Below are 57,259 nucleotides of genomic sequence, written 5' to 3' on the forward strand. Positions count from 1 at the left end.
CGGCCGGAGGCCACCATCGCCGAGATCATCGCCGCGACGCCGACGACGACCTGCGCCGTGAACGTCTTCGTGGCGGCGACCCCGATCTCCGGGCCGGCGTGGCAGTCGAGCACCGCGTCGGCCCGTCGGGCGAGCGAGGAGTGCATGTTGTTCGTCAGCGCGAGCACCGGGTGGCGGTCCTCGAACCGGTCCAGGGCGCGGAGCACGTCAGCCGTCTCACCGGACTGGCTGATCGCGACGACCAGGGTGCCCGGACCGAGCACTGCCTGGTCGGCCTCGCTCGCGACGACGATGTCGGTCGGCACACCACCGATCCCGCGCAGTGCGGTCGCGATCACCTGGCCGGCGTTCAGCGACGTGCCGCAGGCGACGACCGCCAGCCGGTGGAAGCCGGCCAGGCCGAGGCCCACCCACATGCTGCCGTCGGCGGTGCGGCGGGTCACCCGGTCCAGGATCGTCGCGACGACGTCGGCCTGCTCGTCGATCTCCTTCGCCATGTGGTCGGTGTGGTCGCCGAGGTCGAGCGCGGCGGCGGCGAACGGGGACGGCGTGGGGAACGGCACGGGCACCGTGATGCCGTCGGACGACCAGGTCCAGGCCTCGCCGAGCTCGACGACGTCGCCGTCGCGCAGCGCCACGAACGTCTCGCACCACTCGGCGATCGCACCGATGTCGCTCGCCACGAAGTCACCGCGGCTGGAGCGGGCGACGACGAGCGGCGAACGGTCCGCCGCCACGACCATGCGGCCGTCCCGGGCGTCCAGGACCACAACCGCCCACGAGCCCTCGAGCTGCGCCGTCGCGATCTGCACCGCGAGCATCAGGTCCGGGTCGACCGCCAGCGCCCGCTCGACCAGGTGCGCGATGACCTCGGAGTCGACGTCGGACCGGAAGCGGTGGCCCTGTGCCTCGAGCGTCTGCCGCAGCCGGTCCGCGTTCTCGATGATGCCGTTGTGCACGATCGAGATCCGGCCGGTGCAGTCGGCGTGCGGGTGTGCGTTCGCCTCGCGCACGGCACCGTGCGTGGCCCAGCGGGTGTGACCGATGCCGACGCCGGTGAGCGCGTCACCGGAGCGTGCCGCGACGAGCGTGCGCAGGTCGCCGATGCGGGAGACCGAGCGGATAGTCTCGGTGCGGCCGACGGCCGTCCGGACGGCGATGCCGGCGGAGTCGTACCCGCGGTACTCGAGTCGTTCGAGTCCGTCGAGCAGGTAGGGGGTCGCGTCGTCAGACACGCGGGCCGCGATGATGCCGCACATCGGCTGTCCCTTCGGGGGAACGAGGGTGGGTGGAACGGGGCGGTGGAACTGGTGCGGCACCGACCGCCGTCGGGTCTGCCGCGCGTCCAGGGCCTCCCGGCCCGGGAACCGACGCCCGTCCTCGGATCAGGCGAGGACGGACGTCGGTGTCGTTGGGCCGAGGGGTTCGGGTACCGGACGGGGTACCGCGGGCTGGCCCCCGGGGGAGGGGCACGGCGGTCGGTGCAGGAGAAGCCTCACCCGCCGCGGACCACACGGCAACACCCGTCGGACGCTCTTGCGGTTCCCCGCGTGCGGGGGCACACCGCGCTGCGGTCGCGTGCGGACTCCCGCAACCGCGCGCAGACAGGAGGCCCGGTACCAGCTGGTACCGGGCCTCCCCTCCGTCCTGTGGTGCGTCTCCTACGTGAGGAGCGCGACCAGGTGCGATCGCGACCGCGCGCCGACCTTGCGGTAGATCTGCGTGAGCCGCAGCTCCACCGTGCGCTGCGACATGAACAGCGACGAGGCGATCTCGCGGTTGCGGTAGCCCTCGGTGACCTTCTGCACCACCGCACGCTCCTCGGCGGTCAGCGACGTGAGCACCGCTGACGCGTCGGGAGCGCTGCGCGGCGTCCCGGGGAACGCCGGCGAGAGCACCGGTGCGGACCGGATCGACGACGAGCCCGTGCCGAACTGCGGCATCGCCGCAGCCGGCGCCGGCGTCACCAGCGGTCGACGCAGGCCGGCCGCCTCGTACGCCGCCGCGGCCGCCGCGCCGAGACGCGGCCGTTCCGCCGGGTTGCCGACCGCGGCCAGCGCCGCGAACGTGCGAGCTCGCTCGTACTGCGAGTCGTGCGGCTGGAACAGCTCCAGCGCACGGCGACGGGCCGGCTCGCGGGTGGTGTCGTCGGCGACGAGCGCGAGGCTCCGCGCCAGGACCAGGGCACCCCAGCGCCCGGGCCGGGCGTGGTGGTCCGCCGCCAGGCGGGCCGTGATCGTCCGGGCGTCGTCGATCCGTCCGAGTCGCACGTACGCCTCGACCAGGTCGCCGAGGTGCCGGAGCACCGCGGGGTTCCGGAGCGACCGACCGATGGCGTCGGCTGCCTCGAGCGCGGTGGCTGCCTCGTCGAGGCGGCCGTCGAGCAGCAGGACCTTGCCGCGGAGTGCGTGCAGCTTCGCCGTCGCACCCCAGAGCCGACTCGTCGAACGGTGCGCGAGGCACCGGTCCACGACGTCGAGCGCCTCGGCGGAACGGCCCTCGGCGAAGTGCCGCCACGCGACGGCGATCGCCCGGGAGGGCTCACGCAACCGCTCGGCGACGGACGAACCGGACTCCCACACGTCGATCGCGCGGAGCGCCTGCCGGAAGTTGCCGGAGCGCACCTCGTTCTCGGACGTCAGGTAGCGGGCCGCCTCGGTCCACACCGCCGCGGTCTCCTGCCCCCGGGCGAGCACGAGTGCGAACACGCGTCGCGCGCTCCGGTAGCGCTCGCTGATGCTGAGCGCGTGGGCGAGGAGCAGCAGGGCCGGGTCCGACATCGCCACGAGCTCCGACGTCGCGAGCCCGTCGTGCAGCTCGGTGTCCGGCGGCAGCATGCCGTCCACGGCGGCGATGAGCTCCCGCGCGGTCGTCGCGATCTCGAGGGTGTGCGCGGACGCCGACCCCTCGAGCGGTTCGATCCGGTGCAGCAGGTCCTTCGCCTGGTCGAGCTCCCACGCCTCGGCACGGAAGCACGCCACCATGGCCATCAGCCCGGCGACGGCGTCCACCTCGGCCGGGTCGGTCGCGTCGACGGGGACGAGCAGCTCGTCCGCGTGCACGGCGTCACCGCTGAGGTACTCGGCCGAGTACTGCAGGCGGAGCCGGCGGACCTCGTTCGGCGTCGTCCGGAACGGACGGAGCGCCGCGAGGTACCGCGCGGCGAAGCCGAGCAGGCGCTTGCCGAGCATGGCCTCCGCGACCCCGAGGAGCGCGACGTGCTCGTCCTCGGTCCCGCCACCGATGTGCAGGGCACGCTCGGTCAGCGCGATCGCGGCGTGCACGTTGCCGTCCACGACGTACGACCGTGCGGCCTGGAGCAGTGCGACCACGTCGGGGACGTCGTCGACGAAGCTCCGGTGCCACGCGGCCGACCGCGGGTCGGTCTCCGCGCTCGCCGTCGCCAGTTCGGCGTGTGCCGCACGACGGTCACGGGCGGGCATCCGCCAGTAGAGCGCGGAACGCACGAGCGGGTGCCGGACGGTGACGCTCTGCCCGCGGACGGTCGCGAGACCGGCCCCGACCAGGTCGTCCAGCTCGTCGCGGTCCCACGCCGTGGTCTTCGCGACGGGCACCAGGGCGAGCTTCGCGAGGACGTCCAGATCGCGTCCCGCGGCGGGCCCGAGTGCGAGTGCCGCGATGGCCTCGGTCGTCGGAGTGGGTCGGAGCGGGAGCACGATCGGCTCCGCGCCGGTGAGCTGCTCCCGGGTGAGCACCGCGAGCTGTTCGCGGAGCGCGCCGGGGTTGCCACCGGTCTCCTCGGCGAGGACGGCGAGGACGCCGTCGTTCGCCTCTGCCGGTGCCATGGCCCGGGCGAGGACCAGGGCCTCGTCCGACGGCAGCGGTTCGATGCGCAGGATCGGCAGGGCCGCGAGCGGACCGTCCGAGGGCACCGAGCGGACCGTCGCCACGACGCGCAGGGCGGTGCCCGCGAGTCGTCCGGCGAGGAACGCGATGAGTTCCTGGCTCTCCGCGTCCATCCGGTCGAGGTCGTCGATGAGGACGAGCGTCGGCGGGAGGGTGAGGGCGTGCACGGCGTCGAGGAAGTCGTGCGCCGCCGCCAGCCCGGCCGTCACGGCGGCCGCGGTCCCGCCGGCCTGCAGCAGGTGGGCGATGTGCGCGGTCGCTCGGGGGTCGTCGAGCGCGGTGAACAGGGAGGTCACCCCGGCCAGTGGCCAGCGGGATTCACTCCCGTTGACACCGACCCGGACGACGGGGAGGGAAACGCGGTTCGAGACCGCGTCGAGGACGCTGCTGCGTCCGGAACCAGGGTCGCCGACCACGACCATCGCGGACTCCCGTGGGAGCACTGCGAGGGTCGCGATCCGGTCGACCTCGAGACGTCGACCGGTGAGTGCCATGACTCACCGGCCTCCGGGTCCGGAGGCGGATGCTGCGAGGAGGGCGTCGGCGAACACGGGGGTCGCTGCGACGGGGCGCACTGAGGCGGACCGGACTGCCGCACGGCGGGTGACCGTGGCGGAGTGCGGACGAGCGGCGGCGACTGAGCGCGCGCCGGAACTGTCGTGGATTGGATGCGGTCGACGAGTGTGGGTGCACTCGGTTCCGCTCGGGAACGATGATGTCATCGTCTGTATCACCCCTCGGGTTAGGGTCTTCGGACGAACACGACCGGTCTGTTCCGCCGTCCGGATCTAGGGAATCCGAGAGCGTCACGTGACCTGCCGTCTGGAGCACGATAACTCAGGTACCGGCCCGCCGAGCGGACTCGCGTCGACGGATGTCCAGAACCGTGCCCCCAGTACGGGGGGCCACGAGGGGGGACCGCTCCCGCTCACCGCCGGGCTTCGACGCGTGCCGGTCGGGACCGTCGGAGTCGACCGGGGTACAGCTCTGTCCGGACCTCGTTCGTCGTCGCAGGTGTAGCCAGGACGGGATGTCCAACGCCGAACCGACCGATGCCCGCCTCGATGACCGCACCCGGTGGCGGGCCTTCGCCGTGTGCGTGGCGGTGGCGGCCCTGACGATCCTCGACCTGTCCAAGGTGAACGTCGGGCTGCCCTCGATCGAGCAGTCCCTCGGGGCCACCAGTTCGTCGCTCCAGCTCATCGTGGCGGGGTACGCGCTGGCGTTCGGTCTCGCCCTCGTGCCCGCTGGTCGGCTCGGGGACCTGAAGAGCCGGCGCGTCATGTTCATCGTGGGGCTCAGCGCGTTCACCGGATCGAGCCTGCTGTGCGCCGTCGCACCGAACATCGAGGTCCTGATCGTCACGCGGATCTTGCAGGGCTTCGCCGCCGGGATCCAGATGCCCCAGGTCATCGGACTCGTGCAGCAGCTGTTCCGCGGGCCGGAGCGGGGCCGCGCGTTCGGGCTCTTCGGGGCGATGATCGGCATCTCCACCGCCCTCGGGCCGACCATCGGCGGTGGCCTCATCGCGATCGGCGGCGAGGAGTCCGGCTGGCGGCTGCTGTTCTGGATGAACGTGCCCCTCGGGATCGCCGCACTGCTCTTCGCCGTCCGCCTGCTGCCGAAGGGCGCCCAGGGGAAGGCGCAGGACCGTGAACTGGACGTCGTCGGCATCCTGCTGCTCGGCGCCGCGATCATCACCCTGATGCTGCCGTTCGTCCTGACCAGCGGTGGTGGAGGTTCCGCGACCCGCTGGTTCTGGCTCGTCGGCTTCGCGGTGTTCCTCGTGCTGTTCGTGCTCTGGGAGCAGCGGTTCAAGCGGCAGGGCAAGTCGCCCGTGGTGCACTTCGAGCTGTTCCGGCTGTCGTCGTACCGCAACGGGCTGTCGATCGTCGCCGTCTACTTCGCGGCGCTGCCGGCGTCGTTCCTCATGGTGACGCTGTACCTGCAGGAGGGCCTCGGGCTCTCGCCGCTGTTCGCCGGCATGGTCAGCATCCCCTTCGCCGCGACGAGTGCTGTGGGCTCCTACATCGGCGGACGGATCGTCGACCGGGTCGGGCGGGCGCTGGTCGTCGCCGGGCTCGGGATGGTCGTCGTCGGTTTCCTGCTGCTCATGGTCGCCGCCGTCGCCACCCCGCCGGAGGTCACCCCGTGGGCGATGGCGGGCGCGTTCCTGGTCGGCGGACTCGGTGGCGGGTTCGTGGTGTCGCCGAACCAGACCCTGACCCTGGCCGAGATCCCCGTCGAGCAGTCCGGGGTGGCGGGGTCGATGCAACAGCTCGGGCAGCGTGTCGGCACCGCGATCGGCACCGCGGTCGCGACGAGCATCTTCTACGGGATCGTGCGGAGCGAGGCGGCGGGCTCGGGTTCCGGTGGGTCCGGCGCTCGTCTCGACGCGTACCACGACGCGTTCCGCAGCGGCACGACGTTCACGGTGTCGCTGATGGCGCTCGCACTGGTGCTGGCCGGTGCGGACCTGGTGGCGCGACGTCGGGCGGCGCGGCGGTCGGACGGGGACGCCGAGCACTCGGACGCGGCTGCGGGGTCCGCCGAGCGCACCGGGGCGTCCGGATCCGCCGAGCGGGGCTGACCGGCCCGCCGACCGTGCCTACGAGTCGCGGCGGATGACCTCGACGACGGCGTCGTGCACCAGGCCGTTCGAGGCGAGGGCGCTGCCGTGCCACGGCCCGGGATCGCCGTCGAGCGAGGTGAAGCGGCCACCGGCCTCTTCGACGATGGGGACGAGGGCTGCGATGTCCCAGGGCTTCAGGTCCGGTTCGCCGGCGACGTCGAGGACGCCCTCGGCCACCATCATGTACGACCACATGTCGCCGTAGGCCCGGGTCCGCCAGACCCGACGCGACAGGTCGACGAGCGGCTCGAGGCGGTCGTCGTCGTCCCACTGCTGGATGCTGTTGTAGCTCAGGCTCACGTCGGCGAGCTCGGACACCCCGGAGACCCGGAGCGGTCCGTCCAGCGAGAACGCGCCGGAGCCCTCGGCCGCCCACCAGCGCTTGCCGAGGGCGGGGGCGCTGACGACGCCGAGCACCGGGCGGCCGTCGACCGCGAGCGCGATGAGGGTCGCCCACACCGGCACGCCGCGCAGGTAGTTGGCGGTGCCGTCGATCGGGTCGACCACCCACTGGCGGTGTCCTTCGCTGACGGCCTCGGCCCCGGTGTCCGCCGTCGTCTCCTCGCCGAGGAACGCGTCGTCCGGTCGCTCGGCGGCGAGCCGCTCGCGCAGGGCTCGTTCGACGGCCTGGTCGGCGTCGGTGACGTGCGTGCTGTCGACCTTCTTCGTCACGTGCAGGTCGGCGGCACGGAAGCGCTCGAGGCTGATCGCGTCGGCGGTGTCGGCGAGGGAGCGGGCGAAGTCCAGGTCGGCGCTGAGGTCCACGTCGCCCAACCTACCGTCGCTACGCGGCGACGACCTCTTCTTCCTCGAGCCGGGTGACCTCGCGCTCGCGGGCGATGCGGGTGCGGCGGGCGACGAGCCCGTGCACGACGACGCAGAGCAGGAGCGCGGCGGCCAGCCAGAGGGCGAGCGCGAGCGACGACCGGCCGAGCGAGGCGTCCGGGAAGTACTGCAGGTCCTGCGCGGCCTGCAGCCACGCGGCACCGCTCCAGAAGGTGTGCAGGGCGGCGAAGAACCCGGGCTGGAACGCCGGCTGGAAGATCCCGCCGGACGACGTGAAGTTCAGCATCACGAACAGCATCGTGAGGATCGGGGTGGTCCACCGGCCGAGCACGGGGTGCAGCCCGACGCCGAGCGCGACGATGATCGCGTCGTAGAGCCAGGCGAACAGGAACACCTGCCAGTGGTGGGTGGTGATGACGCCGTAGATCGGTCCGGCGACGATCACACCGATGCCGGCGACGACCCCCGCGGTGGCGAGCCCGATGACCGCGGTCCACACGGCGCGGAGCTTCGTCGCGACCGAGGCCACGGCGATCGCGGACGCGTACCCGCCGACGCTCAGGGCCACGAGCAGGAAGAACAGCCCTTGGCCGGTGGTGTCCTGGTCGCCCGTGGGCACGACGTCGACGACCCGGAACGGCACGTGCTGGTCGTAGGCGATCGGCAGGAACACCTTCTGCGCGGCGCTCGCGGTGGTCTCCGACGCGGCGGTCGAGACGTAGAGCGTGGCACCCGTCGCCGTCGGCGCGTACACGGCGGCGAGGTCGCGGTCGCGCACCTGCTGCTCGGCCGCCTTGGTCGAGGCGACGACGTGGGCCACGAGGGCGCCGTCGGACTGGTCGGTCACGGTCTGGGCGAACACCTGGGTGGCCGCGCCCTGGCCGACGATGCCGACGGGCAGTTCCTGCGGGGCCGGGGCATGGAAGGCGCCGAGGTAGGCCAGGCCCATGCCGGCGGCCAGGAAGAGCGGCACGAGGATGTGCGAGGCGAACGTCAGCAGCACGCGACCGAGGCCGGCGGGGCGCAGGACACTGTCGGACCGCTGTGGCTTCGGGGCTCGAGGGGACTTGTGGGTGGGGGAGTGGTGCGCGTGCGACGTCGTCGTCGTGCTCGGGGACGGGGCGTCGACAGCGGGGGTCGGCGCAAAGTTGTACTTTGCAACTTCAGACACGACCGCAACTGTACAACCCCGATGCGTGCTTGTCGACGCCAGGCTGGTGCCGAGGCGCCGTCCGGTGCGAGCTTGCCCACTCCGTGCGAGGCCCGCGAACCCGCACGGAGTGCACAACCTCGCACCATTCGTGCGCCCCTCGCACGGTGCGAGGTCTGCACGGTGCGAGGTCTGCACGGTGCGAGGGGGCATGGTGCGAGCAGGCGCCGGAGTAGTCACGACCCACCGCGCGCCGGCGCTCGAGTGGTCACGAACTGTCGGTTGCCGCCTGGCCATTCGACAGTTCGTGACCCCTCGACGCACACACCGCGGGGTGTCGTGACCAGCCGCCGCCGCCGACCAGCCGCAGCCGCCGACAAGCCACCAGCCGCCGACCACCGGCCGCCACCCCGGCACCGCCCGCCGGGCTACTCGGAACCGGGGTCGGACGCGCCCATCCCGGTCAGCAGCGCCCGGAACGAGTCGAGCCGCTCGACGCCGGTCGGCCCGAGCTCCCCGTCCTGCACCCGGTCGACGATCTCCCAGTCGTGCGCCTGCGCCAGCGGGATGCCGTCCCGCGCGGGCCGCACCGGCACGGCGTGCGACGCGAACGCCCGGAAGACGTTCGCGGGGTCGACGTGCCCCAGGCCGAACGACCGCACACCCGGCGTGTCGATGATCCACCCGCCGTCGCGGACCTGCAGCGCGATCGACGACGACGACGTGTGCCGCCCGCGACCCGTCACGGAGTTCACGACGCCGATCGCGCGCGTCGACCCGGTCAGGGCGTTCACCAGGGTCGACTTGCCCACGCCGGAGTGCCCGACGGTCACGGTCACCTTTTCGTCCAGGAGCTCGTGCAGCGCCTCGAACGGGACGTCGTCCGATCGGCTCGTCACGATCCGCAGATCCAGGCACGCGAAGTGCGCCAGGAACGCAGCCGGGTCGGCGAGGTCGGTCTTCGTGATGCAGAGGATCGGGTCGAGGCCGGCGTCGAACGCGGCCACCAGGTACCGGTCGATCAAGCGGGTGCGCGGCTCGGGGTCGGCGGCGGCCACCACGATGAGCATCTGGTCGGCGTTCGCCACGATGACGCGCTCGACCTCGTCGGAGTCGTCGGCACTCCGTCGCAGCAGTGTGGTGCGCTCGGCGACCTTCACGATGCGTGCCAGCGAGCCCGGGTCGCCGGAGACGTCCCCGACGAGCGACACGTGGTCGCCCGTGACGACGGACTTCTTGCCGAGCTCGCGGGCCTTGGTCGCGGTGATGACGTGGTCGTCGATCAGCACGCCGAACCGCCCGCGGTCGACGTTCGTCACCCACCCGACGGGGGCGTCGTCGTACGTCGGCCGGGTCTTCGTGCGCGGTCGGTTGCCCTTCGGGTTCGGACGCACCCGGACGCTCGACTCGTCGTACTGCCCGTACGGCTCGTCCGCGTCGGAGTCGTCACCGTCGACGTCGTCCCACCAGCTCATGCGTCAGTCCCCACTCACCGGTGCAGCGGTCACCGAGGACGCCACGAGCGCGGCCCACAGCTCCGGGAACTGCGGCAGCGTCTTCGCGGTCGACCCGATGTCGTCGACGGCGACGCCGTCGACGACGAGGCCCACGATCGCCCCCGCGGTCGCCATCCGGTGGTCGTCGTACGCGCCCCAGGCGCTGCCGTGGAGCGGCGCCGGCTCGATCCGCAGGCCGTCGTCGAGTTCGTGCACCGCGCCTCCAGACCGGTTGAGGTCCGCCGCCAGCGCGGCCAGGCGGTCCGTCTCGTGCCCCCGCAGGTGACCGATCCCGGTGATCTCGCTCGGGCCGTCCGCCAGCGCGGCCAGCGCGACGAGCGCCGGGGCGAGTTCGCCGCCGCGGCTCAGGTCGAGTTCGAGACCCGGCAAGGAGGCCCCACCCCGGATCCCGACGCCGCCGTCGACGACCAGGTCGTCACCGTCACGGGCCACGCTCGCCCCCCACAGGGGCAGGAGCGTCTCGAGGTCGGCGCCGACCTGCGTCGTCTCGGTCGGCCAGGTGCGGATGCGGACCGTGCCGCCGGCGACGAGCGCGGCGACCGCGAACGGCGCGGCGTTCGACAGGTCGGGCTCGATCGTGACGTCACGCGCGCCGATCGGGCCGGGGTGCACGACCCACTCGCCGACCGACGGCTCGTCGACCCGGACGCCGCGGGCACGGAGCGCCGCGACGGTCATCTCGATGTGCGGCATGCTCGGCAGGCGTTCGCCGACGTGGGTGAGGTGCAGGCCCTCGTCGAAGCGGGGCGCCGACAGCAGCAGGCCGGAGACGAACTGCGAGGACGCCGAGGCGTCGATGGTCAGGGCGCCACCGCGGACCGAGCCGGTGCCGGTGAACGAGAACGGCATCGAACCGCCGCCGTCGTCCGTGACGTCGACACCGAGGTCCACGAGTCCCTGCACGATGGCGTGCATCGGTCGCTTGCGGGCGTAGGGGTCGCCGTCGACCGTGACGGGACCGACGGCCAGGGCGGCGAGCGGCGGCAGGAAGCGCATCACGGTGCCGGCCAGCCCGCAGTCCAGGCGGACGTCGCCGTGCATCGGGGCGGGCGTGATCCGGAGGTCCGGGCCGTAGGGGGTCGGGGCGGTGCCGGCCGCCGGCTCGAGCTCCTCGATGCCGACGCCGAGCGCACGGAGGCCCGCGATCATCAGCGCCGAGTCACGGGAGTGCAGCGGGAGCCGGATCGTCGAGGGGCCGTCCGCGAGGGCCGCGAGCACGAGCTCCCGGTTCGTCAGCGACTTCGACCCGGGCAGCGCGACGTCGCCGCGCAGCGGACCCCCTGCGACCGGGGCGATCCAGGGGTCGGCGGGCTGGGCCCCGCTGTGGGAATGCGTCGTGTCTGCCATCGGTTCACCAGGGTACTGAACGCACCGGGAGGATCAGTGGCGACAGCAACACTCGCACGAGAGCGGACCAGCACGGCGACCGTGCTGACCGCGGTGCCGACGACGCTCGGCACGCTCGGCCTAGACTTGGCGGCGATGACGACCGACGAACCGCAGGCAGCTCCGCACCACCTGGTCGACGAGACCGAGGTGCAGCTCGATGCCGTCGAAGAGGAGCACGAAGCCCTCGACGACGCCGCAGACGAGCCGGTGGACGCGAAGACCGTCTCCGAGGCGGAGCTGCGGTCCCTCTTCGAGGACCAGGCCCTGCCCTTCATGGACCAGCTCTACGGTGCGGCCATGCGGATGACCCGCAACCCGGCCGACGCGTCGGACCTGGTGCAGGAGACCTTCGTCAAGGCCTTCGCCGCGTTCCGCCAGTTCAAGCAGGGCACGAACCTGAAGGCCTGGCTGTACCGGATCCTGACGAACACGTTCATCAACACGTACCGCAAGAACCAGCGGAACCCGTACCAGGGCACCATCGACGAGCTCGAGGACTGGCAGCTCGGTGGCGCCGAGAGCGTCACCCAGTCGATCTCCGCCCGGTCCGCCGAGGCCGACGCGATCGACCACCTGCCGTCCTCCGCCGTGAAGGACGCGCTGCAGGCCATCCCGGAGGACTTCCGGATGGCCGTGTACTTCGCCGATGTCGAAGGCTTCTCGTACCAGGAGATCGCCGACATCATGAAGACCCCCGTGGGGACGGTCATGAGCCGCCTCCACCGTGGCCGCCGGCTCCTCCGTGGGCTCCTGGCGGACCACGCCCGTGAGACCGGCATCGTCCCGGACGCAGCGTCGACGGCGACGATGCGTGGACGGGGACGAGGCGCGGCACAGACGACGAAGGCAACCGCGGCCACGGGTCGCACCGGACGGAAGGACGCACGATGAGCGGCTGCGACTGCTCGAAGGCGAAGGCCGAGCTCGAGGAGTTCCTGCACGACGAGCTCCGCCACGAGGACGCCGCGGACATCCGCGAGCACATGGACGGCTGCGAGGACTGCCAGACCGAGCACCGCGTCGGCGTCGTGCTCATGGAGACCGTGCGCCGTGCCTGCAAGGAGACCGCTCCCGACCAGCTGCGCAGCGAGATCCTGGCGCGCATCCGGGTGGAGCAGGCGACGCACTGACGCCGCGCCCGTCCGGGGCGAGCGGGTCTGCGGGATCACCTCCCTCGGGCGTGGTGCTCGCGGACGGCTGCGGGTGTCAGCACGGTCGGGTGGACCCGTACGGTGTCGATCGACCCGACGAAGGTGTCGACGGTCGGTGTGTTCGGCCAGGTGGGGTCGATGAGCCCGTGGCCGGCTCGCCAGAACCCGTTGTACGACGCTGCGGATGCGACGTCCGTCCGTGCAGCGACCAGGGCACCGTCCAGCCACAGCTCGAGCTGACCCGTGCGGAACTGTCCGACGGCGTGGTGCCACGACGAGTCGTCGACCCTGGCGGTGCTCTGCACGACCTTCGCGACCGTGCCGTCCCAGACCCCGAACACCAGGCGTCCGTCCGGTCCGGTGTAGAAGTTCCGGTCGTAGGCGCTCGTGGCGCCCGTCGCCCGCTGGGCGAAGCCGATGATCCGGCCCTGTCGGTCGGTCCGGAACCACAGTTCGAGCGCGAAGACCTGCGGCCCCGCTCCCGCGGCCTTCGTGTGGACCACCCCGTCGGCACCGGAGCCCGACCCGAAGCTGATGAACGGGTTCTGGTCACACGAGCCGTCGACCCGGGTGACGCCGGCGCCGAGCGTCCCGTCCCGCCCGAGGCCCGACGTGTCCAGCACGGTGGGGCCGTTCTTCTCGGCGAAGTCCCACGCGAGTGACGTGCCGGGTGCGGGCTGGTGGAAGCACCCGAAGCGGCCGGTGCCGAGCGCCGAGGCGGTCCCGGTCGAGCCGCTGAACCCGGCGCCGGCGCCGGCGCCGGCACCGGCACCGGCGCCTGCTCCGGCGAGCAGAGTGAGGGTGATGGCCGCCGCCGTGAACACCGCGACCGGCGCCGTGGTCGCCGTCGGGGCGGCGACGGTCGCCGTCCGGGGCTCCGCGACGACGGGCGAGTGGAGGTCGCGGCGCGGCGTGCCGCAGGTGTGGCACGGGCGACCGGCGATGATGTCCCGATCGGCCCGCCCGGCGACGACGAGCACGGCGGCGACGACCCCGGCCAGCAGCAGGGACGTCCAGTCGCCCCCGCGGATCCAGACCCCCGGCAGTCCGATCCACGGGAACCGCAGCACCCCGACACCGAGGACCGCCGCGGGTTCGACGGCGGTGCGGTCGGCCGTCGGGTTCGCGTCCCCGCGCAGGCGCAGGCCCCCGTCCGGTTCGATGCGCTCGAGCCGGTGCAGACGGAGACGATCCCGGTGGTCGGGGTCCTCGACGAGCAGCACCCGTCCGGCCTCGAGGTCGTCCGTGTCGACGGGCATCGCGGCGACGACGTCCCCGGTCCGGATGCCGGGGGCCATCGAGTCGGAGACGACCGTCGTGACGTGCCACCCGAGCGCCGCGGGGAGCGACGCCCACAGTGCGAGCAGCAGCACCGACCAGAGGACCGTCCGCGCCGAGACCGTGAGGAGCAGCCGGGGCAGGTCGCCGACGCATCGGACGTGACGGCGGGTGGCGACGTTCGGCATCGGCTGCTCCTCGGATCGGGCGGGACGGGCGGGACGGATGGTTCGGGTGGGGCGGATCAGGGTGGGGACGGGGATCAGTCCGTCTGCGCTTCCCACACGAACGTGGTGCCGGCCTCGGACGACTGCACGGTGTTCGGGGCGCCCTCGCTCAGGTCGTAGCTGACTCGGTAGGTCGTGCTCGCCGTACCCGTCGCCGGCTTCCACGCGTCGACGCCGGTGCCGAAGGACTCGGACTCCATGAGGCCGGCGAGCGTCCCGTCGTGCACGGTCGTCGTCGTGGTGAACGTGCTGCAGTCGTCGGGGGTGCCGAGGCTGCCGCGCTCGACCGTCAGTCCGACGTGCTCGGCGAGTGCGTCGTCGTCGGCCGCGTCGGCGGTGAAGAGTTTCACGGTCGAGGCGTTGGTCGTGTTCGCCGTCACGGTGATGCAGTTCGAGCCGGCGGAGCCGGGTACCAGGTCGTCGACGTCGAACAGCGCGACGCCCTGGTCGTCGTCGGTGAGGGAGACGGCGCCGGTGCGCCAGCTGTTCGCGGCGTTGTCGGTGCTGCTCGAGAAGGCGGCGTACGAGGCGGTTGCGATGAGGGCACCGCTCGCGACGACGGCGAGCGGGAAGGCGATCCAGGCGGCGGTGCGGCCGTGGCGGGAGGTGATGTGCATGGCTGTCCTGTCGGTCGGTTCACCCGGCGGGTGATATGACAGCAGCGTATATGAATATCAGTTGTTATGGAACCCCGTCGCAACACGACCGACGGCCCGGGTAGGTTGGCCGACATGACCCTCTCCGTCGAGTCGACCACCACCTGGTCCGACACGGACGTCGCCGACGTCGCCGCCCTCGTCCGCCTGCTCGGTCACGACGTCGACGACGCGTCGATGCGCGCCCGCCTCGACCGGCTCACCCCCGAAGCCGGGCACCGCACGTGGGTGGTCCGCGGTGACGACGGCCGGGTCGTCGCGGTCGCCGGCGCCCAGGTCACGTGGGCGTACGCCAGCGACGAGCCGACGGCGCAGCTGCTGCTGCTGGTCGTCGACGACACGGCCAGGAGGCTCGGCACCGGTTCCGCGCTCATCGGCACGTTCGAAGCATGGGCGGTCGAGCAGGGCGCACGTCGCCTCAGCGCCGTCAGTGCGGCCGCGACGGACAGCGCGCACCGCTTCTACCAGAAGCGCGGGTACCACGACGCCGGGGTGCGGTACACGAAGATCGCGTAGCGCCGCCTTCCCCGCGAACGTCGAAGCGCCCCGTGCAGGAGTCCCTCGGACTCCCGCACGGGGCGCTTCCCCGTGACTAGGCCGACGCGCTCAGCGCCGTGTTGATGACGTCGGCGGCCTCGTGCGCGGAGCGCTTCGAGGAACCCGTGGCCGGTGCAGCACTCGCCGAGCGGGCCGCGACGGACAACGGCCGACCGCCCAGGTGCGGCGACAGGTTCATGCAGACGAACGGCCAGGCGCCCTGGTTCTCCGGCTCCTCCTGCGCCCACACGACGTCGGCGTCCGGGTAGCCCGCGAGGACCTCGAGGATGCGGTCGAGGGGGAGCGGGGCGAGCTGCTCGAGGCGGACGAGTGCGACGTCGGTGACGCCGCGCTTGTCGACCTCGGCACGCAGGTCGTGGTGCACCTTGCCGGAGTGCAGCACCACGCGACGCACGGCGCCCTTGTCGGTGATCCGTGCGTCGTCCAGCACGGGCTCGAACGTGCCCGTCGTGAAGTCCTCGACCGCGCTCGTCGCCTGGCGGAGCCGGAGCATCGCCTTCGGGGAGAACACGATGAGCGGCTTCTGCGGACGGGCCCAGGCCTGCCGGCGGAGCAGGTGGAAGTACGACGCCGGGGTCGACGGGCGCGCGACGATCATGTTGTCCTCGGCGCACAGCTGCAGGTAGCGCTCGATGCGTGCCGACGAGTGGTCCGGCCCCTGACCCTCGTACCCGTGCGGCAGCAGCAGGACGAGGCCGGAGCGCTGTCCCCACTTCTGCTCGGCGGAGGAGATGAACTCGTCGATGACGATCTGGGCACCGTTCGCGAAGTCGCCGAACTGCGCCTCCCAGAGCACGAGGGACTCGGGGCGCTCCACCGAGTAGCCGTACTCGAAGGCCATCGCCGCGTACTCGCTCAGCAGGGAGTCGTACACGTAGAACCGGGCCTGGTCCTCGGTGAGGTTCGACAGCGGCAGCCATTCCTGGCCGTTCACCCGGTCGTGGAACACCGACTGGCGCTGGACGAACGTGCCGCGGCGGGCGTCCTGTCCGGCGAGGCGGACGGGCTTGCCCTCGACCAGGATCGACCCGATCGCCATGAGCTCGGCCATCGCCCAGTCGATGCCGCCGTTGCGCGTCATCTCGGTGCGCTTGGTCAGCAGCTGCTGCAGCTTCGGGTGGATCGAGAACCCGGCGGGCGGGTTGCTGTGCGCGTCGCCGATCGCCCGGACGAGCTCCTCGGACACGGCGGTCTCGTGCACCTCGACCTCGGAGTCGTCGCGCTGTGCGGCCGGGCGTTCGAGCCCCTGCACCGCACCGTCGTCGTCGACCTCGATGACCGGGATGGTGCCGGTCTGTGCCTCGTGCGTCTCGGCGAAGGCGCGTTCCAGGCGGTCCTGGAAGTCGCGGTGCGCCTCGTCGTACTCCTCTTGCGTGATGTCACCACGGCCGACGAGGGCCTCGGTGTACAGCGTGCGGACGGAGCGCTTCGCCTCGATGAGGTTGTACATCAGCGGCTGCGTCATCGAGGGGTCGTCGCCCTCGTTGTGCCCACGACGGCGGTAGCAGATCAGGTCGATCACGACGTCGCGGTGGAACTCCTCGCGGTACGCGAAGGCGAGTTCGGCGACCCGGGCGACGGCCTCGGGGTCGTCACCGTTCACGTGGAAGATCGGTGCCTGGATCGTCTTCGCGACGTCGGTGGAGTACACCGAGCTGCGCGCCGACTCGGGCGGGGTGGTGAACCCGACCTGGTTGTTGATGACGAGGTGGACCGTGCCGCCGGTGCGGTAGCCGCGGAGCTGCGACATCTGCAGCGTCTCGACGACCACGCCCTGGCCGGCCATCGCCGCGTCGCCGTGCACGAGCACGGGGAGCACACCGAAGCTGCCGGGGGCCTCGCGGTCCTGCTTGGCGCGGACGATCCCCTCGAGCACGCCGTCGACGGCTTCGAGGTGGGACGGGTTCGCGGCGATCGTCACCGGGATGCTCGAGCCGTCGGACGTGCGGAACACGCCCTCGGTGCCGACGTGGTACTTCACGTCGCCGGAGCCCTGACCGGACACCGTGCCCGGCAGCGAGGACCCCTCGAACTCACGGAAGATCTGCCCGTAGGTCTTGCCGGCGATGTTCGTCAGCACGTTCAGGCGGCCGCGGTGGGCCATGCCGATCGCGACCTCGGCCAGCCCGGCTCCGGCGGAGTGCTGGATCAGGGTGTCGAGGAAGGCGATGGTGGACTCGCCGCCCTCGAGCGAGAAGCGCTTCTGGCCGACGTACTTGGTCTGCAGGAAGGTCTCGAACGCCTCGGCCTCGTTGAGCTTGCCGAGGACGCGGAGCTGCTCTTCCTTCGAGGGCTTCGAGTACGGCACCTCGATGCGCTCCTGCACCCAGCGACGCTGTTCCGGGTCCTGGATGTGCATGTACTCGATGCCGACCGTGCGGCAGTAGGCATCGCGCAGGATCCCCAGGACGTCGCGGAGCGGTGCCGAGGTGGTGCCGGCGAGGCCGCCGGTGACGAACTCGCGGTCGAGGTCCCAGAAGGTCAGCCCGTGGCTCTCGATCTCGAGGTCGGGGTGCGTGCGCTGGCGGTACTCGAGCGGGTCGATGTCGGCCATCAGGTGCCCACGGACGCGGTAGCTGTTGATGAGCTCCTGCACGCGCGCGGTCTTGTTCACCCGGTGCGCCAGGTCGACGTTGATGTCGTTCGCCCACTGGATCGGCTTGTAGGGGATCCGGAGCGCGGCGAAGATGCCGTCGTAGAAGCCGTGCTCGCCGATCAGGCGCTCGTGCACGTGCTTGAGGTACTCGCCCGAACCGGCGCCCTGGATGACACGGTGGTCGTAGGTGCTCGTCAGGGTGATGGTCTTGCCGATGCCGAGCTCGACCAGGGTCTTCGACGCCGAGCCCTGGAACTGCGCCGGGTACTCGAGGGCGCCGGCACCGATGATCGAACCCTGCCCCTTCGTCAGACGGGGGACCGAGTGCACGGTGCCGATGCCGCCCGGGTTGGTGAGCGAGATCGTCGTGCCCTGGAAGTCCGCCGGGGTGAGCTTGTTGTCGCGGGCACGCTTGACGAGATCCTCGTAGGCGGAGAGGAACTGGCCGAACGTCAGGGTCTCCGCGCGCTTGATGCTCGGCACCAGGAGCGAGCGGGTGCCGTCCTTCTTCGGGACGTCGATCGCGATGCCGAGGTTCACGTGCGCCGGGGCGACGACGAACGGCTTGCCGTCGCGCTCCTCGTAGAAGACGTTCTGGCTCGGGAAGTCCTTGAGCGCCTGCACCATCGCCCACCCGATCAGGTGCGTGAAGGAGATCTTGCCGCCGCGGGCGCGTCGCAGGTGGTTGTTGATGACGATCCGGTTGTCGATCATCAGCTTCGCCGGGATGGTCCGGACGCTCGTGGCGGTCGGGACCGTCAGCGAGGCGTCCATGTTCGACGCCAGCGTCTTCGCCATGCCCCGGAGCGGGGTCGCCACGTCCTCGTGGGTCTCCTCGTGGTCGTCGGCGGCGTCGTTCGCCTCGGCCGGGATCGGCTGCGGTGCCGGCTGGCGCGAGGTGGTCTTCGCCTGGATCGGGCCCGACTTCGCCTCGCCCGGGGTGTCCCCGGTGGCCGGCTGCTGCGTCGACGACTGCTGCTGGGCGGGTGCCTGCTGCGAAACCGGCGCCTGCTGCCCAGCCGGCACCTGCTGCGCGGGGGAGCCCGCCGGAGTCGGAGCGTCACCGACCTGCGTGCGGTGGTAGCTCTCGAGGACCGGCCACCAGGACTTGTCGACCGACTCCTTGTCCGCGACGAACTGCTCGTAGAGCTCGTCGACGAGCCACTCGTTCGCCCCGAATTCGCCCGCGGTCTCGTCCGTTCCGGTCAGATGGCTCGACACAGCCGATCGCCCACTCTCCGTCGATAGATGCTCGTGTGTGTCGTGCGGAGCAACCCTGCGCCGCACAGGTGCCAAGCCTAGCCGCTCCGACATGTCCGTTCCGTGTCAGCCGCGGCGCGAGTCGGCAGCCCCCGAGCACCCGGTCGGGGGCCTGACGGGAGCCGTACAGTGGAGCGCATGAGGTTCTACGAGACGCGGCCGACGCACGACCTGACCTACTCCGACGTCTTCCTCGTCCCGAGCCGTTCGGGCGTGACGAGCCGCTTCGACGTCGACCTGGCGGCGAACGACGGCAGCGGTGCCACGATCCCGATCGTCAGCGCCAACATGAACTCCGTCACCGGCCCCCGGCTCGCCGCCACCCTGGCCCGCCGCGGTGGTCTGGGCGTGCTGCCGCAGGACATGCACCTGCAGGACCTCGACGCCGCGATCCGCTGGGTGAAGGACCAGCCGGTCGACTTCGACACCGCCTACGACATGGGTGCGCAGACCACCGTCGCCGAGGCCCTCGAACAGCTCCTGCCGGTGGCCGGCCGTGGTGTGGTCGTCCGCGACGCCGACGGCGAGTACCTCGGCTGCGTGCCCGCGACCCGCCTCGGCACCGCCGGCCCCGACGCCGTCCTCGGTGACCTGCTGCACGGCGCCTCGACCGCGATCGACGCCGAGGACGCCGGCACACCCCGCCACGTGTACGACGTGCTCTCGGCCGCCGAGGTCGACTTCGCGCCGGTCATGCGGCACGGCCGGGTCGTCGGGACCACGAGCCAGACGAGCGCGATCCGCTCCGACATCTACACGCCCGCCGTCGACGCCTCCGGCCGGCTCCGGGTCGCCGCCGCGCTCGGCATCAACGGCGACGTCGCCGCCAAGGCCAAGGCGCTGGCCGCCGCGGGCGTGGACGTCCTGGTCCTCGACACCGCGCACGGTCACCAGGACGGCATGCTCCGCGCACTCCGCACGGTCGCGTCGCTGCAGCTCGGCATCCCGCTCGTCGCCGGCAACGTCGTCACCGCCGACGCCGTCGCGCACCTGGTCGGGGCCGGAGCGGACATCATCAAGGTCGGCGTCGGCCCTGGTGCCATGTGCACCACCCGCATGATGACGGCTGTCGGTCGTCCGCAGTTCTCCGCCGTGCTCGAGACCGCCGCGGCGGCCCGCTCGCTGGGCGCACACGTCTGGGCGGACGGCGGGGTGCGCTACCCGCGCGACGTCGCCCTCGCGCTGGCAGCCGGGGCGTCCGCCGTCATGATCGGCTCGTGGTTCGCCGGCACGCTCGAGGCCCCGGGCGTCCTGCGTCGCGACGCCGCCGGCAAGGCGTACAAGGAGAGCTGGGGCATGGCCTCGGCGAAGGCCGTCCGCGAGCGCTTCGAGCGGCTCGACCCGTACGAGCGGGCACGCAAGGCGCTCTTCGCCGAGGGGATCTCGTCGTCCACGATCTACCTCGACCCGGAGCGCCCGAGCGTCGAGGACCTGCTCGACATGATCACCACCGGCGTGCGCAGCTCCGCGACCTACGCGGGCGCATCGTCCCTCGCCGAGTTCTCCGAGCGAGCCCTGGTCGGCATCCAGTCCGCCGCCGGGTACGAGGAGGGCAAGCCCCTGCCCGTCAGCTGGTAGCGCGGACGGGGCGCGCGTCGCCCTGGTCGCGACCAAGGACGGACGGGAGGCGCGGTGCCAGCTGGCACCGCGCCTCCAGTCCGTCCTTCCGCTGCGTCTACCGGCGTCGGGTCGCGTCCTCGACCTCGCCCACCAGCTCCTCGAGGATGTCCTCGAGGAACAGCACGCCGATCGTGCGGCCGTCCGCGTCGAAGGCGCGGGCCACGTGGCGCCCGGCGGCCCGCATGGTCGCGAGCGCGTCCTCGAGGTCCATCTCGGTGTAGAGCGAGATGAGCTGACGGATGCGCTTCGGCGGCACCGGGTCGTCGAACTCGTCCGGACGCAGGTCGATGACGTCCTTCACGTGCACGTAGCCCGTGGGGGAGCCGTCCTCGCCGACGAGCACGTAGCGGGAGAACCCGCGCTGCGCCACGGCGTGCTCGACGTCGGCCGGGGTGGCGTCGTCGGGCAACGTGACGAGCTCGGCCATCGGCACGGCGACGTCACGGACCTTCTTCTCGGTGAACTCGAACGCCAGGGCGAGCTTGCCGTCGTCGGTCAGGGTGCCCTCGCGGCGGGACTGCTCCACGATGGTCTGCACCTCCTCCACCGTGAACGCGCTCACCGCTTCGTCCTTGGGCTCGACGCGGAACAGCCGCAGCACGGCGTTCGCGACCTCGTTCAGGCCGACGATGACCCAGTGCAGGCCGTGGCCGATGTACCAGAGCGTCGGCACGAGCAGCAGTGCGGCGCGGTCCGGCATCGAGAACGAGATGTTCTTCGGCACCATCTCGCCGAACACCACGTGCAGGAACGAGACGAGCAGCAGCGTGAACACGAAGGCCACGGTGCCGATCACCTCGGCACTCCAGCCGGTCAGGTGCAGCGGGACCTCGAGCAGGTGGTGGATCGCCGGCTCGGACACGTTCAGGATGAGCAGCGAGCAGACCGTGATGCCGAGCTGGGTCGTCGCCAGCATGCGGGTGGCGTGCTCCATCGCCCAGAGCGTCATCTGCGCGGCCTTCGAGCCCTCTTCCGCGCGGGGCTCGATCTGCGAGCGGCGTGCGGAGATGACGGCGAACTCGGCCGCGACGAAGTACGCGTTGCCCATCAAGAGGACGACGAGCCAGAAGATCCCCCACCAGTCAGAGCTCATCGGGTGCTGCCCTTCGTCGTGGTGGCCGAGGCCTTCGTGGTGGTCGGGGTGCTCTTGGTGGACGGGATGATGATCGCGGTCGCCGCCGTGTCGGTCGACGGGCGCGTCGGGGTCCAGCGGATGCGGTCGATCCGACGGCCGTCCAGCCGCTCGACGCGGAACACGCCGCCGTCCAGGGGCACCTCGTCGCCGACGACGGGCAGGCGGCCCAGCGTCGACATGACGAACCCGCCGACGGTCTCGTACGGGCCCTCCTCGGGCACCTTCACGCCGGCGCGGTCCTCGAGCTCGTCGGGACGCAGCAGACCGGGGAAGGTCAGCCAGTCGCGGGAGCGGACCACGTCGATGCGGGCACGGTCGTGCTCGTCGGAGACCTCGCCGACGATCTCCTCGATCAGGTCCTCGAGCGTGACGACCCCGGCGGTGCCGCCGTACTCGTCGACGACGATGACCATCTGGTAGCCGCGGCCGCGGACCTCGGCGAGCAGGGTGTCGCCGGGCATGGTCTCCGGCACGCGTTCGGCGTCGGTCATGAGGGCCCCGACGGGGACCTCCGGACGCTTCTCGCGTGGCACGGCGACGGCCTGCTTGACGTGCACGATGCCGACGACGTCGTCCGCGTCCTCCTCGATGACGGGGAAGCGGCTGAAGCCGGTCTTGCGGGCGAGGGCGATGACGTCCTCGGCGGACTCGGACACGCGGATGGTGGAGAGCCGCGGGCGCGGGGTCATCACGTCGCTGGCGCTCAGCTCGGAGAACGAGATGGTGCGCTCGAGGAGCGTCGCGGTGTCCTGTTCGAGCGAGCCCTCGGACGCCGAGCGGCGCAGCAGCGAGGTGAGTTCCTCGGCGCTGCGGGCACCGGAGAGTTCCTCCTGCGGCTCGATGCCCAGCGACCGGAGCACGGCGTTCGCGGTACCGTTCAGCAGCGCGACGGCGGGCTTGAAGACCGTCGTGAACGCGATCTGCAGCGGGACCACGAGCCTGGCGGTCTGCAGGGGCAGCGCCAGCGCGAAGTTCTTCGGCACGAGCTCGCCGAGGATCATCGACAGCAGGGTCGCGATGACGAGCGCCACGATCGAGCCGACGGTCTCGACGATGCCCTCCGGCAGGTTCATCGCCAGGAACGGTGCCTCCAGCAGCTTCGCGATCGAGGGTTCGAGCAGGTAGCCGGTCAGCAGTGTGGTCAGCGTGATGCCGAGCTGTGCGCTGGACAGGTGCGTCGAGGTGACCTTCAGCGCGCCGATGACCGGTGCGAGGCCGGCTTCACCGCGGTCGCGCCGCGCTTCGACGTCGGCGCGGTCGAGGTTGACCAGCGCGAACTCGGACGCGACGAAGACACCCGTGCCGAGGGTCAGCAGTATGCCGCCGATCAGCATGACGATGTCGATCGGACTCATGATTCACCCCCGTTCGCGCACAGGGATGACGTGCAGCTCACCGAGTGAGCGGCGGATGAGTGAGGCGAAGAACTATTCGGGGGATCGTCCACAGTGCTGCTAATCGTACTGCCTGCGCGGTCGCCGGACCGTGAATCCGTACAGAACCGGCCGCGCCTAGGCCGTGATCCGCGCGCGGTGGTACTGCTGCGGCTCGTAGTCGACGGGCACGCGGAGTTCCAGCGCGGCACGGAGCGCGAACGACGGGTCGCGGAGCATCTCGCGACCGATCATCACGACGTCGGCGAGGCCGGTCGCGACGATCTGCTCGGCCTGGAACGCCTCGGAGATCATGCCCACGGCGATCGTCGGGATGCCGGCGTCGCGCTTGATCGCCGCGGCGTGCGGCACCTGGTAGCCGGGGCCGACCGGGATCGGCGCGCTCGCGACGTTGCCGCCGGTCGACACGTCGGCCAGGTCGGCACCGTGCTCGGCGGCCCAGCGGGCGACGACGGTGGTCTCGTCGAGCGTGAGCCCGCCGTCGACCCAGTCGGTGGCCGAGAAGCGGACGACGATCGGGAAGCCCTCGCCGACTTCGGCGCGCACGGCGTCGACGACCTCGAGCAGCGCGCGGGCACGGTTCTCGAGCGAGCCGCCGTACTGGTCGGTGCGCTGGTTGCTCAGCGGCGAGAGGAACTGGTGCAGCAGGTAGCCGTGGGCCGCGTGGATCTCCACCAGGTCGAACCCGGCCTCCACCGCGCGGCGGGCGGACTGCGCGAAGGCGAGGGCGACGACGCGGATGTCCTCCACCGCGAGCTCGCGCGGGACGTCGTAGCCGTCGAAGGCCACGGCCGACGGCGCGACCGTGGTCCAGCCGCCCTGGTCGGCGGGGACGGTGCCGTGCGTGGTGTCCCAGGGGCGGTAGGTCGACGCCTTGCGCCCGGCGTGTGCGAGCTGGATGCCCGCCGCGGCACCCTGCTCGTGCAGGAAGTCGACGATCGGCTTGAACGCGTCGCGCTGCTGGTCGTTCCACAGCCCGAGGTCCTGCGGGGTGATCCGTCCCTCGGGCACGACGCCCGTCGCCTCGACGACGACCGCGCCGGCGCCGCCCTTGGCGAACCCGCCCAGGTGCACGAGGTGCCACGGCGTCGGGACGCCGTCCTGCTGGTCCACCGAGTACTGGCACATCGGGGAGACCCAGATGCGGTTGCGGACGGTCAGGTCACGGACGGTGATCGGGTCGAACAGGGCGTGCGTCACGCGGGCTCCTCAGAGGACGGGTGCCGGCGCCTCGGCCAGTTCCGTCAGGAACGACCGCAGCGACGCCGGCGACGTGTAGTGGTGGCCGACCGCCCCGATCGCTTCCGCACCGGTGGCGTTCTCGGCCCTGTTGTCCACGAACACCATCTGACCCGGGTCGATTCCCAAGCGCGCACAGGTGTCGCGGTAGATGGATGCCGCGGGCTTCAGGACGTGCTCCTCGGCGCTCACCACGACGGTCTCGAACAGCGAGCCCATCGGGGAGCGGCGGTACGGGTCACCGAAGTCGAAGCCCGCGTTCGAGAGCAGGGCCACACGGGTGCCCGCGTCGTGCAACTCCTCGACGATCTCGAGGGTCTCCGGCTCGACCTCGAACCACCCGGTGAAGTCGATCGCCCAGAACCGGTGGATCTCGGAGATGCTCCAGGTCCGTCCGGTCCGTTCCGCGATCGCACGCCAGTACGCCACGACGGACAGGTCGCCGCGGTCCAGGTCGTGGCGGAGCTCCTGGTACACCGGGAACAGCTCGTCGGCCGGGACCGCGGTGGCGGCCACGAGGGCGTCCCGCGAGGCGTGCGGCGTCCGGCTGATCACCTCGCCGTAGTCGAAGACCACCACGCGACCAGGCAGGAACAGGCTCATGTGCTCCACCGTAACGTGGGGCCGGTGAACGACTTCGTGCCCGTCCGACCGTCCGATGCCGCCGCGTGGGTCACCGCGCCGACGGGGGAGTCCACCAAGTACCGCCGCGGGGTGCTCGGCATCGCGACCGGGTCCGACCAGTACCCCGGCGCCGCGGTGCTCGGGGTCGACGCCGCCGTGCACACCGGCGTCGGCATGGTCCGGTACGTCGGACCCGCACGCGCCACCGACCACGTGCTCACCCGCCGCCCCGAGGTCGTGTCCGGCGTCGGACGCGTGCAGGCCTGGCTCGTCGGCTCCGGGATCTCGGCGCCGACGCTCGGTGACCTGGACGCGACGACGGCGTCGGGCTTCTCGCACGCCTCCGACGACGGCGTCCCGGTCGTCGTCGACGCCGGGGTGATCCCGCTCGTCGACCTCGGGCCGCTCGCCGTGCTCACCCCGCACGCCGGTGAACTCGCGTCGTTCCTCGGGGTCGATCGTGCCGAGATCGAGCAGGACCCGGCCGCCGCGGCGCTCCGTGCGGCCGAGCAGACCGGCAGCGTCGTGCTGCTCAAGGGGGAGCGGACCCACGTGGTCACCCCGGACGGGTCGGTGCGGCTCGTGGCGTCCTCGGCGACGCCGTGGCTCGCGGCGGCCGGTGCCGGGGACGTGCTGGGCGGGGTCCTCGGGGCGCTCGTCGCCGCGCGGCAGGGCTCCGTCGAGGCGGCCGGTTCGTCGCTCACGCCGTCGGACCTCGCGCACCTGGCCGCGTCGGCCGCGGTGGTGCACGGGCTCGCGGCGCGGCGGGCCTCCGGCGGCGGGCCGTTCCCGATGACGACGCTCATCGCCGAGCTGCCGGGGGTCGTGCGGGACCTGGTCGTGGACGGGGACGCGCGCGGCTAGCGGTCGGTGCGCGTGCACCTTCCGACGATCCACGAGGTGATCGACGCGTGTTCTGTCGAAGGATGCGCACGCAATGGGTTCGTGCGCATGTTCCGACGGGACACCACGGGTTCGACAGGTGCAGGTCGCAACATGCGCACGCATCAGCGAGCGGGTGCGGCACCAGGACGCGGCGACGGACGGACGGGAGGCCCGGTGCCAGCTGGCACCGCGCCTCCAGGCCGTCGGCGGGCACGTCACGGGCGTGACGCGCGTCGCGGACGTCAGCTCGCGGGGGTCGCGTGCACCAGGAACTCGACGGAACCGGCGTCGTCGACCTTGACGAACCCCAGGCCCGGGGCCTGCACGCCGTAGTCCGAGAAGGTGATCGGGACCGAGCCGGAGATGTCGACGCCGTCGCCGTTCAGGCCGACCTGCAGCTTCGCGGTGACGTCCTTCGTGACGCCGTGCAGGGTGAGCTTCCCCGGAGCCGTCACGGTCGTCGTGTCGGAGCCGCTCGGGACCGCGTCGGCGATCGGTCCGGTGAGTTCGAAGGTGGCCTCGGGGAAGGCCGCCGCGTCCATCGCGGAGTCGCGGAAGTAGGCGTCGCGCTGGTCGGAGTCGGTGGTGATGTCGGCGACCTGCACCGTGATCTTCGCGGCGGTGATGCTCGTTCCGTCGACGGTCGCGGTGCCGGAGACGCTGTCGGTGCGGCCGGTGACGGTGACGTCGGAGCCGTTCAGGACCTCGTGGACCCGGTACCCGGCCTCGGAGTCGCCGCCGACCGTCCACTCGCCGGACAGGTCCGTGGCGTCGAGGGTGGAGGCCTGGCGGGTAGCGGCGACGGACGGCGCGGCCGAGGCCTTCGCGTTCTCGGTGCTCGTGTAGACGTTCGTGAAGACCACCGCGCCCACGACGCCGAGGACGACGACGGCGGCGATGACGGAGATCCAGATGACGGCCTTGCGGCGCTTGCGCGGGGTGTCGGAGGTCACGAGCAGAACGGTGACACGTCATGCTCGGGAGACCCTGAGTCCGTGGCGGCGATCGCCCTCGGTCCGGCCGCTACGCTCGTCCGGTGCAGAGGACCTCGACCCGGTGGCTCGAACTCGCCGGCTTCGTCCTGGCGTTCGTCGCCGTGCACGGGTTCCTGTGGTGGCTGACCCTCTTGTCGGCGAACCTGCCGCTCGGTGACGTGACCATCACCTACAGTCGCTGGATCGAGACCGGGCGGACCGCGGACTTCTGGGTCGGCATCGACGGCGCCTGGGTGTACCCGATCCTGGCGATCGTGCCGATGGCGGCCGCGGCGCTCGGGGGCGTCGCGTCGATCGGCACCGGTTGGCTGCTGCTGATGGTGCTGCTCGACGCCGCGGCGTGCGCGTTCCTGTGGCGGTTCCGGGCGCGCGTGGGGTCGTCCGCCCGCTTCGGCGTGCACGGCGTGCGGGTCGTCTGGTGGTGGCTTCTTTTCCTGCTCGCGCTCGGCCCGATCGCGCTCGGTCGGATCGACACCGTCGCGACGGTGTTCGCGCTGGTGGGCGTGGCGTTCGTGGCCTCGAGGCCGGCCGTCGCGTCCGCGCTCTTCACCGCCGGCGCGTGGACGAAGGTGTGGCCCGCGGCGCTCGTCGCGGTGCTGCTGCTCCTGCGTCGCGGACACCGCCGGGGTGTGCTCGCCGGAGCCCTGGTGCTGAGCGCCCTGATCGTGCTCGTCGACGTGCTGTGGGGCGGTGCGCCGTACCTGCTGTCCTTCGTCGGTGAGCAGACCGGCCGTGGGCTGCAGATCGAGTCACCGCTCGCGACGCCCTTCATGTGGGCCGCAGCCTTCGGCGTCCCCGGAGCGGCGGTGTTCTACGACCAGGAGATCCTGACCTTCGAGGTGTCCGGTGCCGGCACGTCCGCCGCCGCCGCGGTGTCGACGCCGCTGATGGCCGTCGTCGTGGTGGCCGGGGTCGTGCTCGCGCTCTGGGCCGCGCGCCGAGGTGCCCGTCGGGCCGAGCTCGCGCCGGTCCTGGCGCTGTTGTTCGTGGCGGCGCTCATCGCGACGAACAAGGTGGGGTCGCCGCAGTACATCGGCTGGTTGGCGGTGCCGATCGTCTGGGGGCTCGCCGCGGGCGCCCCGAGTGCGCGTCGGTTCGTGCCGATCGCGGTGCTCGCGCTGCCGATGGCCCTGCTCACGCAGGTGATCTACCCGGGCTACTACGACCAGTTGCTCGGCGTGCAGCCGTGGATCCTCGTGGTGCTCACGGTGCGGAACGTGCTCGAGGTGGCGATCCTGGTGTGGAGCGTGGTCGTGCTGGTGCGGATGGGGCGGGCTGCGGGGTCCGGACGGGTGTCGGCGCGCTCGTCGCCGTCCGTGCGCGACCAGCCCGAGCCGGGCAGGATGGACGCATGATCGTCGCCTTCTCCGTCGCTCCGTCCGGTGGTCCCGCTGCAACGTCCGACGGGTCCGTGCACGACGCCGTCGCGGCCGCTGTGCGCGTGGTGCGCGAGAGCGGGTTGCCGAACCGCACCTCGTCGATGTTCACCGAGGTCGAGGGGGAGTGGGACGAGGTCATGGACGTCGTCAAGCGCGCCACCGAGGCCGTCGGTGCGTACGGCACGCGGGTGTCGCTCGTGCTCAAGGCCGACATCCGACCCGGGCACACCGGCGAGATCGACGGCAAGCTCGAACGGCTCGAGGCCGCGCTCGGCGAGTAGCCCGCGGCGGCGCCGACGACACGCCGTATCGGTCCCTCGGATGTCGGTGGTCGGGTGTCTCATGGTCTGCATCGAGCCACTTCCGGTGGCGGCCTGCGAGACGACGAGGAGCGCGTGATGATGCACGACGGCTGGTGCCCCGACTGCGACCTGCGAACGGTCGTCATCGACACGGACGAACAGGGCGAGAACGCCTGGGCGACCTGCGCGGAGTGCGGCACCGGATGGGTGCACCGCGACGAGCTGCCCGAGCAGGCCCCGGCACGGACCCGCACCCCGGAGCGCCAGGCGGCCTGAGCTCCCGCGGGCTTTCGCTGGTCCGTTGGAGCGGTCTACACTCGATGGACCAGGACATCACGGCCGCCCCGTCCGGTGGGGTGCTGCACCGTCGTCCCGCTCCGCCCGCACGAGAACAGGCCCCATGTCACAGCTCACGCCTGCGCGTCGCACCCTCGCGCTCATCTCGCTCGCCCTCGGCGGGTTCGCCATCGGCTCGACCGAGTTCGTCGCGATGGGGCTGCTGCCGAACATCGCGCAGGCCCTGCTCCCCGAGCAGTACGGCATCGACCCCGACGCCGGGATCGCCCATGCTGGCTGGCTCGTCAGCGCGTACGCCCTCGGGGTGGTGGTCGGCGCGCCGACCATCGCGGCGATGTCCGCCCGGTTCCCGCGCAAGGGCCTGATCCTCGTGCTGCTCGTCGGGTTCGTCGTCGCGACGATCGCGAGCGCGCTGCTGCCCTCGTTCGGCCTGGTGCTCGTGGCCCGCTTCGTCGCGGGGCTGCCGCACGGCGCCTACTTCGGCATCGCGTCGATCGTCGCGGGGGACATGATGGGCCCGGGCAAGCGCGGCAAGGGCATCGCGATGGTGCTGCTCGGCCTGTCGGTCGCCAACGTCGTCGGGGTCCCGGCGATCACGTGGGTCGGGCAGGTCGCCGGGTGGCGGGTCGCCTACGGTGTCGTCGCCGCGCTGTTCGCCCTGACGTTCCTGGCCGTCGCGGCCTTCGTGCCGAAGAGCGCCCGCGACGAGCACGCCACGATCGGCCGTGAGCTCCGGGCGTTCCGCGTGCCGCAGGTGTGGATCGTGATGGGCCTCGGCGCCGTCGGGTTCGGCGGCTTCTTCGCGGTGTACTCGTACATCTCGCCGCTCGTGCAGAACGTCACCGGCATGCCCGAGTCGTTCGTGCCGATCGTGCTCGTCGTCGTGGGCATCGGCATGGTCGTCGGCGGGGTGCTCGGCGGACACCTGGCCGACCACAGCGTGAAGCGCACGATCTACGTCGGCATGTTCTCGCTCATCGGAGCCCTGCTCATCACCGTCCTGACGGCGCAGTGGCTCTGGGGCATGTTGCTCGGCGCGTTCCTGCTCGGTGCGACCTCGTCGGCGATCCCGCCGGCGGTGCAGTCGCGCCTGATGGACGTCGCGGGGGATGCCCGCACGATCGCGGCGGCGCTGAACCACTCGGCGTTCAACATCGGCAACTCGATCGGTGCGGCCCTGGGCGGCGCGGTCATCGCCGCCGGCTTCGGGTTCCTCGCACCGGGCTGGCTCGGCATCGGCCTCGCGCTGCTCGGCGTCCTGGTGACGATGGTCAGCTACGCGGTCGAGCGGCGGAGCACCCGTCGTGCCGCGGTCCGCTCCTCGTCACCGTCCACCGGCCCGATCACCGCACCGGTCCCGACGGCCTGACACGCGGGGTGCGCGCATGCACCCACCGGACGGGAGGCCCGTGGCGACGCCGCCACGGGCCTCCCGTCCGTCACATGGCGCGGAAGACCGCCCCGAGTGAGCAGAAGACGTCGGGTCCCGTGACGGGACCCGACGTCTTCTGCTCACTCGATGCGCGACGCACGCGCGCTAGAGCCCCAGGGGGCTGCCGTCCTGCACGATGATGCCGTCGGTGATCGCACGCTTCCGCAGCGCGACCTTCGTGCCCACGTCGAAGCCGGCGACGCGGTACTTCTCGCGGATGCGCTTGAGGTAGCTCTTCGCGGTCTCCTCGGAGATGCCGAGCTGGTAGGCGACGCTCTTGACGGGCTCGCCACCGCCGTACAGGGCCATCACGCGACGCTCCTGGGCGCTGAGCTTCGGGACGCCGCCGACGTCGCCGCTGTTGATGGCGAGGTCGAGCTCGGCCGAGACGTACTGCTCGCCGCGCTGGGCGGAGCGGATCGCCTCGACGATCATGTCGGCGTCCTCGCTCTTGACGAGGTACCCGAGGGCACCGGCGCCGAGGGCCTCGCGCACGACGTTCGGCTCCGAGTACGTGCTCATCACGACGGTCTTGACGCCCGCGGTCTTGAGCGTCGAGATCTTCAGCGACACCGGGATGGAGTCCTTGAGGTCCAGGTCCAGCAGCACCACGTCGACCGGGAACGCCGGGCTCGTCAGGAGCTCGGGCCAGGTCGTGACGGCGGCCACCAGGGTGATGTCGTCGGCCGCGTTCCGGATCCACTCCGTGAGCGCGCCGAGGAGCATCCTGTGGTCGTCGACCAGTGCGAGTCGGATCGGTTCCTCTGGAGTCGCCATGCTGGCGTCCTTTCTCGGTGCGGATTGCTCGGCCGATCCTAGGAGGATACGGGCCGGAAGTCGGTCAGGCGTGCGGGTGTCCGGCAGCTACATCGACGGATGTCGGTTCACGACGCAGTGCGCGACGATGTGCAGCGCGCCGTCGCGGACGGTCTCGGTGTACGGGCCGATGCGCTGCAGGGCGCTCCACGCCGTCGGGCCGAGGCTGCGGCGGGGCACCCCGCGGGACTCGATGACGACGGGCACGTCCATGGTGTCGTCGCTGACCGGGTGACCGTCGGAACCGATGGGGCCGAGGGTGACGGAGACGACGGGCATGCCGGGCTGCGCGGTGCGGCCGTCGCCGACCATCTGCCAGATCGCCTGCAGCAGCCCGTCGCGCTGGGTGGGGGAGAGGTGCCCCGCCAGGGCGGTCGGGTCGGCGACGCTCACCGAGCGACCGAGGTGGTCGGACTCGGTGATCGCGTGGTAGAGCCAGGTCTCGCGACGGCCCTCGATCAGGTGCAGGCGGAGCTCGGTGGCGAGCGACGCGGCGACGGAGCTCGAGGCGTCGGACAGCGGCAGCGGGTCGGTGCCGTTGGCGACGGCGTCGAGCAGCTTCTCGGCGGCCAGGTCGAGCCGGGCGAGCTCGTCCGAGGCGAGCATGCCGACGGCGAACTGCGGCGCCTGCACGTTGCTCTGCACGAGCACCCGGTCGAGTTCGCGCTGCACGAGCTGGCGGAACCGCTGCACGACGTACAGCGCGAGCGCCGGCGGCACGACGACGAGCGACAGCAGGGACACGATGCCGGGCATGGTGTCGTGCGTGATCGGCGTCGACGCGACGGCCATCACGATGAACGCGATGCCGAGCGCACCGATGGCGACGGCGACCTCGCGGGCGGGTCGGAGCGTGGCGATCGGCAACAGGGCGAACCCGGCGGCCATCGACGCGGTCGCGGTGTGCGCGATGTCGTGCTCGGGCCAGATGCCGATGAAGTCGAGCGTGACCACGCAGGCCAGCACGACGCAGATCAGCGCGAAGGCCGGACCAGTCAGCCGTTCGCCGTAGGTCAGGACGCTGAGTCCGACCCCGACGGCGGCGACGACGTAGAGCCCCCAGGCGACCGCGGGCAACCACGGGTCGGAGTACTCGTTCCAGCGCACCAGGAAGAACGCGATGCCGGCGACGGCCTCGATCGCGGTGAGGACCGCGGCGCCGAGGCCGAGGTAGCCGGCACCGAGCGAGGCACCGGGCTTGGCGGCCTGGCGCAGCGACCGGGCGCCGGTCGACGTGGACGGGAGCCCTCGGGCCTGGCGACGTTCACTCGTCCGGTACCGCTCGCGCGCCTCGCGGCGGGTGCGGGGTGCAGGCGGAGCGGTCTCGCCGGGCAGGCTGCGGCCGATGGTGTCCTCTGGGACCCGGGTCATCGCGGTGCCTCCAGGACGACGGTGGTGCCGGAGCCCGGCGCGGAGAAGAGCTTGGCGTCGCCGCCGACCTCGCGCAGGCGGTTCACGACGCTCTCCTTGAAGCCGAGTCGCTCGGCACTGACGGTGGTGAGGTCGAAGCCGACGCCGGAGTCGGTGACCATCGCACGGACGACCTCGTTGTCGTGGACGATCGTGACGTGCGCCTCGCCGACGCCGGCGTGCCGACGGACGTTCTCGAGGCACTCGCCGAGCGCGAGGAGGAACGCGTCGAGCACGTTCGACGGCAGCAGGACCTGCCCGGTGCCGTGCCAGCTGACCTCGAGCCCCATCCGGCCGAAGCGCTGCTTGACCGACTCGAGGGTCTGCCCGAGCGGTGATTCCTCTTCGCGGGTGAGCGAGTAGTCACCGGACTGCGAGGGCTGCGGGGTCGCACCGAGGCGCAGGTGCCGCAGCAGTCGGGCGTCCTCGGCGGCCTGCTCGCGCATCGCCTGCTCGGAGACGCCGACGCCGGAGTGCGCCAGCAGCGTCAGGGTCGCGAGCACGGTGTCGTGCAGCAGGCGGGCACCCTGGCGGCGCTGGGCCTCGGTCTCGCTGGCCTGCCGTTCGGCGCGGTGGGCGGTGCCGATGCTGTAGATGCGGCGGGCGACGCGGGGGATGCTGCGTGAGATCCAGATCGCCACGACGGCCATCAGGATCCACCCGAGCAGTGCGCCGCTGACCGGGGTCGACAGGAGCGAGCCCGATCCCCACACCATGAGCACCACCACGGCGCCGCCCCCGGCGATGGTGATGCCGAGACCGACCGGGTGCCCGCGCTGGGCCATCAGCGGTGCCGAGAGCCCGCCGGCGGCCAGGGGCATGACGGCGCTGGCCACGAGGGGTCGCGCCGAGTCCTCGACGCCGGTGAAGAGCAGCACCATCGTGGCGAGCCCGGCGACGACGATGGCGGCGGTCCACCACACTTCACCGCCGCGGCCGAAGCACACGAGCGCGGTGATCATCGCGGCGATGCAGAGGAGTGCGCCGATGAGGGGCGGCGTGGGCACGGCGGCGGCGGAGAGGATGCCCACGACGCTGACGAGCGCGCAGACGATGCCCACGACACGGGTCGCCGACCGCAGCAAGCGGTCGCGTTCCTGTGCGATGAAGTCCATCGATGTCCTGGTTGGTGACGATCTGGCGGTGCGGGAAACCGAGCGTCGGTCAGTGCCGAGCTCCACGCCATCATTCCACGCGCGCCACCCGTTGGGGGGTCTTCGGCGCGCCGCGGTGGCTGGTGGGCCCGCTCAGGACTCGAGCAGCCGTCGCAGGTGTGCCCCGACCTGCTCGTGCTCGATGAGGAACCCGTCGTGTCCGAACTCGCTCTCGATCACCGCTGCGGAGTCCCCGTCGAGCGCGTCCGGCACGCCCGCGGCGATCCGGTGCTGGTCCTCGACGGGGAACAGCCGGTCGCTGGAGATCCCCACGACCAGGGTCCGCGCGGTCACCAGCCCGAGTGCCGCCGACACCCCGCCGCGCCCGGCGCCGACGTCGTGCGAGTCCATCGCGTACGTCAGCGTCACGTAGCTCGAGGCGTCGAACCGCCGGGTGAACTTGTTGCCGTGGAAGTCGAGGTAGCTCTCCACCGAGAACCGGCCGTCGTCGCCGAGCGGGGAGACGTCGCTCTGCCAGGACCGCGCAAAGCGGCTGTTCAGCTCGTCCGACGCCCGGTAGGTCATGAGCGCCATCCGCCTGGCCAGCGAGAGTCCGCGGTGCGGGCCCTCGCCGGCCTCCGCCTCGAAGTAGTCGCCGCCCGCGAACGCCGGGTCCATCTGGATCGCCGCCCGCTGCAGCGAGTTCGCCGCGATCTGGTCGGCGGTGGTCTGCGCCGTCGACGCGAGGACCGCCAGCCGCCGCACGCGCGCGGGGTGCGAGACCGCGAACTCGAGGGCGTGCATGCCACCCATGGACCCGCCGACGACGGCCGCGAAGGCGTCGATGCCGAGCCGGTCGGCGAGCTGCGCCTGCACCTCGACCTGGTCGCGCACCGTCACGAACGGGAACCGCGAGCCCCACTCCGCGCCCGACGGCGACACCGACGACGGCCCGGTGGTGCCCTGGCAGCCGCCGAGCATGTTCGGCGCGATCACGAACCACCGGTCGGTGTCGATCGCCCGGCCGGGTCCGACGACGTCGCCCCACCAGCCGGCGGTGCGGTGGCCCGGGCCGGCGGCACCCGTCACGTGCGAGTCCCCGGTCAGTGCGTGCAGGACGAGCACCGCGTTGTCACGGGCGGCGTTGAGCGTGCCCCACGTCTCGTACGCCACGCGCACGGACGGCAGGCGACCGCCGCGCACCCACTGCTCGCCGAGGGATTCGAAGTGGCGCGCACCCGGGTGGTCACCAGGACGCCAGGCACCGGTCACGGGCGGCTTGCCGAGGGTGCCGAGTTCGGTGCCGGGCACCAGGGTGGACGGCACGGAGTCCTCGGGGGTCGTCTGCCAGTCCATCGTGCGTCCAGTCTGCCGGGAGGCGCGGGTCGCCGCCGCCGTGTTACGTCACGCCCGGCGCGTGGCCGGCCTTCGGGCCGTGCTCGCGTCGTCCTGGTCCGGGCGTCTGCGGGTTGGTGCGTGGGCGGGTGCGACAACGTCGACGTCGTACGACATCGAGGAAGTCGCACCGCCGCGTCGGCAACTGTTGCACGGGCGGGCAAACGACAAGGTCGACGTCGTGCGACGTCGACCTTGTCGTTCCGAGCCGGTGCCCCAGGACGGGCGAACGCTACGCGCGCTGGCTCTCCTGCGCGATCGCCCGGGCCGCGGCGAGCCCGGCCTCGAGGTCGGCCTTCAGGTCGGCGATGTTCTCGATGCCGACCGACAGGCGCACCAGGCCGGGCGTCACCCCGGTGGTGAGCTGCTGCTCGGGGGTGAGCTGCGAGTGCGTGGTCGACGCCGGGTGGATGACGAGCGAGCGGACGTCGCCGATGTTCGCCAGGTGCGAGAACAGCTGCAGGTTGTCGACGAACGCCTTGCCCGCGGTGACCCCGCCCTTGAGCTCGAACGACAGCACGGCACCGACACCCTTCGGCGCGTACCGGTTCGCGGCCGCGTACCAGGGCGACGTCGGCAGCCCGGCGTAGGCGACCGTGGCGACGTCGGGGTGCTGGTCGAGCCACTCCGCGATCTCCTGCGCGTTCGACACGTGCCGCTCGATGCGGAGCGACAGGGTCTCGATGCCCTGCAGCAGCGCGAACGCCGTGTCCGCAGAGTTCGAGGCACCGAGGTCGCGGAGCAGCTGCACCCGGGCCTTCACGATGTAGGCGAGCTCGTTGCCGACCGCCTCGGCGAAGACCGCGCCGTGGTAAGACGGGTCGGGCGTGTTGAACTCCGGGAACCGGTCGGCGTGCTGCGACCAGGCGAACTTCCCGCCGTCGACGATGATCCCGCCGATGACCGTGCCGTGGCCACCGAGGAACTTCGTGGCCGAGTGCACCACGATGTCGGCACCGTGCTCGAACGGACGGATCAGGTACGGCGTCGCGATCGTGTTGTCGACGATCAGCGGGACGCCGGACTCGTGGGCGACGTCGCTGACGCCCGTGATGTCGAGGACGTTGATCTTCGGGTTGCCGATGGTCTCGGCGAAGAACAGCTTCGTGTTCGGTCGGACGGCGCGGCGCCATTCCTCGAGGTCGTCCTGGTCCTCGACGAACGTCGTCTCGATGCCGAGCTTCGCCAGCGTGTACTTGAACAGGTTGTACGTGCCGCCGTAGATCGACGACGACGAGACGATGTGGTCACCCGCCCCGGCGATGTTCAGCACGGCGTAGGTCTCGGCAGCCTGGCCGGAGGCGACGAGCAGGGCCCCGGAGCCGCCCTCGAGCGCGGCGATCCGCTGCTCGACGACGTCGTTCGTCGGGTTCATGATCCGGGAGTAGATGTTGCCCGGCTTGGCGAGCGCGAACAGGTCGCGCGCTTCGTCCGAGTTCGCGAAGACGTACGAGGTCGTCTTGTAGATCGGCGTCGCTCGGGCCCCGGTGGTCGGGTCCGGCTGTGCGCCGGCGTGGACCTGGGTGGTCTCGAACTGCCACTGCGCGGCGTCGTGCTCGGTCATCTTGGTGCTCCTGTCCGGTGCGGCTGGTCGTCGGGTCGCCCTGCGCTCGGCCTGGAGGCGCGGCGCGGCTGTGCGTCGGGTGTCACGGTACGCAGGTGGCCGGGCCCGCACCACCGCACCCGCCTCGGGACGTAACGCGCGCGCCGGGCCCGCCCCGCGCCTCCCGGCCAGGATGGTGCCCGTGGCTGACGGCGGCGACCACGGGGATCGGTCGCGGCCTGCCGCGACGTCGCGCGCTGCCGACTGAGCGCAGCGAAGACGACTGCTTGCGCGGAAATGTCACGCGTCGCGGCGGAACAGCCAGTCGACCTTCGGCTCGAGCAGCCACCGCATCCCGCGCCGCACGAAGGGCTGCGCCAGGAAGAGGCTCACGGCGCAGGCGATGACGACCATCAGGAGCACGAACGGCCAGGCCGAGTGCTCGCCCGCCAGGACGCCGGACTCCCGGATCGGGTAGAGCACGAACGTGTGGAGCAGGTAGACGTACATCGTCGCCGCGCCGAACCGGGTGATCCAGACGTTCCGACGGGGGATGAGCACCAGGAACGACGCCGTCAGCAGGGTCGCGAGCAGCATCAGGCCGAAGCGCACCGCACCCGCCCACCAGGCGTCCTCGCCGAGCCCCGAGTAGGAGTCGTCGTAGAAGAACCAGTGGTGCAGGTCGAACTCCTTGAACTGCGGGATCCAGACCGCGCACGACACCGCCCACGCGGCGAACACCACGACGGCGGCGATCCGCACCCGGACGACCGCGCGACGGGACGCCTCGTACCAGCGGTCGAAGACGCCCCACTGCTTGACCTGCCACCCGAGCAGGAAGAACGGCAGCAGGCTGATCGCGCGGGACAGCGAGAGCGTCGAGTCGACGTTGTCGAAGTAGCCGACGCCGATGCTGAACACGACCGCCCAGAACAGCGGCCACCGCAGCTGCGCCAGGTACGGCAGGATCAGCTTGAAGATGCCCAGGGCCAGCAGGAACCACAGGGTCCACGTCGGCTTCGTCGGGTTGAAGTCCTTGCCGCCCTCGACGATGCCCTGCACCACGGTCCAGATCGTCTGCATGATGATGTACGGCACGACGATGTCCGTGATCGTCCGCCGCATCCGCCTCGCCGTCGGGGTGTCCGCCGACGAGAAGTAGCCGCTGATCACGCCGAACGCCGGCATGTGGAACGCGTAGATGAACGTGTAGAGCGCCAGGGCGTGCTCGCTCGCCGGCGTCTGCCGCTGGATCGCGTGGCCGATGACCACGAGCGTGACCGCGACGAACCGCGCGGTGTCCCACATCGGGATCCGGCGCGGGGCTCGACCGGGCTCGAGCTGCGTCGCCGGGGCCGAGGGGGCGGGAGGGGCGGCATCCGTCGTCATCGCCGGTCACGTTACCGGATCGTGATCTGGACGGCCCGGTGCGGTGCCGGAACCGTCCCGCTCGGTACGGTGGGCGGACCGGGCAACCACGTGCCCCGGTCACCGACGCAGGAGGCAGATCACATGGCAGCACGGCGCGCAGTCGTCACCGGAGCGAGCTCGGGCATCGGGGCGGCCACCGTCCGGCTGTTCCGGTCGCGGGGCTGGGACGTGCTCGCCGTGGCCCGCCGCGCCGCGAAGCTCGAGGCGCTCGCCGCGGAGACCGGTGCCGACACCCTGGTCGCCGACATCACGGACGCCGACGACGTGGCGGCGCTCGCCGCGCGGGTCGCGGACCTCGGTGGCGCCGACGTGCTCGTGAACAACGCCGGTGGGGCGTTCGGTTCGGCCAGCGTCGAGGAGTCCGACGTCGACGACTGGCGCGCCATGTTCGAGGTCAACGTGATCGGCACGAAGCGGGTCGTCTCCGCGCTGCTGCCGCACCTGCGCGACCGGGCCCGGGAGTCCGGGAGCGCCGACATCGTCACGGTGACCAGCACCGCCGGGTTCGTCGCGTACGAGAACGGTGGCGGCTACAACGCCGCGAAGTTCGCCGAGCACGCCCTGGTCGGCGCACTCCGGCTCGAGCTGAACGGCGAGCCGATCCGTGTCGTCGAGATCGCGCCGGGCATGGTGAAGACCGACGAGTTCGCGCTCACCCGGTTCGGCGGGGACGAGCAGAAGGCTGCCGCCGTGTACGACGACGTGCCGGAGCCGCTCGTGGCCGATGACGTCGCCGAGGCGATCGTGCACGCGGTGGAGCTGCCGGCGCACGTGAACCTCGACCTCGTGACGATCCGGCCGGTGGCGCAGTCGGCGCAGCACAAGCTGGCGCGCGGCCCGCTGACGCCCCGCTGAGCCGACCCGCGCCGCACCCGCGCAGCGCCCGGGCTGCTGCCGCGGGTCGCGGGCGCGGGCTCCCTGCCGGTACCGTGGTCGGATGCCGATCAGCAGCGAACCCGAGCCCGCGGCTCCGTCCACCGTGACCGTGACGAGCGGGCCCGAGGTACTCGGCTGGCTCGAGTTCGGTGACGCCGCACGCCTGCTCGCCAAGGACGTCCTGTCCAGCGGCTTCGAGCCCGAGGTCGTCGTCGCCGTCGCCCGCGGCGGACTGATCATCGCCGGCGCCGTGGCGTACGCCCTCGGCACCAAGGAGTGCGGCTCGATCAACGTCGAGTTCTACACCGACGTCGAGCAGCGGCTGGAGGAGCCGGTCGTGCTCGCCCCCGCCCTCGACGCCCCGAGCCTGGCCGGCAAGCGGGTCCTCGTCGTCGACGACGTGTCGGACTCCGGCCGCACCCTGCGCCTGGTGGTCGACATCATCCGGAACGCGGGTGCCGACGTCCGGAGCGCCTGCCTGTACTCGAAGCCCGGCACCGTCCTCGAGCCCGACCACGTGTGGCGCCGGGTCGACGGCTGGATCACGTTCCCGTGGAGCGCCCTCGCCCCCGTGACGGCCGAGTCGTGAGCATCCACCTGGTCGGCGGCGGTCTCTTCGCCGCCTCGGACGCCGCAGCACCGTTCCTCGCCGAGGCGACCGCCCGTTCGGCAGCGGTCGGCCGGAGCGTCCCGCGCATCGCCCTGCTCTCCGTGGCGGGCCCGGACGGCGGCAGCCCGTCGTCGACGGCCGACATCGCCGAGGTCCTCGGGGGCCCGCGCACGGCCGAGGTGCTCGTCACCGAGGTCGCGGCCGGTCAGGTCTTCGACACCACCGTCCTGAGCGACGTCGACGCCCTGGTGATCGGTGGCGGCGTCACCCCCGACTACCTGGCGGCGATCGCCCCGCTCGTCGACCAGCTCCGGCTGCTCGTCGCCGACGGGCTGCCCTACCTCGGCTACTCGGCCGGTGCGATGATCGCCGCCGACCGTGCCCTGGTGGGTGGCTGGCGCATCGGCGGCGTCGAGATCTGCCCCGAGGCGGCGTCCGAGGGGCTGGACGAGGTCGAGCTCCGCGAGGGCCTCGGCCTGGTCGACCTGACCATCGACGTGCACGCGGTGCAGGCCGGCACGCTCGCGCGGCTCATCGCCAGCGCCGAGGCCGAGTTCGTCACCGCCGGACTCGCGATCGACGAGGACACCACGCTCGTCGTCGGCGAGGGCGCGCTCGAGGTCCGCGGGACCGGCAGCGTCTGGCGTGTGATGGCCGGCGAGGAGTCGGTGGCCGTCGCCACCATGGGCGCGTAGCCGACGTGGAACCACGGCCGCTCGCCGACCTGGTCGACCCCGGCTGGGCCGATGCCCTCGCGCCGGTCGAGCCCGACGTGCACCGGATCGGCGCGTGGCTGCGGGACGAGACCGCTGCGGGCCGTCACTACCTGCCCGCGGGCGGCGACGTGCTGCGCGCGTTCACGACCCCGTTCGACGCCGTCAAGGTGCTGGTCGTCGGGCAGGACCCGTACCCGACGCCCGGCCACCCGATCGGGCTGTCCTTCGCCGTCGACCCGGCCGTCCGTCCGGTGCCGCGGAGCCTGGCGAACATCTACCGCGAGCTCGCCGACGACCTCGGCGTGACGCCCCCGCAACACGGTGACCTGCGGGCGTGGTCCGACCAGGGCGTCCTGCTGCTCAACCGGGTGCTCACCGTGCAGGCGGGCGAGGCCGGCAGCCACCGCGGCAAGGGCTGGGAATCGGTGACCGACCAGGCCGTCCGTGCCCTGGTCGCCCGTGGCACCCCGCTCGTCACCGTGCTCTGGGGCGCGCAGGCCGGTTCGGTGCGACCGCTCCTCGGCGACACCCCGGTCGTCGCGTCGGCCCACCCGAGCCCGCTCAGCGCGTCGCGCGGGTTCTTCGGCAGCCGCCCGTTCTCGCAGGTGAACGCGCTGCTCGAGTCGCAGGGCGCACCGCCCGTCGACTGGACGCTGCCCGCTCAGTAGGCTCGGCACGTGCTCGAGGAGGAATACCAGCGACGGCGGGTCCTGCCGCGGCACCTGCGTGCCCCGGCGGCGACCGAGACGGCCTTCGAGTACCGCATCCGTGCGGCCGAGGTGGGGGACCTGCCCCACGTGCGCGAGATCCACACGCACTACGTCCGCAACTCGTCGGTGACCTTCGACCCGGCGGCGTTCACGTACGCCGCGTGGAAGAAGCGCTACGACGACATCCGGAAGCGCCGCCTGCCGTTCCTGGTGGCGGAGAACCCCGCCGGGCAGATCCTCGGGTACGCCCTGGTCGACGCGTGGAACCCGCGGGACCGCTCGAACCACGTCGTCGAGGACTCGATCTACCTCGGCGCCGCGTCCGGTGGCAAGGGGCTCGGCCGCGCGCTGATGGAGGCACTGCTCGACGAGTGCCGCTCGGCCGGTGTGCGCGAGGTCGTCGCGGTCATCGCGGACCGGCAGGCCGAGGCGTCGATCCGGCTGCACGAGCGGCTCGGCTTCGAGGAAGTGGGCCGGATGGGCAAGGTCGGCTACAAGTACGACCGCTGGCTCGGCACGGTCACGATGCGGCTCCGCCTGCGCGGCCCGCGGCTGTTCGCACGCCGCCGCTGACGGCACCGGCAGCGGCACAGATACCGACGCGACGAACCTGACGGGCGTCCGTCACGCTCGAGACGCGGCCGCGGGGCGGACGGGAGGCTCGTGGCGGCCCCGGCACGCGCCTCCAGGCCGTCGCCCGGTCGCGTCAGCCCGCCGGCGCCTCGGTGATGAACTCGTCGCGCGTCACGCGGAGCAGCGCGGTGGCCGCCGCCGCGGCGGCGTCCGCGTCACCGTCGACCGCTGCGCGCCCGACCGCCTGGTGCCGGAGTGCCGCCTCGCGCGTCCAGCGCGTGATGGGGTCCCGCGACTCCGACGTGCGGGTGCGGAGCAGCGCCTCGACCGTGCCGGCGAAGTGCGCGAACACGGCGTTCCCGGACCCGGTGAGCAGGGCACGGTGGAAGCGGACGTCGGCCTCCAGGTAGGCGCGGCTGTCCTCGCGCCCGCAGGCGTCGAGCATGTCCTCGGCGGCGGTGAGCACGGCGTCCGCGCCCGCGGAGCCGGCGGTCAGGGATGCCGCGACGGGTTCGACGCCGAGCCGGAGCTCGACGAGCTCGCGCTGCTGCACGAAGTACGCCGGTGAGGTACCGCGCCACCGGATCACGGTGGGGGCGAGCAGCTCCCACGCGGTGATGTCGCGGACGAGCGTGCCGACCCGCTGCCGGGGCTCGACCAGGCCGAGGGACTGCAGGACGCGCAGGGCCTCGCGGACGACCGAGCGGGACACCCCGAACTCGTCGGCGACCAGTTCGGGTCGCACGACGGAACCCGTGGCCAGGTCGCCGTCGACGATCCGCTGGCCCAGGGTGTCGAGCACGTGGGCGTGCAGTCCGCGTGCGGTGGGCATCGTTTCCTCCGTGCAGTACGGGTCACGCGGTCGTCGTGACGCCGGTCCCATCGAAGCGGCAGACTCCGGGGACGGGCGGTTGGCGCGCGGGACGACGTCGTATAGTCTGATTAATCAGATTATTGAGGGTCGGCGTTCGTCGCGCCAGTCCACCCTCGACACGAAGGCGACGGAGCCGCGCAGCAGCGACTCCAGGAAGGGGCGCTGATGCCTCACGCTCTCCCGGACCACCTGCTCGCCGCGGGTGGCACCACCGAGACGGTCGACCCGTCCGGTTCGATCCCGCAGCTGATCATCGCGGCGCTCGTCGGCATCGTGGTGATCATCGCGCTCATCACCTGGCTCAAGGTGCACCCGTTCATCGCGCTCACGATCGGCGCGCTCGGCGTCGGCATCGGCGCGGGGCTCGCTCCCGACAAGGCGGTCACCAGCTTCGGTGACGGCTTCGGCGCGACCATGACGAGCGTCGGCATCCTGGTCGGGCTCGGGGCGATGTTCGGCAAGATGCTCGTCGACTCCGGCGCAGCGGACCGCGTGGTGGACACCCTGGTGCGGAAGTCGTCGAAGGCGGCGCTGCCGTGGACGATGGCCCTGATCGGTGCGCTCATCGGGCTGCCGATGTTCTTCGAGGTCGGCCTCGTCCTGCTCATCCCGATCATCGTGCTGGTCGCCAAGCGGAGCGAGGTGCCGATCATGAAGATCGCCGTCCCCGCGCTGGTCGGCCTGTCGACGATGCACGCGTTCGTCCCGCCGCACCCCGGCCCGCTCGTCGCGATCTCCACCGTCGGTGCGAACCTCGGCACCACGCTCGCCTTCGGCATCGTGCTGGCGATCCCGGTGATCATCCTGGCCGGGCCGCTCTTCGCCCGCTTCGCGGCCCGCTGGGTCGACATCCCCGTCCCCGACATCTTCGGGTCGCGTGGGGCGGTCGCGACCGCCGGCCCGGGGTCGGGTTCCGGGTCCGCCGCCTTCGCCGACGACCCGGCACACCCCGGACGGGAGGCCCGGCGCGGCCCCGCCACGCAGGACACCGCGTCCCTGCCCAACGGCAAGAGCGACTTCACGCGCGTGATCAGCGAGCCGCGCAGCCCGTCGTTCACCGTCGCCCTGATCGGCATCCTGCTGCCGGTCGTGCTCATGCTCGCCCAGGCGATCCGTGAGGCCACCGCCCCCGACGCCGCCGGCTCGTGGGTGAGCCTGCTCGACTTCCTCGGCTCGCCGATGATCGCCATCGGCATCGCGGCCGTCTACGCGATGGTCTTCTTCGCGATCGGCGGCGGCATGGACCGCTCGGCGGTGTCGAAGTCGCTCGAGAGCGCGCTGCCCCCGATCGCCGGGGTGCTGCTCATCGTCGGTGCCGGCGGTGGCTTCAAGCAGGTGCTCATCGACACCGGGATCGGCGGCGTGATCGCCGACGCCGTCAAGGACTCCGGCGTCTCGGTGCTGCTCGTCGCCTGGGTCGTCTCGGCCCTGGTCCGCGTGGCGACCGGGTCGGCCACGGTCGCCACCGTGACCGCCGCCGGCATCATGGCGCCGATCGCCGCCGACCTGTCGACGCCGATGACCTCCCTGCTCGTGCTCGCGATCGGTGCCGGCTCGGTGTTCCTGTCGCACGTGAACGACGCCGGGTTCTGGCTGGTGAAGGGGTACCTCGGCACCACGGTGGGGCAGACGTTCAAGACGTGGACGGTGCTCGAGTGCCTCATCTCGGTGTTCGGTCTGCTCGGGGTCCTGCTGGCCGGGGTGTTCATCCGATGAGCGGCGCAGGAGGAGTTGCTGCTGCCGGTGCGTCCGACGCCGGGCTGGACGCCCGCGTCCTGGTGGTGATGGGGGTCTCCGGGTCCGGCAAGTCGACCGTCGCCGCCATGGTGGCGGAGCAGGTCGGGTGGGAGTTCGCCGAGGGCGACGCGATGCACCCGCCGGCGAACGTCGACAAGATGCACGCCGGCACCCCGCTCACCGACGAGGACCGCTGGCCGTGGCTCGACGTCGTCGCCGGCTGGATCCGCGGACACCTGGGCGCCGGGACGAACGGCGTCGTGACCTGCTCGGCCCTGAAGCGCTCGTACCGCGACGTGCTGCGGGCCCCCGGGGTGGTGTTCGTGCACGTGGCCGGTGACGGCGCGCTCATCGAGGAGCGGATGTCGCAGCGTTCCGGGCACTTCATGCCGACGTCGCTGCTGCAGTCGCAGCTCGCCACGCTCGAGCCGCCGCAGTCCGACGAGGCCCACCTGACGATCGCCGCCGACCGCACCCCGGAAGAGGAGAGCGCCGAGGTCGTGGCGCGGCTCGGACTGGTGCGGATCCCGAGAGCCTGATCGGGCGGCGCTCGGCAGCATGGCCGCATGGCGATCGACGACTCCCTCTCGCTCCTGACCCGCGGCTACGGGTTCGGTGCCCACCTGTGGCGCCGGACCCGTCCGGGAGCGCGGGCGGTGGGCTTCCGACTGCTCGGACGTCCGGCGCTGCTCGTGCGTGGTGCCGAGGGCGTCGGGCTGTTCTACGACGGCGACCGCACGGCACGCCACGGCGCGATGCCGGCGATCGTCCAGCGGACGCTGTTCGGCGTCGGTTCGGTGCACAGTCTCGACGGGGCGGAGCACCACCACCGCAAGGCCACCTTCGTCGACGTCGCGTACGAGGACGAGCAGGTCCGGCGGCTCGCACCCCTGCTGACCCGGGAGTGGGCGACCGAACGCGACGCCTGGCTCGCCGGTGGCACCCGGTCGGCGTACGACGCGGCCGTCGGTGCGATCGGCCGCGCCGTCATGCGGTGGGCCGGACTGCCGGGGACGCCGGCGGCGAAGACCCGGTGGGCGGCACGGCTCGCCCAGGTCGTCGACGGCTTCGGGGTGCCGTACTCACCGGAGTACCTGCAGGCCGTCCTGAACCGGCACTGGTCGGACCGGCACGCCCGGCGGCTGGTCGAGGCCGTGCGCGGTGGCCGGTTGACCCCCGAGCCACACACCGCCCTGCACGAGTGGGCATGGCACCGGGACCCCTCCGGGGCGCTGCTGCCGGCGCGGCTGGCCGGCATCGAACTCCAGAACAGCATCCGGCCGGCCATCGCGGTGGCCCGGTTCGTGGCGTTCGCGGCGAAGGAGTTGCACGACCGGCCGGAGTGGCGGGCACGGATCGCGGCCGAGAGCGCGGCGGCCGACGCCGCTGACGGGCCGCGCGTCGACGGCCCGCTCGCCGTCGCCTTCGCGCAGGAGATCCGCCGGACGGCGCCGTTCGTGCCGATGCTGCCCGCCTGGGCCACCACGGACGTCGAACTGGACGGCCAGCACCTGCCCGCCGGCGGGCGCGTGGTGCTCGACATCACCGGGACCGACACCGACGAGCGCTCGTGGGACCGTGCGGGCGACTTCGACCCGTCGCGGTTCCTCGGCGTGGACGACTTCGAGGGGATCACGACGTTCGTCCCGCACGGCGGCGCCGACGTCGCCACGGGACACCGGTGCCCCGGCGAGAAGGTCGCCGTCGCCGCACTCGCGGCCGCGGTCTCGGTGCTGAGCGACCCGCGGCTGACGATCCTCGACGACGGGCTCCAGGTCGACCGCCGCCGACTGCCGACGAAGCCGGCATCAGGCGGCGAGGTCCGGGGCCGCTGCCCCTTCCACTGACCCGGTCTCAGCTGACCCGGGCTCAGCTGAACCGGATCGGGGTGCCGACGGGCAGCGCCGCGAGCGTCTTCGTCATCTCCGCCGAGACCCGGACGCAGCCGTGCGAGCTGCCGGTCGGGTCCGGGTAGTAGTGCAACGCGGTCAGCGCAGCGTTGCCGCCGTACGACGGGATCCGCGACGAGTGCGCCCCGGTCAGGATGATCGGGTTGCCCTGCGTGTACGCGACGCGGGTGTCGACGTACGCCGCCTCGACGTAGGTGGCGGTGTCGGTCGGTGTCGGGTCCTCCGGCGTCCCGAGCCGCGCGGCCTCGGTGGCGGTGACCTTCCCCTTCCGGGTGACGACGGACACGGTGCTCGCCGCGACGTCGACCGTGATCATCCGGTCGGTGCGCGTCACGGTGAAGTCGGCGGCCCGGGCCCAGGCGAACGTCGCGCTCGGGGCGTCCGGGTCGCCGCCGTCACCGGGGGTGCGGTTGCGGGACGGCGTCGACACCAGGAGCATCCCGCCGTCCCGGCCGGGGGAGCGACCCCACACCGCGGTCGCCGCGGGTCGGTTGATCGTCGACACCAGGTGGGACAGGGTCGCCACCGGCCGGGCGCGGCTCGACGGGCTCGCGTACAGGGCGACGAGCTGCGTGCGCGGGGTCGCGATCTGCCACGTGTCCTCGGGCTCCACGTCCCCGCCGTCGAGCAACTGCGGCACGACGGCGTCGTGGAACGCCAACGGCAGCGCGGCCAGGGTCGCGTCGGACGGTGCGGCGGGGACGGCCGCGAGCGTCGGCTTCGGGGACGCGGTCGGCGTGGGGCTCGGGGTCGGTGTCGTCGTGGCCCGGGCCGCACGGGTCGGCTCCGGTGCCGGCGACCCCACGGTCACCCCCACCACGACGGCTGCGACGGCGAGCACCACCACCCCGGCGGTCGTCGCGATCCAGGTGTTGCGTCGCATGGTGCTTCCCCCTCGGTCGATCCGTCAGCGTTCGGTGACGGTGCCGCCCTCGACCCGCCACTGCCGGTCGAGTCGGACGGTCTTCAGCATGCGCCGGTCGTGTGTGACGAGCAGCAGGGTCCCGTCGTAGGACTCCAGCGCCTGCTCGAGCTGCTCGATCGCGGTGAGGTCCAGGTGGTTGGTCGGTTCGTCGAGGACGAGCACGTTCACCCCGCGGGCCTGCAGCAGCGCGAGTCCGGCCCGGGTGCGCTCACCGGGGGAGAGCGCCGAGGCAGGTCGGCCGACGTGGTCCGCCTTCAGCCCGAACTTCGCGAGCAGCGTCCGGACGTCGGCGGTCGTGTACTCGGGGACGATCGCCTCGAACGCCGCTGCCAGGGGCTGGTCACCGGTGAACGCCGCACGCGCCTGGTCGACCTCGCCGACCGCGACGCTGGACCCGAGCGAGGCCGTGCCCGTCGTCGGCGCCTGCTTGCCGAGCAGCGCCCGCAGCAGGGTGGACTTGCCGGCGCCGTTCGGGCCGGTGATGCCGATCCGGTCACCGCCGTCGACCTGCAGCGAGACCGGGCCGAGGGTGAAGTCGCCCTGGGTGAACGTGGCGTTCGACAACGTCGCGACGACGGCCGACGACCGGGGTGCGCTGCCGATGGTGAACTCGAGCTGCCACTCCTTGCGCGGCTCCTCGACCTCGTCGAGCCGGGCGATGCGGGACTCCATCTGCCGGACCTTCTGCGCCTGCTTCTCGCTCGACTCCGAGGCGGCACGACGGCGGATCTTGTCGTTGTCCGGGCTCTTCTTCATGGCGTTCCGCACACCCTGGCTCGACCACTCGCGCTGCGTCCGTGCCCGCGAGACCAGGTCGGCCTTGGTCGACGCGAACTCGTCGTATGCGTCACGCTTGTGCTGCCGGGCGATCTCGCGCTCCTCGAGGAACGAGTCGTACCCGCCGCCGAACAGCCGGTTCGACGACTGCGCCAGGTCGAGTTCGAGCACGGAGGTCACCGAGCGCGCCAGGAACTCACGGTCGTGGCTGACGAGCACCACCCCGCCGCGCAGCCCGCGCACGAACGCCTCGAGCCGGTCGAGGCCGTCCAGGTCGAGGTCGTTGGTCGGCTCGTCGAGCAGGACGATGTCGAACCGCGAGAGCAGCAGCGCGGCGAGCCCGACGCGGGCGACCTGCCCACCGGACAGCGCGGTCATCAGGGAGTCCGGGCCGACGCCGTCCGCACCGGAGTCGCCCGTGCCGGGCTCGAGCCCGAGGTCGGCGAGCACCGCCGGGATCCGGTCCTCCAGGTCGGCGGCCCCCGCGGCGAGCCAGCGGTCGAGCGCCGCCGAGTACCGGTCGGCCGCTGCGTCGCCGGCGTCGGGGTCCCCGAGCGCCGCCGCCGCTGCGTCCATCGTCCCGGTCGCCTCGGTGCAGCCGGTCCGTCGCCCGAGGTACGCCGCGACGGTTTCACCAGCGATGCGCTCGTGCTCCTGGGGGAGCCACCCCACGAACGCGTCCGTCGGTGCCAGGGACACCGTGCCGGCCAGCGGCTCGTCGACACCGGCCAGCAGTCGGAGCAGGGTGGACTTGCCGGCACCGTTCACGCCGACGACCCCGATCACGTCACCGGGCGCCACCGTCAGGTCGAGGGAGTCGAACAGCGTGCGAGCGGCGTACCCGCCGGACAGGCCCTTGGCGACGAGCGTGGCGGTCATGCGCCCATCGTCCCACGCGGGAGCGGCACCCCACGTGCAGCAGACTGGGCCGATGGACTCCTGCGTCTTCTGTGCCGTGATCGCCGGTGACGAACCCGCCGTGTGGGTGGAACGCGAGGAGCACGCCGTGGCCTTCGCACCCCTGCCCGACTCGGCGCTGGCTCCCGGCCACACCCTGGTCGTGCCGGTCGAGCACACCGCCGACCTGCTCAGTGCAGGACCCACGGCGCTCGCCGCCACCACGGCACTGGCGCAGCGTGTCGCCCGTGCAATGAAGGGGGCCCTCGGCGCGACCGGGACCGTCGTGCTGCAGGCATCGGGTGCAGACGCCGGCCAGAGCGTGCCGCACCTGCACCTCCACGTCGTGCCGTGCTGGCCGGACGACGCCACGACGCACTGGCCGGAGCGACGATCGGCGCACGTGGTCGACGGTGACCCGCACGCGCTCCTCGCCGCGATGTTCGAGTAGCCGCCCGAGCAGACCCTGCCCGGCCCGGCGCGACCCTCAGCCCTGGGGCACCAGCCGACCCGCACCCACCGGCAGCAGCCCGCCCCGGTACTCGAGCGCCGTCGCGCCGCCGACCGACACCGAGGCCGCCCCGAACCGCCACGCGCGGTTGAACAGGTACACACCGATCACCGTGTCGCCGTCGTCCGGCACCGCCCACGTGCCGGTACCCCACTGGGCCGGGTGCCCCACACCGTCGACGGTGACGGTCGGCCGGGCGAACCAGGCGAACGGGGGCCGGACGAGCCGGAGTTCGATCCGGCGCTTCGTCGTGCCGGACGGGAGAGTGGTGTCCACCGTCGAAGGATACGGGCCACCGCCGCCTAGGCTCGGAGCCGTGTTCGAACTCCACCACCTCTCCGCGCAGGAACTCTGGGACTGGATCCGCCGGGGCGAGGTGACCGCCCTCGAGGTCACCGAGCACTACATGGCCCGCGTGGAACGCCTGGACGCCGGACTCGGCGCTTTCGTGACGGTCACCGCGGACGCGGCCCGGGCCCGAGCCGAACGCCTCGGCCACCTGGTGCCGACGTCGAGACCGTTGTGGGGCCTCCCGTCCGCCGACAAGGACCTGTACGACCGCGCCGGGGTCCCCACGCGGAACGGCACCGCGAGCCTGCCGGAGCGGCCCGCGTCGGCCGACCACCCGCTCGTCGCCGCGCTCGACGCGGCCGGCACCGTCAGCCTCGGCAAGACCGCGTCACCGGAGTTCGGCATGTCCTCGTCGTCCGAGACCCGGCTCGGCGTGACGCGGAACCCCTACGACACCGCGCGCGCGCCGGGCGGGTCGTCGAGCGGTGCGGCCGTGGCCGTCGCCGCCGGACTCGTGCCGGCTGCAGTCGGTTCGGACGGCGGCGGATCGGTGCGGATCCCCGCCGCGGCGACCGGACTCGTCGGCCTGAAGCCGAGCCGCGGCCGCGTGCCGTCGATGCCCGGCCGCTCCGGCGTCGGCGGCCTGTCCGTGGCCGGGCCGCTCACCCGGTCCGTCGCCGACGCGGGCATGCTGCTCGACGCGCTGGTCGCGCCGACCGGGCTGCCGGAACCGTCGCCGTACGCCCTCGTCACCCCCGACGTCGGCGAGGGGCCGTTCACCGCGGCCGCCGTCCGCGGCGAGGGCCGGTTCGTCGTCGGGGTGCTCGACGGCTCGCCGTGGGACGACACCGTCGACGTGGTCGTCGACCCCGCGGCCCGGGCTGCCGTGGAGACCGCCGTGCGCGTGCTCGGCGAGGTCGGGCACGGCGTCGAGGACGTCCGGATGCCCCGCGTGCCGTACGCCGACGCGTTCCGGGTGGCGTGGGAGAGCTCCGCCGCCCGCCTGCCGCAGGTGCCCGGCATCGACCTGTCGTCGCTGACCCCGCTCGTGGCGTGGCTCGTGGCCCGGGGGCAGGCATTGTCCGGCACGCAGGTCCTCGAGGCGATGTCGACGCTCGACACCTTCTCGACGACGCTCATCGGTGCGTTCGACCGGTTCGACGCGGTGCTCACGCCGACCCTCGCGATGACGCCGCGGCCCCTCGGCTGGTACGGCGACGACCCCGACGAGGACTTCCGCCGCCAGTGCGCCTACTCGCCGTGGACGTCGATGGCGAACGTGTCCGGGCTCCCCGCGATCACCCTGCCGGTCGGCGTGACCGACGACGACCACCCCGACGGTGGCGGGCTGCCGATGGGCGTGCAGCTGATCGGGCGGCCCGGCGGCGAGCGCGTCCTGCTCGCGATCGGCGCGCAGCTCGAGCGCCGGTTGCGCTGGCAGCGGCGGCACCCGGCCGCCTGGACCGCCTGACGGGAGGCCCGGGGGGCCGGGTCGTCGCGAGGGTCCCGCCCGACGCGCGCTGCGTGCTCGTGCGTCAGGTGCGTCGAACCGGTGCGACGAAGTCGTCGTCGTACGACAGCGATCCTGTCGCACCAACGCGTCCGCAACGGTTGCACGCGCGGGCGGGCGACGATGTCGGTGTCGTACGACGTCGACGGTGTCGTTCGACGTCTGCACGCGTTTCCCGCCCCCGCCGCCCGCCGTCCGCCGCCTACGGCAGCGTCGGCGCCGCCGCCACCAACGCCCGCGTCACCGGGTGCTGCGGCGCGTCGAGGAGCGACACCGGCCCGTGCTCGACGATGCGGCCGTCGGACATCACCGCGACCGTGTCGCACAGCCGCTGCACGACGCCGATGTCGTGCGACACCAGCACGAGCGTCAGCCCGAGGTCGTCGGCGAGCGACCGGAACAGCTCGATCACCCGGGCACGGACCACCACGTCGAGGGCGCTCATCGGCTCGTCGCCGAACAGGATCCGCGGCGAGTGCACCACGGCGCGCGCGATCGCGATCCGCTGCCGTTGCCCGCCGGAGAACTCGTGCGGGTACCGGTCGACCGTGTCGGCGGGCAGGTCGACGCGCTCCAGCACGGCACGGACCAGGTCGTCGTGCGACCCCAGGACCTGCAGGGCCCGCAGCGGCTCGGCGACGATCGCGCCGACGCGCATCCGCGGGTCGAGGGACGCGTACGGGTCCTGGAACACCACCCCGGTCTCGCGACGGAACCAGCGCAACGCACGCGCGGACCGGGACGCGACCACCGGACGGCCGGATGCGGCGACGGTGCCGGCGGAAGGGACCTCCAGGCCGGCGAGCAGCCGGACCAGCGTGGACTTGCCGGATCCCGATTCGCCGACGATGCCGAGCCGTGCGCCGGGGGCGACCGTCAGGTCGACACCGTCGACGGCGGTGCGGACCGGCCCGGGCTCGAACGGGCCGCGGCGGGGGAGTCGGTAGGTGCGGTGGAGACCGGTGGCCTCGAGGACGGGGAGGGTCACGGGGCGGTCCTCCTGGCGGTTGCACGTGCGGCGTCGACGAGCGCAGCGGTGGCGGGGTGCTGCGGTGCGGCGAGCAGGTCCGCGACGCGCCCCTGCTCGACCACCCGGCCGGCGTCGAGCACCACGGCGGTGTCGGCGATGCGCGCGAGCACGGCGAGGTCGTGGGTGACGAACACCATGCCCGCCGGCAGGTGCTCGAACAGGTCGAGGATGCGGGCCTCGGTGGTGACGTCGAGCGCCGTCGTCGGCTCGTCGGCGACCAGGTACGACGGCTCGCCCGCCATCGCCATCGCGATGCAGATCCGCTGCCGCTGTCCGCCCGACAGCTGGTGCGGGTACTGCCGCAGCATCGATTCCGGGTCGGGCAGGCCCACGGACGCCGCCAGGTCGACGGCTGCCGCGCGTGCCGCACGCCGGTCGAGCCCGCGGTGCAGCCGGAGCGGCTCCGCGATCTGCGCGCCGACCCGGCGCAGCGGGTCGAGCGCGGTGCCCGGCTCCTGGAACACCATCGCGATGCCCGATCCGCGGTGTCGCGCGCGCTCGCGGTCGGGCAGGCCGACGAGTTCGGTGCCGTCCAGGCGGACGCTGCCGGTCACGACGGCGCCGGTGGGCTCCAGACCCATCAGGGCGAGCGAGGTCATCGACTTGCCGGATCCGCTCGCGCCGATCACGCCGACGCGATGGCCGGGAGGCACGGTGAAGGTGACGTCGTCGAGGATCGTCCGCCCCGTGATGCGGACCGACAACCCGCGCACCTCGAGTCCGGAGGCTGCGGTTGCGTGGGCGGTGCCGGCTGCGTCGGTGCGGCCGGATCCGTCGCGTGCGTGGTCGGTCATGCGGTCACCCCCGGCGTTGTCGTCGCCGGGTCGGCGTTCCGGTCGCGCGCGGTGCCGTCGGTCGTCGCCGGGTCGGCGCTCCGGTCGCTCGTCGTCAGCCGCGGGTCCGAGGCGTCCCGCACCGCGTCGCCGAGCAACGACAGTGCTGCGACGACGATCGCGATGGCGGCGCCCGGCCAGGTCGCACTCCACGGGTGGACACCGATGTAGGTCTGCAGGTCGGACAGCAGGCTGCCCCAGGACGCGGTGTCCGATCCGGCGCCGTAGCCCAGGTAGGACAGCCCGGCCTCGGCGAGGACGGCCGTGGCCATCGCGAGCGACAGCTGCACGGTGAACAGCGGCGCCGCGTTCGGCACCAGGTGACGGAAGAGCACCCCGGCACCGCCGACGCCGGACGCCCGGGCCGCGGTCACGTAGTCGCTGCGGGCGATCCGCCGGATCTCGCCGCGGGCCACGCGGGCGATCGTCACGCCGAAGGACAGCCCGACGCTGACGATGACGACGCCGAGCGACCCGCCGAACACCGCGGTCAGGAGCATCGCGGTGAGCAGGGTCGGGAACGCCACCAGGATGTCGAGCAGGACCGCGGTGCCCTCGCGCACCCAGCGGGCGGTGAGCGAACCGATCGCGGTGAGGACGATGCCGACGACGCTCGCGATCACCCCGGAGCCGACGGCGACGAGCACGGTGGTGCGGGTGCCGGCGAGCAGGTAGCTCGCGATGTCGCGGCCGGCGGCGTCGGTGCCGAACCAGTGCGCGGCGCTCGGCCCCTCCCACTGGTGGAACGGGTCGGCGCGGAACGGGTTCTGCGGTGTCCAGACGAGCGACACGGCGGCGAGCACGAGCAGCAGGCCCAGCACGACGACGGCGAAGACCCCGGTCGGGCGGGACACCAGGCGGCGGATCATCCCTGCACCTCGCGCTGTCGGGGGTCGAGGGTGCGGTGCACGACGTCGACGGCGAACCCGACGAGCAGCACGAGTCCGGTGAGCACGAGCAGTTCCGACTGCACCTTCGTGATGTCGCGGCGGCCGACATCGGTCACGAGCATCCGACCGACCCCGGGCAACGAGAACAGCTGCTCGACGACGACGGCACCGACGAGCAGCCCGGCGATCTGGACCCCGAGCACGGCGAGCACCGTGAGGGCGACGCTCGGCAGGCCGTGGCGGAGCAGCGCCTGCGTGCGGGTCAGCCCGACGGCGGCGGCGGTGCGCAGGTGGTCGGCATCGAGGACGGACAACGTGGCGGACCGGGTGAACCGGAGGATCACGGCGCCCTCGACGGCACCGATCGTCAGCGCGGGCAGCACGAGCGACGCGAACGCCCGCCCGGGTTCCGACCAGCCGTCGAGCGGGAAGCCCTGCGTCGGCAGCCAGTGCAGCGTCACCGCGAACAGGGCGACGAGGAGCATGCCGGCCCACACGATGGGCACGGCGGCGACGGCCTGCGCCGCGAAGCCGATCACCGCGCCACCCGGGCGGCGACGGAGCACCGCGGCGACCACCCCGAGCGGGACGCCGATCACCAGGGCGGTCGCCAGCGACATCGCGGCGAGCGGCAGGGTGATCGCGAGCTTCTGCGCGATCTCCGGTGCGACGGCACCGTTCGTCACCAGGGAGCGCCCGAGGTCACCACGGAACACCCCGCCGATCCAGTCGAGGTACTGCACCACGACGGGCCGGTCGAGTCCGAGCTGCTGCCGGAGCTGCTCCACCTGCGCGGGGGTCGACTGCGTGCCGGCGACGACCTGGGCGACGTCACCGGGCAGCACGCGGAGCGTGGCGAAGATGATGACGCTCGCCACGAGCAGGCCGACGACGAGCAGGAGCACCCGCCCGATGAGGAACCGGGTCACGACACCGATGCTACGGGGACGGACACCCCGCCGCGGCCGCCCCGGGTCACTTGACCGCGAGCTTCGCCAGGTCGAGGCGCGAGTTGCCGCCGTCGACCGGGAAGCCCGTCACGCCGGAGCGCACCGCGGTGATCTCGGTCGCCGTGTAGAGCCACTCGCCGGCCGCGTCCTCGCTGACGATGCGTGCAGCCTTGCGGAGTGCCTCGGTCTTCGTGGCCTCGTCGGTCGCCGCGATCGACTGGGCGTAGAGGGCCTGCACCTTCGGGTTGTCGTAGCCGAAGTAGTAGTCCGGGTTCGCCCAGTTGCCGAAGTCACGGGCCTCGACGTGGTCGACCATCGACAGGTCGAAGTCCCGCTCGCCGGACTTCGGTGCCTGGAACACGGAGGACAGCCAGGTGGCGAAGTCGACGCGCTTGACGGTCAGGGTGATCCCGACGTCGGCGAGCTGCGACTTCAGCACGTCGCCGATCGTCGTCGGGTAGATGTTCGCGTAGGTGAGCGTCAGCTTCAGGTCCTGCTGGCCGGCGGCGGCCAGGAGCTTCTTCGCGTTCGCGGGGTCGTACGCGTCGATGTCGGTCAGGTCCTCGTAGCCGGGGTCGAGCTCCGGGATGGGGCCGCCCTGCTCCACGCCGGTGCCGCCGATCGCCTTGATGAGCGCCTTCGCGTCGATCGCCTGCCGGATGGCCCGGCGCACGCGCTCGTCGGTGAAGGGTTCCTTGAGGTCGTTGAACGCGAGCGTGTACTTGTCGGTCGTCTTGCCGCTGTGCAGCGCGATGTCGGCGTTGCCCTGCAGCTGGCTCTTGAGCGTGCCGTCGACGGGGTTCAGGACGTCGAGGTCACCGTTCGCCATCGCGTTGACGGCGGTCGACGGGTCCGTGATGTACCGGAAGACGATCTTCGCGACCTTCGCCTTCGTGCCCCAGTAGTCCTCGTTGCGGTCGAAGGTGAGCGAGTCGCCCTGCTTCCAGCTCGCGACCTCGAACGGACCGGTGCCGTTGGCGCTGTCGGACAGGTCGTTGTCCGCGGCCTTCTCGAGCACCAGGCCCGAGCGGCCGGTCAGGTTCCAGAGCAGGTCGGAGTCCGGCTTCGCCAGTTGCAGCACGACGGAGTCGTCCGACGGCGAGGTGATCGACGTGACGCCCGCGAGCTTGGCCGAGTCGACGTACGAGTCGTTCGACTTGACCTGCTCGAGCGACCACACGACGTCGGCCGCGGTGACCGGCTTGCCGTCCTGGAACGTCGTGCCGTCCCGCAGCGTGAACGTGTAGGTCAGGCCGTCCTTCGAGACCTCGTGCGACGAGGCCAGCACGTCACGGATCTCGCCGTCGGCGGTCCGGCCGACGAGCCCCTGGTACACGTTGTCGATGAGCACCTGGTCGAGCGCCGCCCCGGACTGGGTGCGGATGTCGAGACTCGTCGGCTCGAGCACCAGCCCGACGCGCACCGTGGCGTCCTTGCCCCCGGTGGTGTCGGACGAGCCGGAGCAGCCGGTCAGCGCCAGGGCGGAGACGACGGCGACCGCGGTGACGGCGAGGGCAGCGCGCCCGATGCGCGAGGTGCGCGCGGTGCGACGGGGCAGGAGCGGACTCATGGGGTGGTGGGTTCCTTCCGGGCGCGAGGGCTGGGATCGGGCCTCGCGCTCGCACGAGGGTACCGGCGGCTGGTGCCGTCCGGCGACGGTTCTTCGATCGGGTGCAACAATCCGTGCCGCTCCGCCCATGCCCGGATCGCCGAAGCCAGTTCGAGGGGTGCCTGGTTCTGCACCGCGTGCCGCGAGGTGACCGTCACGATCTCGGCATCCGGGAGGCGTTCGGCGAACCCGGTGTGCAGCTTCGGGGAGACGTACCCGCGGTCACCCCGGACGAGCAGGATCGGCACGCGCAGGGCCTCGAGGTCCGGCCACGCATCGGCGAAGCGTCCCACCGATGACGTCCGCCCGGCGGGCAGGTGCGGGAAGTGGTGCCGGCGCACGAGTCGCCCGTCCGCACCGAGGGCCGTCGTGTGCCGGGCCTCACGGAGCAGCACCTGCCGGTCGTCGCCGACCCGCGCCTCGATCGCCCGGTCGACGACCTGCTCGAGGGACTCGAACGGCTCCTCGGCCTCGAGCGCGCGGGCGATCCGGTCCACCGCACGCTGCGCGAAGTCCGGCGACATGTCGACGAGCACGAGTCCGGTGACCCGCTCCGGCGCGGTGGCCGCGAGTCGAGCGGACAGGATCGCACCGAGCGAGTGCCCGACGACGATCCCGGGCGGCACCGCGAGCGCGTCGAGCGCGGCGAGCACGCTCGGCGCCGTCGCGGCCGCCGCGTAGTCGGCGTCCTCCCGCCACGACGACCGGCCGTGGCCGGGCAGGTCGAGGGCGACCGCCGGCTCGCCCACGGCGAGTGCCGTGGTGTCGAAGCTGTGGGCGTCGATGCCGAGCCCGTGCAGGTAGGTGATCCGGGCCTCCTGGCCGTCGTCGCCCCACCGGATCGCGGAGGTCTCCTGTCCGTCCGCGGTGCGGACCACCTGCCTGGAGGCGCGGAGCGGCGTGGTCACGCCGCTCGCGCTGGCGAGGGCGGGCAGGTCGGCGAATTCGTCGTCGGGGGCTTCGGACACGGGG

50 protein-coding genes (1 of these 50 running past the window's edge) are annotated in these 57,259 nt (G+C 72.3%); 20 read left to right on the forward strand and 30 right to left on the reverse strand.

Annotation, left to right across the window (positions count from 1 at the left end; all coding sequences use genetic code 11):
- Nucleotides 1-1,259, reverse strand: the 5' portion of a protein-coding gene (gene glmS / locus HP445_RS10890) for a glutamine--fructose-6-phosphate transaminase (isomerizing) (protein ID WP_128780048.1). 556 nt of this gene lie to the left of the window's left edge; the window shows 1,259 of its 1,815 coding nt (coding positions 1-1,259); it begins with the start codon at nt 1,257-1,259; its stop codon lies beyond the left edge, outside the window.
- A 402-nt stretch (nt 1,260-1,661) separates the two neighbouring features.
- A complete protein-coding gene (locus HP445_RS10895) occupies nt 1,662-4,361 on the reverse strand; it encodes a helix-turn-helix transcriptional regulator (RefSeq protein ID WP_128780047.1) in 2,700 nt (899 codons plus the stop codon).
- A gap of 536 nt (nt 4,362-4,897) precedes the next feature.
- On the opposite strand from HP445_RS10895, the gene HP445_RS10900 reads away from it, so the two are divergent.
- Complete coding sequence (locus HP445_RS10900) at nt 4,898-6,457, forward strand: MFS transporter (protein ID WP_128780046.1); 1,560 nt, start codon at nt 4,898-4,900, stop codon at nt 6,455-6,457.
- Between the two features lie 18 nt (nt 6,458-6,475).
- On the opposite strand, the gene HP445_RS10905 is transcribed toward HP445_RS10900, so the two are convergent.
- From HP445_RS10905 to aroA, 4 genes are all read right to left on the reverse strand, one after another.
- A complete protein-coding gene (locus tag HP445_RS10905) occupies nt 6,476-7,264 on the reverse strand; it encodes an inositol monophosphatase family protein (RefSeq protein ID WP_128780045.1) in 789 nt (262 codons plus the stop codon).
- A 19-nt stretch (nt 7,265-7,283) separates the two neighbouring features.
- On the reverse strand, nt 7,284-8,456 hold the full coding sequence (locus tag HP445_RS10910) for an ABC-2 transporter permease (protein WP_128780044.1): 1,173 nt from the start codon (nt 8,454-8,456) through the stop codon (nt 7,284-7,286).
- 407 nt (nt 8,457-8,863) lie between these two features.
- Complete coding sequence (gene rsgA / locus HP445_RS10915; RefSeq protein WP_128780043.1) at nt 8,864-9,910, reverse strand: ribosome small subunit-dependent GTPase A; 1,047 nt, start codon at nt 9,908-9,910, stop codon at nt 8,864-8,866.
- Nucleotides 9,911-9,913: 3 nt separating this feature from the next.
- Nucleotides 9,914-11,299, reverse strand: coding sequence for a 3-phosphoshikimate 1-carboxyvinyltransferase (gene aroA / locus HP445_RS10920; protein WP_128780042.1), 1,386 nt, complete (start codon nt 11,297-11,299; stop codon nt 9,914-9,916).
- Between the two features lie 81 nt (nt 11,300-11,380).
- Here aroA and HP445_RS10925 point away from each other — a divergent pair, with 81 nt between their 5' ends.
- The gene (locus tag HP445_RS10925; protein ID WP_111024012.1) at nt 11,381-12,232 is read left to right on the forward strand and encodes a sigma-70 family RNA polymerase sigma factor; all 852 of its coding nucleotides are present in this window, start codon (nt 11,381-11,383) and stop codon (nt 12,230-12,232) included.
- On the forward strand, nt 12,229-12,471 hold the full coding sequence (locus HP445_RS10930; RefSeq protein ID WP_027465838.1) for a zf-HC2 domain-containing protein: 243 nt from the start codon (nt 12,229-12,231) through the stop codon (nt 12,469-12,471). The genes HP445_RS10925 and HP445_RS10930 overlap by 4 nt, the downstream gene beginning before the upstream one ends.
- A 35-nt stretch (nt 12,472-12,506) precedes the next feature.
- Here the strand turns inward: HP445_RS10930 and HP445_RS10935 are convergent, their stop codons facing one another.
- Together HP445_RS10935 and HP445_RS10940 are read right to left on the reverse strand one after the other, a co-directional pair.
- Complete coding sequence (locus tag HP445_RS10935) at nt 12,507-13,958, reverse strand: LamG-like jellyroll fold domain-containing protein (RefSeq protein ID WP_128780041.1); 1,452 nt, start codon at nt 13,956-13,958, stop codon at nt 12,507-12,509.
- 74 nt (nt 13,959-14,032) lie between these two features.
- The gene (locus tag HP445_RS10940) at nt 14,033-14,614 is read right to left on the reverse strand and encodes a hypothetical protein (protein ID WP_128780040.1); all 582 of its coding nucleotides are present in this window, start codon (nt 14,612-14,614) and stop codon (nt 14,033-14,035) included.
- Nucleotides 14,615-14,728: 114 nt separating this feature from the next.
- Here HP445_RS10940 and HP445_RS10945 point away from each other — a divergent pair, with 114 nt between their 5' ends.
- Nucleotides 14,729-15,169 (forward strand): GNAT family N-acetyltransferase, encoded by a 441-nt coding sequence (locus HP445_RS10945; protein WP_027465835.1) that lies wholly within the window; start codon nt 14,729-14,731, stop codon nt 15,167-15,169.
- 76 nt (nt 15,170-15,245) lie between these two features.
- Here HP445_RS10945 and HP445_RS10950 read toward each other — a convergent pair whose 3' ends face one another.
- Nucleotides 15,246-19,028 (reverse strand): multifunctional oxoglutarate decarboxylase/oxoglutarate dehydrogenase thiamine pyrophosphate-binding subunit/dihydrolipoyllysine-residue succinyltransferase subunit, encoded by a 3,783-nt coding sequence (locus HP445_RS10950; RefSeq protein WP_175330810.1) that lies wholly within the window; start codon nt 19,026-19,028, stop codon nt 15,246-15,248.
- Nucleotides 19,029-19,205: 177 nt separating this feature from the next.
- Here HP445_RS10950 and guaB1 point away from each other — a divergent pair, with 177 nt between their 5' ends.
- A complete protein-coding gene (gene guaB1 / locus HP445_RS10955; protein ID WP_111054022.1) occupies nt 19,206-20,645 on the forward strand; it encodes a GMP reductase in 1,440 nt (479 codons plus the stop codon).
- A 97-nt stretch (nt 20,646-20,742) separates the two neighbouring features.
- Here the strand turns inward: guaB1 and HP445_RS10960 are convergent, their stop codons facing one another.
- The 4 genes from HP445_RS10960 to HP445_RS10975 form a co-directional block, all read right to left on the reverse strand.
- Nucleotides 20,743-21,780 (reverse strand): hemolysin family protein, encoded by a 1,038-nt coding sequence (locus HP445_RS10960; protein WP_027465832.1) that lies wholly within the window; start codon nt 21,778-21,780, stop codon nt 20,743-20,745.
- Nucleotides 21,777-23,177 (reverse strand): hemolysin family protein, encoded by a 1,401-nt coding sequence (locus HP445_RS10965; protein WP_071404734.1) that lies wholly within the window; start codon nt 23,175-23,177, stop codon nt 21,777-21,779. The genes HP445_RS10960 and HP445_RS10965 overlap by 4 nt, the downstream gene beginning before the upstream one ends.
- Nucleotides 23,178-23,333: 156 nt before the next feature.
- Nucleotides 23,334-24,416, reverse strand: a complete 1,083-nt coding sequence (locus HP445_RS10970) for an NADH:flavin oxidoreductase/NADH oxidase (RefSeq protein ID WP_128780039.1) — start codon at nt 24,414-24,416, stop codon at nt 23,334-23,336.
- Between the two features lie 9 nt (nt 24,417-24,425).
- Entirely contained in the window at nt 24,426-25,058 is a 633-nt protein-coding gene (locus HP445_RS10975) for an HAD family hydrolase (protein ID WP_128780038.1), read from the reverse strand.
- 24 nt (nt 25,059-25,082) lie between these two features.
- Between HP445_RS10975 and HP445_RS10980 the strand changes: the two genes are divergently transcribed.
- Nucleotides 25,083-25,943, forward strand: coding sequence for an ADP-dependent NAD(P)H-hydrate dehydratase (locus tag HP445_RS10980; RefSeq protein WP_128780037.1), 861 nt, complete (start codon nt 25,083-25,085; stop codon nt 25,941-25,943).
- Between the two features lie 263 nt (nt 25,944-26,206).
- On the opposite strand, the gene HP445_RS10985 is transcribed toward HP445_RS10980, so the two are convergent.
- On the reverse strand, nt 26,207-26,917 hold the full coding sequence (locus HP445_RS10985) for a YceI family protein (RefSeq protein WP_128780036.1): 711 nt from the start codon (nt 26,915-26,917) through the stop codon (nt 26,207-26,209).
- Between the two features lie 83 nt (nt 26,918-27,000).
- On the opposite strand from HP445_RS10985, the gene HP445_RS10990 reads away from it, so the two are divergent.
- From HP445_RS10990 to HP445_RS11005, 4 genes are all read left to right on the forward strand, one after another.
- Complete coding sequence (locus HP445_RS10990; RefSeq protein ID WP_128780035.1) at nt 27,001-28,314, forward strand: glycosyltransferase 87 family protein; 1,314 nt, start codon at nt 27,001-27,003, stop codon at nt 28,312-28,314.
- Entirely contained in the window at nt 28,311-28,619 is a 309-nt protein-coding gene (locus tag HP445_RS10995; RefSeq protein ID WP_128780034.1) for a thiamine-binding protein, read from the forward strand. The genes HP445_RS10990 and HP445_RS10995 overlap by 4 nt, the downstream gene beginning before the upstream one ends.
- Nucleotides 28,620-28,736: 117 nt before the next feature.
- Nucleotides 28,737-28,916 (forward strand): hypothetical protein, encoded by a 180-nt coding sequence (locus HP445_RS11000; protein ID WP_071404570.1) that lies wholly within the window; start codon nt 28,737-28,739, stop codon nt 28,914-28,916.
- A 124-nt stretch (nt 28,917-29,040) separates the two neighbouring features.
- On the forward strand, nt 29,041-30,306 hold the full coding sequence (locus HP445_RS11005) for an MFS transporter (protein WP_111024824.1): 1,266 nt from the start codon (nt 29,041-29,043) through the stop codon (nt 30,304-30,306).
- A gap of 168 nt (nt 30,307-30,474) precedes the next feature.
- Here HP445_RS11005 and HP445_RS11010 read toward each other — a convergent pair whose 3' ends face one another.
- From HP445_RS11010 to HP445_RS11035, 6 genes are all read right to left on the reverse strand, one after another.
- Nucleotides 30,475-31,146, reverse strand: a complete 672-nt coding sequence (locus HP445_RS11010; protein WP_017888182.1) for a response regulator transcription factor — start codon at nt 31,144-31,146, stop codon at nt 30,475-30,477.
- An 87-nt stretch (nt 31,147-31,233) separates the two neighbouring features.
- Nucleotides 31,234-32,556 (reverse strand): hypothetical protein, encoded by a 1,323-nt coding sequence (locus HP445_RS11015; RefSeq protein WP_111038591.1) that lies wholly within the window; start codon nt 32,554-32,556, stop codon nt 31,234-31,236.
- A complete protein-coding gene (locus HP445_RS11020; protein ID WP_027465823.1) occupies nt 32,553-33,710 on the reverse strand; it encodes an ATP-binding protein in 1,158 nt (385 codons plus the stop codon). The genes HP445_RS11015 and HP445_RS11020 overlap by 4 nt, the downstream gene beginning before the upstream one ends.
- A 132-nt stretch (nt 33,711-33,842) precedes the next feature.
- The gene (gene metX, locus HP445_RS11025) at nt 33,843-35,045 is read right to left on the reverse strand and encodes a homoserine O-acetyltransferase MetX (RefSeq protein ID WP_128780033.1); all 1,203 of its coding nucleotides are present in this window, start codon (nt 35,043-35,045) and stop codon (nt 33,843-33,845) included.
- A gap of 271 nt (nt 35,046-35,316) precedes the next feature.
- Entirely contained in the window at nt 35,317-36,648 is a 1,332-nt protein-coding gene (locus tag HP445_RS11030; protein WP_071404574.1) for a bifunctional o-acetylhomoserine/o-acetylserine sulfhydrylase, read from the reverse strand.
- Between the two features lie 279 nt (nt 36,649-36,927).
- Nucleotides 36,928-38,016: an acyltransferase family protein gene (locus tag HP445_RS11035; RefSeq protein ID WP_128780032.1), complete on the reverse strand. Its 1,089-nt coding sequence runs from the start codon at nt 38,014-38,016 to the stop codon at nt 36,928-36,930.
- Between the two features lie 123 nt (nt 38,017-38,139).
- Between HP445_RS11035 and HP445_RS11040 the strand changes: the two genes are divergently transcribed.
- The 5 genes from HP445_RS11040 (at nt 38,140) to HP445_RS11060 (ending at nt 41,543) form a co-directional block, all read left to right on the forward strand.
- Nucleotides 38,140-38,913 carry an SDR family oxidoreductase gene (locus HP445_RS11040; protein WP_128780031.1) on the forward strand — a complete coding sequence of 258 codons (774 nt, stop codon included), beginning with the start codon at nt 38,140-38,142 and terminating at the stop codon, nt 38,911-38,913.
- 82 nt (nt 38,914-38,995) lie between these two features.
- Nucleotides 38,996-39,523 carry a phosphoribosyltransferase gene (locus tag HP445_RS11045; RefSeq protein WP_051596753.1) on the forward strand — a complete coding sequence of 176 codons (528 nt, stop codon included), beginning with the start codon at nt 38,996-38,998 and terminating at the stop codon, nt 39,521-39,523.
- On the forward strand, nt 39,520-40,239 hold the full coding sequence (locus HP445_RS18665; protein ID WP_128780030.1) for a Type 1 glutamine amidotransferase-like domain-containing protein: 720 nt from the start codon (nt 39,520-39,522) through the stop codon (nt 40,237-40,239). Before HP445_RS11045 ends, HP445_RS18665 begins: the two co-directional genes overlap by 4 nt.
- Before the next feature lie 5 nt (nt 40,240-40,244).
- Nucleotides 40,245-40,928, forward strand: coding sequence for a uracil-DNA glycosylase (locus HP445_RS11055; protein WP_128780029.1), 684 nt, complete (start codon nt 40,245-40,247; stop codon nt 40,926-40,928).
- A gap of 9 nt (nt 40,929-40,937) precedes the next feature.
- Nucleotides 40,938-41,543 carry a GNAT family N-acetyltransferase gene (locus HP445_RS11060; protein ID WP_027465815.1) on the forward strand — a complete coding sequence of 202 codons (606 nt, stop codon included), beginning with the start codon at nt 40,938-40,940 and terminating at the stop codon, nt 41,541-41,543.
- Nucleotides 41,544-41,676: 133 nt separating this feature from the next.
- Here the strand turns inward: HP445_RS11060 and HP445_RS11065 are convergent, their stop codons facing one another.
- Complete coding sequence (locus HP445_RS11065) at nt 41,677-42,375, reverse strand: FadR/GntR family transcriptional regulator (protein WP_164941124.1); 699 nt, start codon at nt 42,373-42,375, stop codon at nt 41,677-41,679.
- 207 nt (nt 42,376-42,582) lie between these two features.
- Here HP445_RS11065 and HP445_RS11070 point away from each other — a divergent pair, with 207 nt between their 5' ends.
- From HP445_RS11070 to HP445_RS11080, 3 genes are read left to right on the forward strand one after another with little or no spacing between them, the layout of a single operon-like run.
- Nucleotides 42,583-44,133, forward strand: a complete 1,551-nt coding sequence (locus HP445_RS11070) for a GntP family permease (RefSeq protein WP_206647586.1) — start codon at nt 42,583-42,585, stop codon at nt 44,131-44,133.
- Nucleotides 44,130-44,693, forward strand: a complete 564-nt coding sequence (locus HP445_RS11075) for a gluconokinase (RefSeq protein ID WP_128780027.1) — start codon at nt 44,130-44,132, stop codon at nt 44,691-44,693. Before HP445_RS11070 ends, HP445_RS11075 begins: the two co-directional genes overlap by 4 nt.
- Nucleotides 44,694-44,720: 27 nt before the next feature.
- Entirely contained in the window at nt 44,721-46,001 is a 1,281-nt protein-coding gene (locus HP445_RS11080; RefSeq protein ID WP_128780026.1) for a cytochrome P450, read from the forward strand.
- A 22-nt stretch (nt 46,002-46,023) separates the two neighbouring features.
- On the opposite strand, the gene HP445_RS11085 is transcribed toward HP445_RS11080, so the two are convergent.
- Nucleotides 46,024-46,947, reverse strand: a complete 924-nt coding sequence (locus HP445_RS11085) for a L,D-transpeptidase (RefSeq protein WP_128780025.1) — start codon at nt 46,945-46,947, stop codon at nt 46,024-46,026.
- Nucleotides 46,948-46,971: 24 nt separating this feature from the next.
- The gene (locus HP445_RS11090) at nt 46,972-48,645 is read right to left on the reverse strand and encodes an ABC-F family ATP-binding cassette domain-containing protein (protein ID WP_128780024.1); all 1,674 of its coding nucleotides are present in this window, start codon (nt 48,643-48,645) and stop codon (nt 46,972-46,974) included.
- A gap of 52 nt (nt 48,646-48,697) precedes the next feature.
- Here HP445_RS11090 and HP445_RS11095 point away from each other — a divergent pair, with 52 nt between their 5' ends.
- Nucleotides 48,698-49,114 carry an HIT family protein gene (locus tag HP445_RS11095; protein ID WP_128780023.1) on the forward strand — a complete coding sequence of 139 codons (417 nt, stop codon included), beginning with the start codon at nt 48,698-48,700 and terminating at the stop codon, nt 49,112-49,114.
- Between the two features lie 36 nt (nt 49,115-49,150).
- Here the strand turns inward: HP445_RS11095 and HP445_RS11100 are convergent, their stop codons facing one another.
- The gene (locus HP445_RS11100) at nt 49,151-49,450 is read right to left on the reverse strand and encodes a hypothetical protein (protein WP_128780022.1); all 300 of its coding nucleotides are present in this window, start codon (nt 49,448-49,450) and stop codon (nt 49,151-49,153) included.
- 40 nt (nt 49,451-49,490) lie between these two features.
- On the opposite strand from HP445_RS11100, the gene HP445_RS11105 reads away from it, so the two are divergent.
- A complete protein-coding gene (locus HP445_RS11105) occupies nt 49,491-50,936 on the forward strand; it encodes an amidase (RefSeq protein ID WP_128780021.1) in 1,446 nt (481 codons plus the stop codon).
- A 241-nt stretch (nt 50,937-51,177) separates the two neighbouring features.
- Here the strand turns inward: HP445_RS11105 and HP445_RS11110 are convergent, their stop codons facing one another.
- From HP445_RS11110 to HP445_RS11135, 6 genes are read right to left on the reverse strand one after another with little or no spacing between them, the layout of a single operon-like run.
- Nucleotides 51,178-51,963, reverse strand: a complete 786-nt coding sequence (locus HP445_RS11110; protein ID WP_128780020.1) for an ABC transporter ATP-binding protein — start codon at nt 51,961-51,963, stop codon at nt 51,178-51,180.
- Nucleotides 51,960-52,799, reverse strand: a complete 840-nt coding sequence (locus HP445_RS11115) for an ABC transporter ATP-binding protein (protein ID WP_241660364.1) — start codon at nt 52,797-52,799, stop codon at nt 51,960-51,962. Before HP445_RS11115 ends, HP445_RS11110 begins: the two co-directional genes overlap by 4 nt.
- Entirely contained in the window at nt 52,796-53,707 is a 912-nt protein-coding gene (locus HP445_RS11120) for an ABC transporter permease (protein ID WP_128780019.1), read from the reverse strand. Before HP445_RS11120 ends, HP445_RS11115 begins: the two co-directional genes overlap by 4 nt.
- Entirely contained in the window at nt 53,704-54,657 is a 954-nt protein-coding gene (locus HP445_RS11125; protein WP_128780018.1) for an ABC transporter permease, read from the reverse strand. The genes HP445_RS11120 and HP445_RS11125 overlap by 4 nt, the downstream gene beginning before the upstream one ends.
- 46 nt (nt 54,658-54,703) lie before the next feature.
- Nucleotides 54,704-56,248 carry an ABC transporter substrate-binding protein gene (locus tag HP445_RS11130; protein ID WP_128780017.1) on the reverse strand — a complete coding sequence of 515 codons (1,545 nt, stop codon included), beginning with the start codon at nt 56,246-56,248 and terminating at the stop codon, nt 54,704-54,706.
- Complete coding sequence (locus HP445_RS11135) at nt 56,245-57,255, reverse strand: alpha/beta fold hydrolase (protein WP_164941123.1); 1,011 nt, start codon at nt 57,253-57,255, stop codon at nt 56,245-56,247. Before HP445_RS11135 ends, HP445_RS11130 begins: the two co-directional genes overlap by 4 nt.
- Between the last annotated feature and the right edge of the window lie 4 nt (nt 57,256-57,259).

This window comes from Curtobacterium flaccumfaciens (genome assembly GCF_013359815.1).
Taxonomy (GTDB): Bacteria; Actinomycetota; Actinomycetes; order Actinomycetales; family Microbacteriaceae; genus Curtobacterium; species Curtobacterium flaccumfaciens.

Excerpts from the sequence above, each read along its gene's own strand:
- HP445_RS10895 (WP_128780047.1), bottom strand. The coding sequence starts at position 4,361 with ATGGCACTCACCGGTCGACGTCTCGAGGTCGACCGGATCGCGACCCTC.
- HP445_RS10900 (WP_128780046.1), top strand. The coding sequence starts at position 4,898 with ATGTCCAACGCCGAACCGACCGATGCCCGCCTCGATGACCGCACCCGG.
- rsgA (WP_128780043.1), bottom strand. The coding sequence starts at position 9,910 with ATGAGCTGGTGGGACGACGTCGACGGTGACGACTCCGACGCGGACGAG.
- aroA (WP_128780042.1), bottom strand. The coding sequence starts at position 11,299 with ATGGCAGACACGACGCATTCCCACAGCGGGGCCCAGCCCGCCGACCCC.
- HP445_RS10930 (WP_027465838.1), top strand. The coding sequence starts at position 12,229 with ATGAGCGGCTGCGACTGCTCGAAGGCGAAGGCCGAGCTCGAGGAGTTC.
- HP445_RS10935 (WP_128780041.1), bottom strand. The coding sequence starts at position 13,958 with ATGCCGAACGTCGCCACCCGCCGTCACGTCCGATGCGTCGGCGACCTG.
- HP445_RS10940 (WP_128780040.1), bottom strand. The coding sequence starts at position 14,614 with ATGCACATCACCTCCCGCCACGGCCGCACCGCCGCCTGGATCGCCTTC.
- HP445_RS10945 (WP_027465835.1), top strand. The coding sequence starts at position 14,729 with ATGACCCTCTCCGTCGAGTCGACCACCACCTGGTCCGACACGGACGTC.
- guaB1 (WP_111054022.1), top strand. The coding sequence starts at position 19,206 with ATGAGGTTCTACGAGACGCGGCCGACGCACGACCTGACCTACTCCGAC.
- HP445_RS10960 (WP_027465832.1), bottom strand. The coding sequence starts at position 21,780 with ATGAGCTCTGACTGGTGGGGGATCTTCTGGCTCGTCGTCCTCTTGATG.
- HP445_RS10965 (WP_071404734.1), bottom strand. The coding sequence starts at position 23,177 with ATGAGTCCGATCGACATCGTCATGCTGATCGGCGGCATACTGCTGACC.
- HP445_RS10975 (WP_128780038.1), bottom strand. The coding sequence starts at position 25,058 with ATGAGCCTGTTCCTGCCTGGTCGCGTGGTGGTCTTCGACTACGGCGAG.
- HP445_RS10995 (WP_128780034.1), top strand. The coding sequence starts at position 28,311 with ATGATCGTCGCCTTCTCCGTCGCTCCGTCCGGTGGTCCCGCTGCAACG.
- HP445_RS11000 (WP_071404570.1), top strand. The coding sequence starts at position 28,737 with ATGATGCACGACGGCTGGTGCCCCGACTGCGACCTGCGAACGGTCGTC.
- HP445_RS11005 (WP_111024824.1), top strand. The coding sequence starts at position 29,041 with ATGTCACAGCTCACGCCTGCGCGTCGCACCCTCGCGCTCATCTCGCTC.
- HP445_RS11010 (WP_017888182.1), bottom strand. The coding sequence starts at position 31,146 with ATGGCGACTCCAGAGGAACCGATCCGACTCGCACTGGTCGACGACCAC.
- HP445_RS11015 (WP_111038591.1), bottom strand. The coding sequence starts at position 32,556 with ATGACCCGGGTCCCAGAGGACACCATCGGCCGCAGCCTGCCCGGCGAG.
- HP445_RS11020 (WP_027465823.1), bottom strand. The coding sequence starts at position 33,710 with ATGGACTTCATCGCACAGGAACGCGACCGCTTGCTGCGGTCGGCGACC.
- metX (WP_128780033.1), bottom strand. The coding sequence starts at position 35,045 with ATGGACTGGCAGACGACCCCCGAGGACTCCGTGCCGTCCACCCTGGTG.
- HP445_RS11030 (WP_071404574.1), bottom strand. The coding sequence starts at position 36,648 with ATGACCGAGCACGACGCCGCGCAGTGGCAGTTCGAGACCACCCAGGTC.
- HP445_RS11035 (WP_128780032.1), bottom strand. The coding sequence starts at position 38,016 with ATGACGACGGATGCCGCCCCTCCCGCCCCCTCGGCCCCGGCGACGCAG.
- HP445_RS11040 (WP_128780031.1), top strand. The coding sequence starts at position 38,140 with ATGGCAGCACGGCGCGCAGTCGTCACCGGAGCGAGCTCGGGCATCGGG.
- HP445_RS11045 (WP_051596753.1), top strand. The coding sequence starts at position 38,996 with ATGCCGATCAGCAGCGAACCCGAGCCCGCGGCTCCGTCCACCGTGACC.
- HP445_RS11065 (WP_164941124.1), bottom strand. The coding sequence starts at position 42,375 with ATGCCCACCGCACGCGGACTGCACGCCCACGTGCTCGACACCCTGGGC.
- HP445_RS11070 (WP_206647586.1), top strand. The coding sequence starts at position 42,583 with ATGCCTCACGCTCTCCCGGACCACCTGCTCGCCGCGGGTGGCACCACC.
- HP445_RS11075 (WP_128780027.1), top strand. The coding sequence starts at position 44,130 with ATGAGCGGCGCAGGAGGAGTTGCTGCTGCCGGTGCGTCCGACGCCGGG.
- HP445_RS11080 (WP_128780026.1), top strand. The coding sequence starts at position 44,721 with ATGGCGATCGACGACTCCCTCTCGCTCCTGACCCGCGGCTACGGGTTC.
- HP445_RS11085 (WP_128780025.1), bottom strand. The coding sequence starts at position 46,947 with ATGCGACGCAACACCTGGATCGCGACGACCGCCGGGGTGGTGGTGCTC.
- HP445_RS11090 (WP_128780024.1), bottom strand. The coding sequence starts at position 48,645 with ATGACCGCCACGCTCGTCGCCAAGGGCCTGTCCGGCGGGTACGCCGCT.
- HP445_RS11095 (WP_128780023.1), top strand. The coding sequence starts at position 48,698 with ATGGACTCCTGCGTCTTCTGTGCCGTGATCGCCGGTGACGAACCCGCC.
- HP445_RS11115 (WP_241660364.1), bottom strand. The coding sequence starts at position 52,799 with ATGACCGACCACGCACGCGACGGATCCGGCCGCACCGACGCAGCCGGC.
- HP445_RS11120 (WP_128780019.1), bottom strand. The coding sequence starts at position 53,707 with ATGATCCGCCGCCTGGTGTCCCGCCCGACCGGGGTCTTCGCCGTCGTC.
- HP445_RS11130 (WP_128780017.1), bottom strand. The coding sequence starts at position 56,248 with ATGAGTCCGCTCCTGCCCCGTCGCACCGCGCGCACCTCGCGCATCGGG.